This window comes from Marmoricola sp. URHB0036, from assembly GCF_000426045.1.
In the GTDB taxonomy this organism is placed as follows: domain Bacteria; phylum Actinomycetota; class Actinomycetes; order Propionibacteriales; family Nocardioidaceae; genus Marmoricola.
This window is the reverse complement of the sequence record NZ_KE384490.1, coordinates 644,707-702,377: the sequence shown is the minus strand read 5'-3', so window position 1 is coordinate 702,377 and position 57,671 is coordinate 644,707. Positions and strand designations below refer to the sequence as shown.

Sequence of the window (57,671 nt, the reverse complement as noted above, 5' to 3'; positions counted from 1 at the left end):
CTGTGCTGCCGGCCAGCTCGCGCAGCAGCTCCTGCGCGGCGGCCTGGGCGGCGGCCGTCTCGGCGCTCGGGTCGGCGCTCTGCTCGGGGCTCTGGTCGGGGCTCTGGTCGGTGGTCGGGAACTGCTGGTCGTCCGGTGCAGACGTGCTCATGTCATTCCTCTCGCGGGGATCAGGGCAAACCTCCACGCTAGGCGGTCAGGCCCGTGTGTCAAACGCGCCGCAGGTCAGGCGCCGCGATGCAGTCCCGGCTGGTGCACCCGTTCGGTCGAGGCTGGGTGGGTGTCGAGCAGCGCGGACGCCCGCGGCGGCCGCGGCACCATGCTGCCGCCGCAGTTGGGGCAGACGCCGCCGAGACACTGCTCCGCGCACGGCGCACACCAGGTGCACTCGAAGCTGCAGATCCGGGCCTCGGCCGAGTCGGGAGGCAGGTCGCGGTCGCAGCACTCGCACGAAGGCAACATCTGCAGCATGTCGAGCAGTATCCCGGTCGCTTCTCGAGGTGTCATCCGCCGCTGTGTCAGGCTCGGGACATGTACTTCATCGTGGTCAAGTTCGAGACCAGGCCCGAGTGGACCGACCGGTGGATGGATCTCGTGGCCGACTTCACGGCGGCGACGCGCGCGGAGCCGGGCAACCTGTGGTTCGAGTGGTCGCGCAGCGTGGAGAACCCCGCCGAGTTCGTCCTCGTCGAGGCGTTCACCGACGACGGAGCCGGCCCGCACGTGAACAGCGCCCACTTCAAGAAGGCCACCCGCGAGCTGGGTCAGGCGCTGGCGTCGACACCGCGGATCGTCAGCCGTCAGGTCGACGGCGAGGGCTGGGACGAGATGGGCGAGATCAGCGTCGACTGAGTTCGGCAAACAGTTTGGATGACGGTGCCTGAATCATCTGACCCCCGCGGGTCAACGCGGCGCACTCTCATGCCGATGTGCGTTGTGGCGACTACGACAGCTGGCGGTGGGCCGCGACCAGCACGTCTCCCACCCTCCGGTGGAACCCGTCTCTGTCTCTGACCTGCAGGGATGGCCGAGCGTCTGATGCAACGTGCGAACCGGCCGCTCTGCCGCGATCCGGGGCGAACACTCCGTCTGCGTTGACGGAACGTTCCAGCAAAGACGCGGTTGTTGGAACGTTCCGTCAAGGCGCCTGAGTCACCTGCCAGCTGGTCCGGCCCCAGAGTGCGCGCCCCCGTTCGACGTCCGGACATGCCGATGTGCGGCTGGCTGGGCCGGTACCTTCGGCGCGTGGATTCGTACCCCGCGATCGCCTTCGGCATCGACCTTCACCTCACACCTACGGCGGAAGGTGGCAGGTCCACGCCCTTGCTCAACGACGCCGACCGAACGTGGGTCTACCGACCCAACTGGGGTCTGCCGAGCATGATCCCTCCTGACCAGAGTGGGGCACCCGTTCTCGCGTTCTCGCGGGATCGAGTCGGCCCAGGTGAAAGCGCCCATGCCGTCATCGTGACTCTGTTCCCCGCGATGGTGGATCAGTGGAACCTTGAGGTTGAACCGGGGGTGGTACTGCCGATGTACGAGGGCGCACGGGTTTGCGGTCACGGCACTGTCCTCTGGCGGGAGCACGTCACGCTCCCGCTGAACGAGGCCGACGAGCATCGTTACCTCAGCTGGCTGGACGGCCCGACAATGCCCCTCGGTCGGGCCTAACGGGAACGCACTCATCTGCCGCGATCCGCCAGGTCATGCCGTGTAGCGAGCGCATGCCCAGGCTCGCCTCTAGGGTTCCGGCTATGTGGTTACTCCGCTCAGCAGCTGTGCTCGCGGCATTGCTCTTGGCTGGTGCTTGCGGCGGGCCGCCGGAGACCAACGCAACAAAGCGGCTCAGCATGAACGATCTCGCCGGGATGCTGGGTTCCACTTCAGCACGATATTGCGGACGCCGCACCCGCACGCTGCGTTCACATCGGCCTGCGTCGGGGGTGATGGCATTGGTCGTGTCAGGTTCAGTGCGTTCGATAGCGACGCCGAACTGAAGAAGTACACCAAGACCGACAAGCGTCTTGTCGTCGGCAAGCGCTGGGTCGTCGACTGCCGATCCGAATCCCAGCAGCTCGCGATTGCGGAGGCGACCCACGGAAAGCGCGTTGGTTGACGGGGTCGGAGCCTGCCTATCCGACACCACTCAGGCATCCGCTCATGCCGCAGTCAGCGCCCCGGTGAGTACTTCCAGGCACCTACTATCCAAACTGTTTGCCGAACTCAGCGTCGACTGATCCAGACATGCGGACGGAGACCGTCCGGAACCCGCTCTAGCGTGTCCTCATGACCGCAGCCGAGAGCGCGGAGCGCTACCCGATCAGGCCGTTGAGCGTGCAGACCTGGGAGGCCTACGCCGCCCTGGCCGAGAAGCACAACGGGGTGTGGGGTGGCTGCTTCTGCACGTGGTTCCACCCGCGCCGCAAGGACGAGGGCCTCGCCGACGTGGTGGAGGCCGGACGGCCCTACAAGGAGCTCCTGGTGCGGGAGGGCAGGGCGCACGCCGCCCTGGTCTTCGACGGCGAGGCGGCGGTGGCCTGGTGCCAGTACGGCACGCCGGAGGAGCTGCCGAACATCTACCACCGCAGGGAATACCTCGCCGGGCTCGAGCAGGCGCCGGACTATCGCCTGACCTGCTTCTTCGTCGACCGCGACTACCGCCGCCGGGGACTCGCACTGGTGGCGCTCCGGGGCGCCCTGGAGCTGATCGCCCAGCAGGGCGGCGGCGTGGTGGAGGGGTATCCGCAGGACACCCCCGGGAAGAAGACCTCGGCCTCGTTCCTCTACAGCGCGACCCGCACCGTCTTCGAGCGGGCCGGCTTCGAGTACGAGCGCAAGAAGGGCACCAAGAACTGCGTGATGCGTACGACGGTCGCCGCCGCCGGCTGAACCGGTCAGTCCTCCTCGGACTCGAACAACGCGCGTCGTTCACGAGCGGTGGCCATCGCAGTCATGAACTTGGTATCGTAGTCGGGGTCGCTCAGCGCGATGGTGGCGACGAGGTGCTCGTTGAGCAGGTTCGCGCCGGTCGGTGACATCTTCTGGAGCACCACCTTGGTGACGCCCTTCGCGTCGTAGTGGGTGGCACGCCACTGTCCCGGGCTTGACGCGGCGGGCAGCTGGTAACGGGCCCGGGTCAGCAACCGGATCGCGCCGTACACCACGAGGCCGATCACGCCGAGCACGACGACCGCGTCCAGGAGCATCATGCCCCCATTGTGGTCTAACGGGGCAGGGCGACCCGCACGAACTGGGGACGGTAGAGGAACGGGTCGTCCTCCACCTTCTGCAGGTCGGTGTTGTTGCGGCTGTAGGAGACCAGCACGCTGCCCGGATCGGCGAGCAGGTCGGGATGCGCCAGCGGCATGTAGCGCAGCTCGCCGGTCTTCAGGTCCGAGGGCAGGTGCCCGACGACGGTGCCGTCGTCGAACGGGCCGGTCGGCGCGGGGGCCGACCAGACGACGAGGTCGGTGCCGAGGAACTCGTCACGCTTGCTCACGGCGTACCACCGGCCGTCCCGGGGGAACACGCTCAGGGTCTGCGAGACCCCCTGGTCGGCGGCGATCAGCTCCTTGGCCTTCGATGGCGAGGCCTGCCACTTCCGGCCGTCCCAGTACCCCCATGTGGAGGGCGTCAGGATGTTCTCGATCCGGGTGCGGGCCACCTGCAGGGAGAACCCGAAGACACCCTTCTCGTCGGGACGCGCGGTCCCGTAGAGGTACACCCAGTCACCCTGGGCCGCTGCCGCCGCACCCCACTGCGGATGGGCTGGGTTCTTGTCGTCAGGCCCGAGGTCCTGCTGCGCGAGCAGCTGCGGCGTCCCACCCTTCTGCACGATGAAGACGGCCACCGAGGAGCCGAGCGACTCGAAGGCGAAGGAGCCGTCGGGGGTGCCGGTCGACTTCACGCGCTGCGTGGCCACCCCGACGAGGTCGTAGTCGGAGCGTTGCACCCGGGCGATCGACATCGGCCAGTAGCCGATCCCGTCGCCGCGGTCCGGGATGATCGCGCCGCGGTCGGCGGGGAGCACGGTCGCCGCGCAGCCGCCACCGAGGACCAGCATCGAGTTGCGGACGAAGCGCTGGCCGGAGAAGTCGGCGGCCCGCAACGTGTCGCCGAAGACCCAGAGACGGCGACCGTCCTGGAGGAGTACGTCGGCACCGACATCGGCCCCCTGGAAGGCCGGCTCGCCGCGCACGTTCCCGGCGAACTGGTTGAGCTCGGCGAGGGTCGAGATCTTCGGCGTGGCCACGCACTGGGTCGTCGAGGCCCCCGGCACCGGCCGGGCGCTGACGACACGAGCCCCGGTGGGCGCGAGCAGGGTGGCCGCCACCACGGTGACCGCCAGCGGCAGGACGAGCGCCACGACGCGCAGCCGCCAGGGCACCGCCTCGATCCGGCGGTGCGGGTCGACCGGGCGTCGCAGCTGCGCCGACGCGACCAGGGCCGCGAGCGAGACCACGATGACACCGCCCAGCACCAGCATCGATCGCAGCGGGACGGCCGAGCCGAACCAGGCGATGGTGCCCGCGATCTCGCGCGTCGCGCCCTGCAGGGTCCAGGGTGCGACCCGCCACCAGAAGCCCGGCAGGAGATGGGGGTCGCGACCCGACATGAGCGGGCCGGCCAGGAAGAGGAACAGCGTGCTGGCGAGGGCCACCCCCACCGGACCGAACAGCACGTCCAGCGCGACCGTCGAGACGGCAGCGGCGTACGTGCACGCGAACCCGAGCGCCCACCAGGCCCACCACGACCCGCCGGCGGCGAGGGCGACGGCCACGACCAGGCTGACTCCCGAACACGCCGCCACGAGCACCAGGTGGGCACGGACGGCCGGTGCGGTCGTCGTACCCCGTCGCCAGCGCACCACTAGCCACAGCACGGCGAGCAGGAACCCCCCGGCCACCCAGCAGCCGCTGACCACGGCCACGGTCGACCGGGCCGGTCCGTCGCGCTCGGTGGGCGGCACCACGCGCGTCACGAAGGTGCGCCCCAGCGGCGTACCGACGCGCGTCGCCATCGTCTTCGCCAGGCTGGTCATCTTCGGGTCGTTCACCGAGGACACGTAGAGGACGTTGCCGGGGGTCGAGGGATCCACCGCGAGAGCGGCGACGACGCCCCCGTTGCGCACGCCGGCACGCGGGTCGTCGCCCTCGGCCACCACCACCGCGTCGAGCGGTTCCCCGGGCAACGCGTTCAGACGGTGCGCGATGCTCTGGGAGACGGCGGCCGGGCCCTCGACAGCGACCGGCACCCGGTGTGGCTCGGCCGTCACCCGGGTGTGGTGCCACGCGAGCAGGCCGACCTGGGCGAGCAGGATCGGCCCGAGGACGGCCCACGTCGTACGCGAGGTGCGTCGGCTCACGCCACCGTCCCGGCCGTGACCGCGCGGGCCGGACCGGACGGACGCACCAGCCGCTTCCGCTTGACCATGAACACGGTCGCACCGAAGGCCATCAGTCCCCACACCACGATCACGAGGATCTCACTGGTCCGCGACCCGACCGCCCCACCGGACGCCAGCTGGCTGGTGGCGTTGACGTACGCCGTCATCGGCATCAGCCCGTTGAGCCGCTGAAGGGCACCGGGCGCCGTCTCCAGCGGTACGACGTTGCCGAGCGCCGCCACCTGGGCCAGCAGGAACAGCACGAACAGCCCGACGCCGACCCCGCCGAGCGCGAGTCGGAGGGCGTAGCCCAGCAACGCGAAGCAGAGCGCCGCCAGCAGGGTCACGAGCACGAACGGCACGATCGCCGCGACGTCCACGCGCAGGACGGCCAGCGCGAGCAGCACGGCCACCGCCTGGGCCATGGCCAGGCCGATGGCCGGGAGGGCCTGCACGATCGCGATCCGGCGCGAGGACACCGGCGCGAGCGAGTTGCGAGCGCCGGCAGAGATGTCCACGCCGAGCGCCCCGGCCAGGGCGGCCAGCCACAGGATGATCGCCAGGATCGCCGCGAGCAGCCAGCCGTTGCCGTGGTCGGTGTACTGCGTCGCGTGCTTCAGGTCGACGGGTTGGCTCACGGTGGTGGCGAGCGCGTCCTGCTGGGAGGTCGTGTACGTCGGGCTCTCCTTCGCGCCCTTGGCCAGGCCACTGCTCAGCGACTGCGCTCCACTGTTGGCCGAGCTCGCGCCCGAGCTCAGGTTGGCGCTCCCGGACGCGAGCGACGTCGCTCCCGACGACGCCTCCTGGGTCCCGCCGGCCAGCGTGCCGGTGGCGCTGTTGACGGTGCTGGCGCCCGACGCCACGGACCGGGCACCGGTCGACACCTTCCCGGCGCTGCCGCTGAGTCGCCCACTGGCGTTGTCCAGCTGCTGCGCCCCGCGGGCGATGCCACGGTCGCCGTCGGCCAGCGCGCCGGCACCGGCCGCGACCGTGGTGTTGGCACGTGCCACTCCCTCCGTGGCACGCGCCAACACGCGGGCAGCCCCGGCCTGGGCAACGGCCCGGTCCCGCGAGCGGTCGAGGGCCCGGCAGAAGCCCACGGACCCACCGGCAGCGGAGCACTGCTGGCTCAGGTCGCGCAGGCCGTCGGCCAGGGTGCCGGTGCCGGTGGACAGTCGGGACGCACCGTCCGCGACGACGTGGGCACCCCTGGCCACCTGCCGGGTGCGTCCGGCGAAGTCGGTCGCCCTCCCGGCGAGCGCACCGCTGCTTCGCGCCAGCTTGGCGGCGCCGCCGTGGAGCTTGCGGGCGCCCTGGGCGAGCTCGCCGGCACCCTTCGCCACCTGGGCGCTGCCGCTGCTGACCGAGGCAGTCCCGGAGCGCAGCTGATCGGCTCCGGCCGCCACCTGGTCGAGGCTGGAGGCGAGGCTGCCGGCGCCGTCGTCGAGCTGGGCGGCGCCCTGGGAGAGCTGCGCGGTCCCGTCGGCGAGCTGCCCGGCGCTGGTCGCGGCCTTCTGGTTCGACTGGGCGATCTGGTTGAACCCGCCGTACACGTTCTTCAGGTAGCCCTGCGTGGACTGGTTGCCGAGCGCGGTGGCTGCCGCCGCGACCACCTGCTCGCTGATGTAGGGCAGTGTCGTGCTGGCCGCACCGTTGCTGCTCAGGGTGAGCTGGCCGCGCACCGGCTTGTCCCCACCGGTCGACACGATCGCGGCCGAGAAGTTCGAGGGGATGGTGAGGACGGCGTAGTACCGGCCCGTCCGCAGGCCGGCCTTGGCGTCCTCGCTGTCGGTGAGGGTCCAGTCGAGCTTGGGGTCCGCGTTCGTCGGGTCGGTGAGCGAGGCCGTCAGCGAGCGGCCGGCGGCCACGGTGGTCGGCTGGGAGACGATCGTGTCGCTGTTCACGATGGCGACCGGCACCTTGTCGAGGTGCTGCTGCCGGTCGGAGGTCGACCAGAGGAGCACCATCGCCGCCAGCAGCGGGAGCAGCAGACCGGGTACGGCGTACCGCGGCCACCGACGTCGTCCGGCACCGGTGTCCTGCTCGTGCTCACTCATGCGTTGCTCCTGCTCCGCTCTCGACGAGCTCAGGTCCTGCCTTCTCGTACGCCGGTGCCGCCGCACCGTCGACCAGGAGCACTGCGAGGCCGCGGCCCGCCAGCTCCTCGGCGAGTGCGCTCGCCGCCGTCCGATGGTCGGCGTCGAGCTCGTCGAGGCCGACGAGCACGATCACCTCGGCGCAGGAGGACACGGCCAGGGCTGCCTCGAGCACCGCGCCGCGCAACGACTCGCCGGTCGTGCCGGACAGCTCGGCGACCAGACCGGCTGCCCGGACGGCGTACGCCTGTCGTTGCCGGGGCGAGAAGCTGACCAACCTGGCCCGGGCGGCCACCAGGCGCTCGGCGTCCACCGGTGGTGGGGCGGCCAGGTCGACCATCGTGGCCACCTGGTTCACGGCCTCGCGCTGCTCGGGCAGCAGCAGCCCGGCCACGAGCAGGCGACCGCTCGCCGGACGCGACCGGCCGGCCAGGACGCTGCCGAGGGCGCGGTCACCACGCACCCTGGTCACCCGGGACGGACGCCCCACGACGTCGACCGGGTGGTCGCCGGCGTGCACGACGAGGTCGGTGGCGAGTACGGCGGCCACGCCGTGCTCGGACTCCCACGACTCGAACTCGACCTTGCGGTGCAGGGCCGCACCCTCGACGTCGACCTCGGGCAGCAGCCGGTCCAGCCAGCCCGGCAGCCACCAGGCTCGCCGGCCGAGCAGCACGAGCACCGCCGGCACCAGCGTCATCCGCACGACGAACGCGTCGACGAAGACCCCGACGGCCAGGCCGAGGGCGATCGGCTTGATGGTGGCCGACCCACCCGGGATGAAGGCCACGAAGACGCTCGACATGATCAGCGCCGCTGCGGTGACGACCTTGGCCGAGGCACGGAAGCCACGGTGCACAGCCTGAACCGCGTCACCGGACTGGACGTACTCCTCCCGCATGGCCGAGACCAGGAACATCTCGTAGTCCATGGCCAGCCCGAACAGCACGCCCATCACGAAGATCGGCAGGAAACTGACGATGGGACCGGGGTTCTCCCCCATCACGCTGGAGAGCCAGCCCCACTGGAAGACAGCGACGACGGCACCGAGGGCCACCCCGACCGAGAGCAGGTAGCCGAGGGTCGCCTTGATCGGGACGGCGATCGAGCGGAACACGATCATCAGCAGCACCAGCGACAGGCCGATGACGATGCAGGCGAAGGGCAGCAGCGCGCCGCCGAGCCGTTCCGAGACGTCGATGTTGATGGCCGTCTGCCCAGTGACGAGGATGTGGCTGACGCCGTACTCCTTCTCCCAGCCGGGCGCTCGCTTGCGCAGCTCGCGGACCAGGTCGCTGGTGGACGCGGCCGTCTGGCCGGCTGAGGGGATGGCCTGGATCAGGGCGGTGTCGGCACCGGAGTTGGGTGTGGCCTGGGTGACGGCGACGACGTCCGGGACGGTCTTGACCGCATCGGACAGCTTGCTGACGGTGCCCTTCGGGTCGGTGCTGGCGATGACGTCGGCCGCGATGGACAAGGGTGCGTTGTAGCCCTCGCCGAAGGCGAGCGTGATCTTGTCGTAGGTCTGGCGCTGGGTCGACGAGGTGGGCGCCGTGCTGTTGTCCGGCAGCGAGAGTCGCATGCTGGCGGCCGGCACCGCCGCGAGTGCGAGCAAGCCGAGGACCGCCACGATGGTGAGGACCGGAAGGCGCGTGACGGTGCGCACCCAGAACGCGCCGAAGCCGGCCCGGGCCGGCTTCGGTGGCCGCGGCTTCCGCTTCCGCTTCTCCTTCTTCGGCGGACGTGCCGCCCGGGGCCGGAGGCGCTCGCCGAAGAGCAGGGCCACCGCCGGGACAAGGGTCAGGGCGATGATCACCGCGATGGTGACCGCTGCCGCTGCGGCCAGCCCCATGACGGTGAGTACCGGGATCTTCGCCACCGAGAGCCCGGCCAGGGCGATCACCACGGTGGCACCTGCGAAGACCACTGCGCTGCCGGCCGTGGCCAGCGCCCGCGACATCGACTCGGCCGGCGAGAGTCCTTCGCCGAGATGGCGTCGGTGGCGCGACAGGATGAACAGTGCGTAGTCGATACCGACTGCCAGGCCGAGCATCTCCGCCAGCGTCGGGGCGTTGCTCGACACGGTGGCGAGCGACGAGACCAGGACCACCGAGCTCAGCGTGACGCCGACCCCGATCAACGATGAGACGATCGGCATGCCGGCGGGCAGCAGGGCGCCGAAGGTGATCGCGAGGATCACGAACGACACGAGCAGGCCGAGGAGCTCGGGAACGTGGCTCGGCTCCGCCGTGGCCTTGTAGGCATCGCCGCCCACCGAGGTCGTGATCGTCGAGGACCTCGGGGGCGTTGCTGCCTCCTGCACCGCGTCGAGGGTGGCTTGCGACGGCACCTTGTCGGTGAACCGGAGCTGGGCGATCGTCGAGGTGTCGTCGTTGGACAGCACCGGGTCGTCGGCGGTGAGCGGGTTGCTGACGCTGACACCGTGCACGGCGTTGGTCGTCTTGATGATCTGGGCGACGTCGGCGGAGCTCGTCTCGTCGGTGATCTTGCCGGAGGTGGCGGTCAGCAGCACCTGGCCGTTGGCCCCGGTCAGGCCGAACCGGGCGCTGAGCACGTCCTGGCCCTGCTGCGACTCGGTACCGGGGATGGCGACCGAGTCGTCGTACTTGTCACCCAGCATGGTGGCTCCGCCAGCCGCGAGCACGAGCAGCAGGAACCAGACGGCCAGCACGACGCCTCGGCGCCGGGCGATCGCCCCACCGAGGCGGAACAGCATCATGGACACGTCAGGCTCCCGTGAGATCGCGCTCGCATGTTGTGGCAGTCATGCTGTCAGAACATACGGAGAGCGGAACCGCGGAGCAGCCCGACGCGCGACCGGTCTAGACGCCTCGAGGTGCGCCGAGCAGGGCCCGCAGTGCCTGCACGAGCACCTGTCGGGTGCGGGCGGGCGAGAGCCCCCGCTCCACGCGCAGCGCCTCGAGGGCCTCGAACTGGCAGAGCACGTCCACCGCGGCCAGCAGGTCGGTCCCCTCAGCGCCAGGGAGGGCGTCCACCTCCCTGGCGAACTGCTGACGCGTCTGGTCGGTGAGCTGGGAACGACGTTGCCGCACGACCTCGGCGATCACCGGGGCGGCGGCAGCCGCCTGCAGCGCCGCCCGCGCCGTGGGTGCCAGCTTGTCGTAGAGCTCGATGCGGTGGTCGACGAAGCGCTCGATGCGCTCCCCCAGCGGCCCGGAGCCGAGGTGGTCGATGCGGAAGAACGGCTCGGCCACCTGCATGCGCCGGACGAGGGCGGCCTGGAGGAGCTCGTCGCGGTCCGGGAAGTAGCGGTAGATGGACCGCAGCGAGACGCCGGACTTCAGGGCGACGTCCTCGACCGTGGGGAGCCGGTGCCCCTCCACGAACAGCTGGTGAACCGCGTCCAGCACGGCGTCGGTGTTGCGGTGGCGCCGCGCCGTGCGGCCGTCGAGCTCGACTGATGAACTCACGCGCGCCACCGTAACGCTCGCTGCTGGCTCCCGTGGCCGAGTCCGGGCGATCGTCTCGGTGTCCGGCGGGTCGACCACGCGACCACGTGGACCCGACACACGCACTAGGTTGGAGCCGTGACCGAGGTGCCGCTGTTCCCCCTGAACACGGTGATGTTTCCCGGTGTCGTGACTCCGCTGCACATCTTCGAGGAGCGCTACCGCACCCTGATCCGGGAGCTGGTCGGCATCGAGAGCGTCTTCGACCGCGTCTTCGGCGTGATCGCGATCCGCGAGGGCTACGAGGTCGGCGACCACGGCATGCAGTCCGCGCACCGGATCGGCACGCTGGTGCAGCTGACCGAGGTGGAGCCGTACGACGACGGCCGCTTCGACATCCAGGTGATCGGTCGCCAGCGACTGCGCGTGACCGAGTCGGACAACTCGGGGCCGTTCCTCCGCGGCGAGGTCGAGCTGCTGCCCGACACCGACGAGCCGGACGCGGTGGCGGAGGCCGAGCGCACCCTGAACACCTTCGAGATCTACCGCGAGGCGCTCTCCGAGCTGCGCGGTGGTCCGGTCCTCGCCGGCGAGATGCCCACCGATCCGGCGTACCTCTCCTACGCGCTGGCCAGCACCTGCCTGCTGACCCTCCCCCAGCGCCAGGCCCTGCTGGAGGCCGACAGTGCCCAGGAGCGGCTCGGCATGCTCCGGCGCACCCTGCACGAGGAGATGCGTGCGATGCGCGCCCTCCCCTCCCTGCCCGCGACCGAGGTGGCTCGCACCCGCTGGTCCCCCAACTGACCGCCCCGATGGCACGGCGAACGGGAGCAGGGGGCACGCCCGCGACGGTGGCCCTGGAGAAGGCGGGGGTCGCGTTCACGCGGCACAGCTATGAGCACGACCCGGCTGCCTCGTCGTACGGGCTCGAGGCGGCGGAGGCCCTCGGGCTGGACCCGGCGGCGGTCTTCAAGACCCTGCTCGCCGAGGTCGACGGCGGCCTGGCGGTCGGCATCGTCCCGGTCACCGGCCAGCTCGACCTCAAGGCCCTGGCGGCGGCGCTCGGCGCCAAGCGGGCCGCGATGGCCGACCCTGCGGTCGCGGAGCGTACGACGGGCTACGTCGTCGGCGGCATCTCCCCGATCGGCCAGAAACGGCGTCTGCCCACCGTGCTGGACGTATCGGCCCTCGACCTGCCGACCGTCTACGTCAGCGGTGGCAAGCGCGGCCTCGACCTGGGACTCGACCCGCGCGACCTGGTCCGGCTGCTGGAGGCCCAGGTCGCGCCCATCGGGCGCTAGGCCTACTTCAGGGCGACCCGCACCAGGCCGTGGGAGACCTCGCCGTCGGTCCACGCGCTGATCCCGAGCGCGCGCAGCACCGCGAGGTTGTCGGCGACCTCCTTGTCGTCGGAGCCACCCTCCTCGCGGATGGTCTTGAGCACGGCCTGGCCCCACTCGCCGTCGAAGTCGACGTAGCCGACCATCTGGGCGTCGTCGGCGTGGGGTACGGCGTCCTTGAACCCCGCGTCGTCGGAGAGCTTGCCGGTGCCGAGCAGCTGGTCGGCGTACTGCTCGTTGCTGGCCAGGACGACCTTGCCGTCCCCGCTCTTCTTGACGACCTGCAGGTCGGCCAGCGAACCACCGAGGGCCTTCTCCAGCTTGGCGATCACCGCGTCGATGCCGGCCGAGTCGCCGTGGATCAACGCCCCCAGCGAGACGTCGCCCGGCTCGTTGATCGAGGTGAGGTCGTCCGGGGCGTCACCACCGAGGCTGATGCTGATGGACTTGCCGAGCAGGGTCTCGAGGTCCTTCGGGAAGTCGAGGCCGAGCATGCTGCCGAGGAACTCCGAGCCTGACCCGTTGGGGTCGGCGTCCTCGAGCAGCTTGAAGGCCCGGGGCGGGACCGCGAAGGCCAGCAGCATGGCCGTGTCGGCAGGCATCGCCGAGACGTGGTCGGCCACCGTGGCCGAGGTGCGGGTCGCCTTGCCGCCGCTGCCGGCCGCCGACAGCTCGATGCCGCCGTCGGCGAAGCGGAGCACCGCGCCGGCCCCCTGGAAGTCCTTGTAGCCGGCGAGCATGTCGGCGAGCTGCTCCTCGTCGTCGGAGCCCGCGGGGCCGTCCACGAGGCCGCCGAGACCACCGGATCCCGAGCTCAGCGCCTCGGACATCACGTCGACCGCCTTGCGACCGACGTAGGCGTTCATGATCCCGGCGCCGCCCGCCTCGTCGGTCCACTTCTGGAAGTCGTCGTTCTCCGACAGCGGCGACTTCTTGCCGTCGGCGGCGATCTCCTTGGCGTGCGCGTTGCTGTCGCTGATCACGATGTAGTCGTCGGCCAGGGTCCAGCCGAGAGGGCCGCTGTCGTCGACACACTTCAGGAGCCGGGCGAAGCCTCCCTTGGCGTTGTCGGCGTCACTGACCTGCAGCGCAGCGACCGGCACCGGCTTCCCGTCGAGCTCCACCCCGCCGAAGCCGAGGCGCTGGCCGATCCAGGACTTGACGTCGCGCTCGTAGTCGAGGCTCTTGCAGGTGCCGTCCTTCTGCATCTCCTCGAAGAGCCGCTTGAGCGGGTCGGAGTCGGGCTTGAGGCCGACGTCGTCGCGGAAGCTGGGGAACTTGCGCAGGGTCTTGATGGCCTCGACCTTCTGCCCGCCTGAGGGGTTCAGGTCGACGGTGACGAGGGCGAAGGTCGAGGCCGGCAGTACCTCGGCCGGCCGGGGACCGGCGCCGTTGAACCAGCGCCAGGCGGCGAAGCCGCCGGCCGCGACCAGGACGACCACCACGACCGACGCCACGACGGCGACGACGCCCCAGGACCTGCGCGGCTCAGGCGGCGGTGAGTACTCGGGCAGGACGGTGGTGTGCTCGGACATGCTTCCCCCGGGGTGACGTCATTTTTCCGGCAGGGTACCGGCTTCGGGCTCCTCCTCGGCCGGTTTGATGACCCAGAGGTAGAGCATGGCGCCGAAGGCCGCCGCGATGGGCCACACCCAGGCCACCCCGTGGGCGTGCAGGACCAGCTGCTCGGAGACGTGGGCACCGTCGGGGAGCTTGCGCAGGGCCGCGACCGGGTCACCGGGCCCGAAGGCGTCGCCGGACTGGATCATCAGCCAGGAGGCCAGTCCCCCGCCCAGGGTCACCAGCACCACGGTAAGGATCGGGTCGCGGTGTCGCCACACCTGCAGGACCACGCCGCTGACCAGCCCACCGACCAGGGCGATGACGAAGAACCAGCCGTCCATCCCGACCTGCTTGGCCAGCTCCTCGGAGGCGACCGTGGCGTTGTTGCCCTCCTTGACCACCTGGGGGAAGGACACGACGTGCGCCCACAGCCAGCCCCCGACCAGGCCCGCCGCGGCGAACCAGACGGCGACGACCAGGACGTCCAGCAGGGCGGGCACGACCTGGGACGAGGCCGGGGTCGGGTCGCTCGGGGCGTCCAGGTCCGGCTGGGTCTCCGGGGTCATCCCAGGCATCCCGGCCCGAGCAGGTGCTTGAGGTCGCCGTACAGCGCCGGGGAGGCGGACACGCGCAGGCGGTCGTCGAGCCGGAGCACCCGGGTGGCGCCGCGGGTGACCAGCTTCAGCCTCACCTCGGTGGTGCCGGGGTGGGTGCGGAGCACCTCCTTGAGCTGCTCGACCACCGGTGGCGTGCACCGGGTCGAGGGCATCGTGATCAGCACCGGCCCGACCCCGCGGTCGTCCATCGCCGGCGTGGACACGCTCTTGCCGCGCAGCTCGGGCTGGTCCTTGCTGCGGTCGAGCCGGCCCTGGACCGCGATCACGGTGTCCTCGACGAGGAGGGTGCTGGCCAGCTGGTAGTCGCTGGGGAAGAACAGGACGTCGATGGCGCCCTCGAGGTCCTCGACCGTGACGATCGCCCAGGCGTTGCCGGTCTTGGTGATCTTGCGCGTCACGGTGGTGATCAGGCCGCAGATGGTGACCGGGGCGTTCTCGGAGCGCTCCTCGTCGGTCAGCAGCTGGCCGATGGTGCAGTCGGCGGCGTTGGCCAGGACGTGCTCGAGACCGGTCAGCGGATGGTCGGAGACGTAGAGCCCGAGCATCTCCCGCTCGTGGCCGAGCAGCGTCTGCTTGTCCCACTCCTCGATGTCGGGCACCACCACACTCACGCCGAAGCCCGCACTGTCGTCGTCGAGCCCGCCGAAGAGCGAGTCCTGGCCGATGGCCTGGTTGCGCTTGATGTCGACGTACTGGTCGACCGCCTGCTCGTGGACCGCCAGCAAGGCGCGGCGGCCGTGCTTCATCTCGTCGTAGGCGCCGGCCTTGATCAGCGACTCCACCAGCCGCTTGTTGCAGACCTGCGCCGGGACCTTGCCCATGAAGTCGGCGAAGTCGGTGAACCGTCCCTGCTCGCGGCGGGTGGCGATGATCTGCTCGACGACGTTCCAGCCGACGTTGCGAACGGCAGTGAGGCCGAAGCGGATGTCGGTGCCGACCGGGGTGAAGTTGGCCTGTGACTCGTTGACGTCGGGCGGCAGGACCTGGATCTTCATCCGGCGACACTCGTTGAGGTAGATCGCCATCTTGTCCTTGTCGTCCTTGACCGAGGTCAGGAGCGCGGCCATGTACTCGGCCGGGTAGTTGGCCTTGAGGTAGGCCGTCCAGTAGGACACCAGGCCGTACGCCGCCGAGTGGGCCTTGTTGAAGGCGTAGTCGGAGAACGGCAGCAGGGTGTCCCACAGGGTCTTGATCGCCCCGTGGGAGAAGCCGCGCTCGGTCATGCCGGCCGAGAAGGTCTCGAACTGCTTGTCCAGCTCCTCCTTCTTCTTCTTGCCCATCGCGCGCCGCAGCAGGTCGGCCTGGCCCAGCGTGTAGCCGGCCAGCTGCTGGGCGATCGCCATCACCTGCTCCTGGTAGACGATCAGGCCGTAGGTCTCGCCGAGCACGTCCTCGAGCGCCTCGGCCAGCTCGGGGTGCAGCGGCTCGACCTGCTCGCGGCCGGTCTTGCGGCGGGCGTACTTGTTGTGGGAGTCGGCTCCCATCGGGCCCGGCCGGTACAGCGCGCCAACGGCGGAGATGTCCTCGAAGGTGTCGGGCTGCATGCTGCGCAGCAGGGCCCGCATCGGGCCGCCGTCGAGCTGGAAGACGCCGAGGGTGTCACCGCGCTGGAGCAGCTTGTAGGTCAGCTCGTCGGTTAGCTCGAGCTCCTCGAGGACGACCTTCTCGCCGCGGTTGGACTCGATGTTGATCAGGGCATCGTCGAGGACCGTCAGGTTGCGCAACCCGAGGAAGTCCATCTTGATCAGGCCGAGCTTCTCGCAGGTCGGGTAGTCGAACTGGGTGATCACCGCGCCGTCGGCCGGACGTCGCATCACCGGGATGACGTCGAGCAGCGGCTCGCTGGACATGATCACCCCGGCCGCGTGGACGCCCCACTGGCGCTTGAGGCCCTCGATGCCGATCGCGGTGTCGACGACCGTCTTGACGTCGTTGTCGCCGTCGTAGAGCTGCCGGAACTCGCCACCCTCGTTGTAGCGCTTGTGCTCGGGGTCGAAGATCTCCTTGAGCGGTACGTCCTTGCCCATCACCGCAGCCGGCATCGCCTTGGTGATCCGGTCGCCCATGGCGAAGGGGTAGCCGAGGATCCGCGAGGAGTCCTTGACCGCCTGCTTGGCCTTGATGGTGCCGTAGGTGACGATCATCGAGACCCGGTCGTCGCCGTACTTGTCGGAGACGTAGCGGATCACCTCGCCGCGACGACGCTCGTCGAAGTCGATGTCGAAGTCGGGCATCGAGACGCGGTCGGGGTTGAGGAAGCGCTCGAAGATCAGGCCGTGCTTGAGCGGGTCGAGGTCGGTGATGCGCATCGCGTAGGCGCACATCGAGCCCGCACCCGAGCCGCGGCCCGGGCCGACGCGGATGCCGTTGTCCTTGGCCCAGTTGATGAAGTCGGCCACGACGAGGAAGTAGCCCGGGAAGCCCATCCCGGTGATCACGCCGACCTCGAAGTCGGCCTGCTTGCGGACCGCGTCGGGGATGCCGTCGGGGTAGCGGAAGCGCAGCCCCTTCTCCACCTCCTTGACGAACCAGGAGTTCTCGTCCTCGCCCTCGGGGACCGGGAAGCGCGGCATGTAGGTGCCGTTGCCCTCGGTGAACTCCACGTCGCAGCGCTCGGCGATCAGCAGGGTGTTGTCGCAGGCCTCCGGGAGACCGTTGCGGTCGGCCCACAGCTCGCGCATCTCGGCGGCCGACTTGATGTAGTAGCCGTCGCCCTGGAACTTGAACCGCTTGGGGTCGCTCATCATGCTGCCCGAGGACACGCACAGGAGGTGCTCCTGGGAGGGCGCGTCCTCCTTGAGCACGTAGTGGGAGTCGTTGGTGGCGACCGGTGGGATGCCGAGGTCCTTGCTCAGCCGGAGCAGGCCGTCACGGACCCGGGTCTCGATGGTGAGGCCGTGGTCCATCAGCTCGAGGAAGTAGTTGTCCTTGCCGAGGATGTCCTGGAAGTCGGCGGCCGCCTGGCGGGCCTTGTCGTAGTCGCCGATGCGCAGCCAGGTCTGGACCTCGCCGCTCGGGCACCCGGTGGTGGCGATCAGCCCGTCGGCGTACTCCGTCAAGAGCTCGCGGTCGGCGCGTGGCTGGTAGAAGAAGCCCTCCATCGAGGCCCGCGAGGAGAGCCGGAAGAGGTTGTGCATGCCCTTGGTGTTCTCCGCGAGCAGCGTCATGTGGGTGTAGGCGCCGGAGCCGGAGACGTCGTCGTCACCGCCGTCGTTCCAGCGCACCCGCTTCTTGTCGAACCGGGAGGTGTTGGGGGTGAAGTAGGCCTCCATGCCGATGATCGGCTTGACCCCCGCGGCCCGCCCCTTGGCCCAGAAGTCGTAGGCGCCGAACACGTTGCCGTGGTCGGTCATCGCGATCGCGTCCATGCCGAGCTCGGCGGTCCGGTCGAACATGTCCCCCAGCCGCGCCGCACCGTCCAGCATGGAGTACTCGGTGTGGACGTGGAGGTGGACGAAGCCGTCCCGGCCGGCGGTCCCAAGTGACATGGAGGTCGATCAGCCCTTCCCGGAGCTCTGGGTGGACACGGCAGTCTTACGCCCAGGCCGACGCCTGGTTGGTGCTGGGCCTGGTCGTTCTGGGGAAGGTCGCCAGCGTAGTTCAGCATGACAGCCCGTCCTGACAGGGACACGGGGCCCGATCCAGCTTGGGCGCAGGACCGGGTAGTCCAGTACGAAAAGCCGGTCCAGACGGCCTCCGCGGCGGCCGTTCGTTCTGGACTATCCGGCTTGGCCGGAGCCTCGTTCCCAGGCGGCCAGGCTCTCGGCGATCACGGTGTGCATGATCGTGGCCAGCACGTCGCGGTCGAGGCTGGGGACGTGCTCGGCCATCCGCTGCACGATCTCGGCCTCGCGCTCGGGGTCGCGGCCGGCGTGGCCGCCGACCTCCTTGTGGTCCTGGACAGCGGCGGCGAGGGCCACCCGCCGGGCGAGGAGTACGGCGAGCTCGTCGTCGACCTCGTCGATCCGTCCCCTCAGGTAGGCCAGCGGTAGGTCCCCGAGCCAGGCCATCTGCACGTCGGGGGCGTCGTCGTCATAGCTGCTGCCGTCGGTGGACTCGAGCTCGATCAGCCCGTGCCGCCGGTAGAAGTCGCGGGCCCGGGTGTTGGCCTCGTGGACTCGCAACCCGAAGCCGTGGGGCCGCAGTCCCTTGGCGAGGTCGATCAGGGCGGCCCCGACACCGCGGCCGGGGCGCTCGGGGTGGACGAACAGCAGCGGCACCCAGGAGCCGCGCAGGCTCAGGAACCCCAGCACGGTGTCGTCGCGGGTCGCCACCCAGATCTCCTGCCCGCGCGCCGGCAGGTCCTGCACCCACGCCCGGACCTGCTCCGGGCTGCGCGACTCCAGCGGTTGTCCCGGACCTTGTGACGCGGCCGCGAACACCGCGAGGACCTCCGTCAGGTCGTCCTCGGTCGCAGGTCGCAGGACGAGGTCGGTCGGCTCCGATGGGTCAGTCGGCATCGCGGATGACCTCGAGGGCGTGGGCCAGGTCATCGGGGTACGACGACTCGTACTCGACGTAGTCACCGGTCCCGGGGTGCTCGAAGCCGAGCCGCACCGCGTGCAGCCACTGCCGCTCCAAGCCCACCCGCTGCGCGAGCGTCGGGTCGGCGCCGTAGGTGAGGTCGCCGACGCAGGGATGCTTCAGCGCGGCCATGTGCACCCGGATCTGGTGGGTTCGGCCGGTCTCGAGGTGCACCTCGAGCAGGCTGGCGAACCGGTGCGCCTCCAGCGTCGAGTAGTGGGTCACGCTGTGCTTGCCGTCCTCGTGGACCGTGAACTTCCAGTCGGACCTCTGGTGCCGCCCGATCGGGGCGTCGATGGTGCCCTCCAGCGGGTCCGGATGGCCCTGCACGAGTGCGTGGTAGGTCTTGTCGACCTCACGGCGGCGGAAGGCGTTCTTGAGCCGGGAGTACGCCGCCTCGCTCTTGGCGATGACCATCACCCCCGACGTACCGACGTCGAGCCGCTGCACGATCCCGCGGCGTTCCGGGGCACCGCTGGTGGCGATCTGGTAGCCGGCCCCACGCAGGTGGCCGACCACGGTGGGGCCGGTCCACCCCATCGACGGGTGTACTGCGACCCCGACCGGCTTGTCGACCACCACGATGTCGTCGTCGTCGTGGATGATCCGGATGCCCTCGACCACCTCGGCACGCACCTCGAGGGGGTCGGGCTCACGGGGGAAGGTGACGTCGAGGATCGCCCCCGGCACCAGCCGGTCGGACTTGGCGGCGGCGCGCCCGTCGACGGTGACCAGCTCCTGGGCCACCAGGTCGGCCGCCTTGCTGCGGGAGATGCCGAACATCCGGGCCAGGCCGACGTCGACGCGTTCGCCGCTGAGCCCCTCGGGCACCTGCAGTGTGCGCTGCTCCCCGCCGCCGACGGTCACGAGTCTTCCCGGGCCTGCTCCTCGTGACGCGACCCGTCGAGGCGGATGCCACGGATGAGCAGGACGACGAAGATGACGCCAGCGGCGTCGATGCACATGTCCGCGATGTTGAAGACCGGCCAGTGCGGCAGCTCGAAGAAGTCGACGACGTGTCCCCGGAACGGCCCGGGCGCGCGGAGCATGCGGTCGACCAGGTTGCCGGTCACCCCGGCCAGCAGCAGACCGAGCCCGACGGCCCACCCGCGGTGCCCGACACGGGAGGCGAAGTAGATGCCCACGACGACAGCGATCACGGCGACCACCGAGATCAGAGGCGTCAGGGACGCACCGGCGCTGAACGCCGCACCGGGGTTGCGCAGCAGCCGCAGCTGGAAGAGCGAGCCGACGACCTCGACCGGCGCCCGGTCGCTCAGCTCACGGACGGCGAGCACCTTGGTGACCTGGTCGACGGCGAGCGCCACCGCCGCGACGACGAACGCGAGGGCTGGAGCGGAGAGGCGACGGCGGGGGGCGTCACCGGGCGACGCGCCGGTCGTCGGGTCTCCGGACGTCTCGCTCGCGATCAGCGACGCTCCTCGCGCTGCTTGCAGCTCAGGCACAGGGTCGCGCGCGGGAAGGCCATCAGCCGGTTCTTGCCGATCGCGTTGCCGCAGATCTCGCACTGGCCGTAGCTGCCGTCGGCGATGCGCTCCAGCGCGTGCTGCGACTGCACGAGCATGTCGCGTGCGTTGTTGACGATGACCATCTCCTGGTCGCGCTCGAAGGACGCGGAGCCGACGTCGGCCTGGTCGTTGCCGGCACCCTCGCCGGAGTTCTCGATCATCCCGGCCAGGTCGCCCTCGACCTCGACGAGCTCGCCGGTGAGGCGCTGGACGTCGTCGTTGAGCTGGCGGCGTACGCCGTCGAGCTCGGCCTTGGTCCACGGCTCCTCGACGTCGAGCACCATCAGCTTCGACGGGGAGGCGGCCCGCTTGGTGGCCACCGACCTGGAGGCCTTTTTCGCAGCCGTGGCGGCCGGGGCCTTCTTGGACGGTGGCTGGGTGACGACCACCTTCTTGGCCGGGGTCTTCGTCGCGGTCGACTTCTTGACGGGAGCCTTCTTCGCAGGGGCCTTCTTGGTCGCCTTCTTGGTCGCCGTCTTGGTCGCGGGAGCCTTCTTTGCGGGAGCCTTCTTCGCGGGAGCCTTCTTCGCGGGAGCCTTCTTCGCGGCGACCTTCTTGGCGGGAGCCTTCTTCGCGGCGACCTTCTTGGCGGGAGCCTTCTTCGCCGGGGCCTTCCTGGTCGCCGTCTTGGTCGCTGCCGCTTTCTTCGCCGGAGCCTTCTTCGCGGCCGACTTCTTCGCGGCCGTCTTCTTCGCGGCCGACTTCTTGGCCGGAGCCGTGGCGGCGGCAGCCTTCTTGCCGGCAGACGAGGTCGAGCGGGAGACGACCTTGCGAGCCGCTGCTCCTGCGCGGCTTGCCAAGGACTTGCGGCTAGCAGTGGCCATTGCGGTGGGCGCCCCTAACGGGTGGCTGGATCAGCGGGGTCATACGTGGTGGCGCGAGGATAGACGGCGAGTCGATCCCCTTCAACTCGCCGTGCCGCAGGCAGCCTGCCACACAGGCGGAGCACGTTCCACACTTCTGGCACACTGGTCCCACCGCACGGCGTGGAGGGGACGAGTACCCGACTGCACGGCCATGAGCGAGCTGGGGACGGTGTGAGCCCGGTGGCACGGCACAGGAGAACATCAGCCCGGAGTCGCCGGAAGAACGCCTGGGGCGCGCCAGTCGGCGCCCGAGGTCAGTAGACCCGGCAGCGGTGGACCCGACCGGGTCACCCATGAAGTGGGTCGGCGAGCAGGTGGCCGGCCAAGGAGGGTGGTACCGCGGGGGCCAGGGGTGCGCACGACGTACGCCGGACCTCGTCCCTTCGTCAGAGCACCACGACGACGAAGGACCGCAGTGACCAGCTACCTCCCTGTCCCCCCTCAGGTGGACCTCCCCGCACTCGAGCGCGACGTGCTCGCCTTCTGGCGTGAGCGCCAGATCTTCGAGAAGTCGGTCGCGCGCAACGCCGGCGCCCCCGATTCTCCTGGCACCTGGACGTTCTACGAGGGTCCGCCCACCGCCAACGGTCGGCCGGGGACGCACCACATCGAGTCGCGCACCTTCAAGGACGTCTTCCCGCGGTTCCGGACGATGCAGGGCTACCAGGTCAACCGCAAGGGGGGCTGGGACTGCCACGGCCTGCCGGTCGAGCTCGCCGTCGAGAAGGAGCTCGGCTTCTCCGGCAAGGCCGACATCGAGGCCTTCGGGATCGCGGAGTTCAACGCCCGCTGCCGCGAGTCGGTGCTCCGCCACGTCGACCTCTGGGAAGAGATGACCGACCGCATGGGCTGCTGGATCGACATGCGCCAGCCCTACCGCACCATGGACCCGGAGTACGTCGAGTCGGTCTGGTGGGCGCTGAAGCAGATCCACGGCAAGGGACTGCTGCAGGAGGACTTCCGCGTCGCGCCGTACTGCCCCCGCGACGGGACGACCCTCTCCGACCACGAGCTCGCGCAGGGCTACGAGACCGTGACCGACCCGTCGGTCTACGTGCGGTTCCCGCTGACCTCCGGCCCGTACGCCGGACAGGCCTCGCTGCTGATCTGGACGACGACACCGTGGACGCTGGTCTCCAACGCGCTCGTCGCCGCTCACCCCGAGATGACCTACGTGACCGCCAGCAACGGCGAGGAAACGCTGGTCGTGGCGGAGTCGCTCGTCGAGAAGGCGCTCGCCCCTTCTGATGGGCAGAGCGGCTGGACGGTCGGGGACCGGTTCAGCGGCGCCGACATGGTCGGGTGGACCTACCAGCGGCCCTTCGAGCTGGTCGACTGGCCGGCCCGCACCGATGACCGGGACCTGCCCGACGCGCACTTCGTGGTCAACGAGGACTACGTCACCGCGGAGGACGGCACCGGTCTCGTGCACCAGTCCCCCGCCTTCGGCGAGGACGACTTCCTGTCCTGCCGGCGCAACGGCGTCGCGATGGTCAACCCGATCGACCGCACCGGCCACTTCGAGGTCGACGTACCGCTGGTCGGTGGGCAGTTCTTCCGGCACGCCAACACCGACCTCGTCGAGGACCTCACCGAGCGGGGCGCGCTCTTCCGGCACGTGCCCTACGAGCACAGCTACCCGCACTGCTGGCGCTGCCACACCGCGCTCATCTACTACGCCCAGCCGTCGTGGTACGTCCGCACCACCCAGATCAAGGACGCCCTGCTGCGGGAGAACGAGAACACCAACTGGTACCCCGGGACGATCAAGCACGGGCGCTACGGCGACTGGCTGGACAACAACATCGACTGGGCCCTCTCCCGCAGCCGCTACTGGGGTACGCCGCTGCCGATCTGGCGCTGCGACGAGGACCACCAGGTCTGCGTGGGATCCCTGGCCGAGCTGAGCGAGCTCACCGGCACCGACCAGTCCGGTCTCGACCCGCACCGGCCCTTCGTCGACGACATCACCTTCGCGTGCCCGACTTGCGGCGAGCAGGCGCGTCGGGTGCCGGAGGTGATCGACGCCTGGTTCGACTCCGGCTCGATGCCGTTCGCGCAGTGGGGCTACCCGCACGTCGAGGGCTCGGCCGAGCGGTTGGAACAGGCCTACCCGGCCGACTTCATCTGCGAGGCCATCGACCAGACCCGTGGGTGGTTCTACACGCTGATGGCGGTGGGGACGTTGGTCTTCGACCAGTCGTCCTACCTCAACGTGCTCTGCCTCGGCCACATCCTGGCCGAGGACGGGCGCAAGATGTCCAAGCACCTCGGCAACATCCTCGAGCCGATCCCGCTGATGGACGAGCACGGCGCCGACGCGGTGCGCTGGTTCATGGCCGCAGGTGGGTCGCCCTGGGCCGCCCGTCGGGTGGGGCACACGACCATCCAGGAGACCGTCCGCAAGGTGCTGCTGACCTACTGGAACACGGTCGCCTTCCAGGTGCTCTACGCGCGGGCCTCCGACTGGAGCCCGGGTGATCCGGCACCCGACCTGGCCGACCGCCCGGCCCTGGACCGGTGGGCGCTCTCCGAGGCACACCGGCTCGCGCAGGCGGTCACCGAGGCGCTCGAGTCCTTCGACACCCAGCGAGCCGGGTCACTGCTCTCGGCGTACGTCGACGACCTGTCCAACTGGTACGTCCGCCGTTCGCGGCGTCGCTTCTGGGCCGGCGACGCGGCCGCGCTCGCGACCCTGCACGAGTGCCTGTACGTCGTGACCCTGACCCTCGCGCCGCTGACCCCGTTCATCACCGAGCGGGTGTGGCGCGACCTGTTCGCTAGCACCTCCGAGGAGCTGCCCGAGTCGGTCCACCTGGCCAGCTGGCCGCGGGTCGACGGCAGCCTCGTGAACGATGACCTGGCCGCCCAGGTGAAGCTCGTCCGTCGGCTGGTCGAGCTCGGCCGGGCGGCTCGGGCCGAGGCCAAGGTGAAGACGCGTCAGCCCCTGCGGCGGGCGCTGGTGGCCACGTCGGCGTACGACCGGCTCTCGGAGGAGCTGCGCCAGGAGGTGGCCGACGAGCTCAACGTCGCCGCCATCGAACCGCTCTCCTCCGCCGGTGCGGACCTGGTCGACCACACCGCCAAGGGCAACTTCCGGGCTCTCGGCAAGCGCTTCGCCAAGGACACGCCGCGGGTCGCGGCCGCGATCGCTGCTGCCGATGCCGGGGCCCTCGCCGACGCCCTGAAGTCGGACGGCAGGGCGAGCGTCGACCTCGACGGCGAGCCGGTCGAGGTGCTGACCGACGAGGTGATCATCTCCGAGCGCCCGCGCGAAGGCTGGTCGGTGGTCAACGAGCAGGGCGAGACCGTCGCCCTCGACCTCGAGCTGACCCCCGAGCTGCGCCGCGCCGGTGTCGCGCGCGAGGTGGTGCGGATGATCCAGGAGGCCCGCAAGACCGGTGGCTTCGAGGTCTCCGACCGGATCGCGCTCAGCTGGCACGTGCTGGACCAGGCGGGCTCGGTCGAGACGCGCGAGGCGATCGAGGAGCACCGCGAGCTGATCGCCCGTGAGGTGCTGGCCTCGACGATCGCCGAGGCTGACACCGCCGACGGCCTGGAGCAGTCCGACCCGGCCCTCGGACTCGCCTTCACCGTGTACCGGATCTAGGGCGCCACAACGTCATACGTCCTGGTCGCCATCACGACCAGGACGTATGAAGTTGCCAGCCGATCAACCCTGCTGGTGCTGGTCTCCGTCGCCGTGCTCGGCGTGCTGGCCCTCGTCGGGCGAGTCGTCGGCGGGGACCGGGAGGTCGCCGCCCTCGCCGTTGCCGTCGAGCGCCTGCAGCTGCTGGGTGAAGTAGCTCTTCAGGCGGCTGCGGTACTCACGCTCGAAGGAGCGCAGGTTCTCGATCTCGCCGTCGAGGCGGCTCTTCTCGCGCTCCATCTCGCCGAGCAGGTCGCGGCGACGGGTCTCGGTCTCGCTGTCCAGGCTCTGCGCGCGGGCACGGGCCTCCTGCTCGAGCTTGTCGGTGTTCTCCTTGGTCTCCGTCTCCAGCTTCTGCGCCGCGGCACGGGCCTCGGTGACGATCTTCTCGGCGTCCTCACGCGCCTCGGCGACGACCTCGTCGGCGTTGCGGGTGGCGAGCTCGAGCAGACGGGTCGCGGCCGACGACGCCTCGGCCGCGGTGGTCACCTTGATCTGCTCGGTGGGCGCCGCAGGCTTCTCGGGCTCGGCGGGCTTCTCGTCCTCGACCGGGGTCTCGGCCGGCTTCTCGGCGGGCTTCTCGACCGGTGCCGGCACCGTGACAGGGGCACCGTCCGCGGCCGCGGTGAGCTTCGAACGAAGGTCGTCGTTCTCCTTGAGCAGTCGCTCCAGCTCCGCCTCGACCTCGTCGAGGAACTGGTCGACCTCGCCCATGTCGTAGCCCTCGCGGAGCCGCACCGGCGTAAAGCGCTTGTTGCTCACGTCCTCGGGCGTCAGCGGCATGACCTCACCAATCCTTGAACTCGTTGCGGTTGCGTCTGCTGTGCGCAGGAACAGTACCGGGTCGCGCGCCTGTGCCCGGAGCCAGAGGTCCAGGACCGGACCGCCGCCGGACGCGCTAGAACAGGAGCGCGCGGTTGAGCTTGAGCAAGATGTAGCAGATCAGCAGCAGTGCGACGAAGCTCAGGTCGATCGCCACGCCCCCGAGCCGCAGCGGCGGGATGATGCGGCGCAGCGCCTTCACCGGCGGGTCGGTGGCCGAGTAGACGCCCTCGAGCACCACCAGCACCGGACCACGAGGTGTCCACGCCCGGGCGAAGATCTGGATCCAGTCGACGATCAGGCGCACGAAGAGCAGCACGATGAACGCGCTGAGGACCAGTTCGATGATCCCGCCGATGATTGCCACGTGGCGAGCCTAGAAGGTGGTTGGGAACCAGGGACCCTGCGGGTCAGCTCTGGTTGAAGAAGCCGCCCTCGGCGATCCGCTGCTTGTCCTCCGCGGCCACCGAGACGTTGGGCGGCGAGAGCAGGAAGACCTTGTTGGTGACGCGCTCGATGGTGCCGCGCACCGAGAAGACCAGGCCGGCGGCGAAGTCGACGAGGCGCTTGGCGTCGGTGTCGTCCATCTCCGAGAGGTTCATGATCACGGGCACGCCGTCGCGGAAGTTCTCGCCGATCACCCGGGCCTCGTTGTAGGTGCGGGGGTGCAGCGTGGTGATGCGCGACATGGGCGCCACGGTGGTGGTGGGGCGGCCCTGCGGCTCACGCGCGGGGCGGCGGCGCTCGGCGAGGTTGGCGACCGGACGAGCGGGCTCCTGCTCGGCGCGCGGCTCGGTGCGGCGAGGGGGCTCGTCGAACTCGGTGTCGGCGTAGTCGCCCTCGGCGTCCTCGAGCAGGCCGAGGTAGACGCCCATCTTCCGCATCGCGCTCATGTCGTGAATTCCTCTGCTCTCGTGACGCTTGGTGGGACCCGATCCGTGCGCCGCGTGCCAACGGATACGGCGCTTCGGACATTACTTGACGACCGGCCTCGGACCGAGGACCGCCGAGCCGATCCGCAGGTGTGTCGCACCGTGACGTACGGCATCTTCGAGGTCGCCACTCATCCCGGCCGAGACCCAGGTCGCCCCGGGCTCCTGGGCGCGTACGTCGGCGGCGATCGCGGCCAGCTTCTCGAACGCCTCGCCGGGGTCCCCGCCGAGCGGCGCAACCCCCATGACACCGCGCAATTGGAGGCCCTCGGCCTCCTGGAGGCGCGCCACCAGGGCGGGCACGTCGTCGGGGTCGCAGCCGGACCGACCCTCCGCCCCAGGGGGGTCGAGGCTGACCTGGACGAGGCAGTCGAGCAGGCGTCCGCGCTCCTGGGCGCCACGGCTCAGGCCGCCCACCAGCTTGGCCCGGTCGACCGAGTGCACGACGTCGGCGTACGTCGTGACGGCGGCTGCCTTGTTGCTCTGCAGCCCGCCGATGAAGTGCCAGCGCACGTCGAGGTCGGAGCACTCCGCGGCCTTCTCGACGGCCTCCTGGTGACGGTTCTCCCCGACGTCACGGACGCCGAGGTCGGCCAGCAGGCGTACGTCGGAGGCGGGGAAGAACTTGGTCACCACGACCAGCGTGATCTCGTCGGGACTCCGGTCCGCGGCCGCGCACGCCACGTCGATCCGCTCGCGGACAGCCGCCAGCCCTTGTGCGATCTCGTCGTGTCGGGTCATGGCCTCATCCTGATCACCCCGGCCAGCCGGCCGGCACCCGCCCCGTCGCGGCGGTGCGAGTAGAGGTCCGGCGACTCCCGCGTGCAGCGCGACACGTCGGTCACGGTGACCCCCACGCGCTCGAGCTGGGCACGCACACCGGCACCGATGTCGAGGGCCGGGGTGCCCCACGACGTCGTCGCCAGGGAGGCCGGCTCGCGACCGGCCACCTCCTGCTGCATCGCCGCGGGCACCTCGTAGCAGGACCCACAGATGTGCGGCCCGACCCAGGCCTGGATGGTCGAGGCGCCGAGGTCTCGCATCCGGGCCACGCAGGCGCCGACGACGTCTTCGACCAGTCCTTGTCGGCCGGCGTGCGCGGCCCCGACCACGCCGGCTGCCGGGTCGGCCAGCAGCACCGGCACGCAGTCGGCGACCCGGACCATCAGCACGAGGTCGGCGCGATCGGTGACCAGGGCGTCGCACTGCTCGCGCGGTCCACCGGCCTCGACCACGGTGTGCCCGTGCACCTGCTGCATGTCGGCCAGCGTCGCGCCAGGGGCGAACTCGTCGAGCAGCAGCGCGACGTTGCGGCGTACGGCCTCGGGGTCGTCGTCACCGACCAGGGCCAGGTTGAGCGAGTCGAAGGGCACAGCACTGACCCCGTCGTACCTGTCGGTGAACGCCAGGTCGACGGGGCCGGTGCTGCTGCGATGAGCGAACAATCTCGGTCTGGTGCCCCTACTTCAGGAAGTCGGGGACATCCAGCTCGTCGTCGCTGAAGGTCGGCGCCGAGCGCTGCGGGGCGGGCGGCTGCGAGCTCCCCTGCTGGGCGCCGACCGTGACCGGCTCGCGGCGCGGGGCCGTCTGCTGCTCGGGCGCCTTGCGCTGCTCGGCCAGGGCCCGGGCGGCCGCCCGGGTCTCCTCCTGGCTCTGCGGCTTCTGCGTCTGGGCGGGACGCGGGCGCAGGCCCTGGCCCTCGTCACGACGCTTGGGCCGGCCACCCTCGAACCCGGCGGCGATCACCGTGACACGGACCTCGTCACCGAGCGCGTCGTCGATGGTCGCGCCGAAGATGATGTTGGCGTCGGCGTGCACCGCCTCCGACACCATCGCGGCTGCCTCGTTGATCTCGAACAAGCCGAGGTCGGAACCACCGGCGATCGAGAGCAGCACACCCTGGGCACCGTCGATCGACTCCTCGAGCAGCGGGCTGGAGACCGCCAGCTCGGCCGCCTCGACGGCGCGGTTCTCGCCGCGCGCCGAGCCGATGCCCATCAGGGCGGAGCCGGCGTTGGACATCACCGACTTGACGTCGGCGAAGTCGAGGTTGATCAGGCCCGGGGTGGTGATCAGGTCGGTGATGCCGGAGACACCCTGCAGCAGGACCTGGTCGGCCTGCTTGAAGGCGTCGAGCATGCTGACGTTGCGATCGGAGATCATCAGCAGCTTGTCGTTGGGGATCACGATGAGGGTGTCGACCTCTTCGCGCAGGCTGGCGATGCCCTCCTCCGCCGAGGTGGCCCGACGGCGACCCTCGAAGGCGAACGGCCGGGTCACCACACCGATGGTGAGCGCGCCGAGCGAGCGGGCGATCTTGGCGACGACCGGGGCGCCACCGGTGCCGGTGCCACCGCCCTCGCCGGCGGTGACGAAGACCATGTCGGCGCCCTTGAGCACCTCTTCGATCTCCTCGGAGTGGTCCTCGGCGGCCTGCGCACCCACGTCGGGGTTCGCTCCGGCGCCGAGCCCACGGGTGAGCTCGCGGCCGATGTCGAGCTTGACGTCGGCGTCACTCATCAACAGGGCCTGTGCGTCCGTGTTGATGGCGATGAACTCGACGCCCTTCAGCCCGACCTCGATCATCCGGTTGACGGCGTTGACTCCACCTCCACCAATACCCACGACCTTGATCACGGCCAGGTAGTTCTGGGGTGCTGCCACGGCGGTGCCTCTCATGTTGCGTGCCACCCGGCCCTGCTGCCGGACGAGCTCTCGGATGTTCCTGGGGAAGTCCTCCGGCTGACCGTGAACCCTAACCCTGAAGTAGAGGGTTAACGTTATGTCAACCTGAGGTTGTGTACTCAAGGTAGGAGAACCGTCCCGGCGTACCCGGGCAACACGCGGGCGGTGGCGCGAGAAAAGAAAAATCTCGGCGGTCGGCTGGGCCGGACGGATTCCCCGGGCGCCCGGGGAAACTGCACCCGGGAGGCCGATACTTCGCCCCTCCGCCTTCAGTACTGCCCCTCCGGCGCGTCCGTTTCGTCCGCGGGTGGTGGGGGCTTGGTTTCCCCGGACGTCCGGGGAAACCCCGGGCTGGCGGGCAGAACAAGGGCTGCCAGCCCCCGGGTTCGCCTGCCAGCCCCGCCCGGAATGTCAGCGGCCCGGAATGTCAGCGGCCCGGAATGTCGCGGCCGGGGAGGTCAGCGCGTGGTCGGGCGGGCGGGGACGGAGACGTCGATCTGCTGGCCCGGCCGACGCAGGAGTACGGCGAGCACCTCGGCCTTCTGGCCGGAGTCGTCGGAGCTCCCCCAGAGCACGCGACGGCCGTTGCCCAGCACCAGCTGGATCTTGTCGACGCTGGAGACCTCGACGGTGTCGACCCGGGAGGCGATGCCGGCGGGCAGCGAGCCGATCACGCGGCCGCCCTCGACGAGGGCCTCGTCGGCCGTGTCGGGGGGCGCGATCACCAGCGGCAGCCGCTTGGGCCGGGCGGCGTAGTGGCCGAAGAGCACGCCCTGGTCGTCGAGCGCCTGCAGCCCGTTGCCCTGGTTGATCACCGCGATCGGGGTGCGCTCGGTGACGTCGATGTGCACGGTGTGCGGCCAGCTGCGCGAGACCTCGGCATCCCGCACGCTCGCGATGTCCTCCACCCGTTTGCGGATCGCGTCCAGGTCCAGGCGAGCCAGCGGCGTGCCGGTGGGTACGTCGGCCGCGCGCTCGATGCGACCGTCACCCAGTGTCGTGGTGCCCGTCACGGAGACGTCCTCGGCCGTCACGAGGCTGGAGAAGAAGACGACCCACACCGAGGCCGCAACGGCACCGACGACGAGCAGCGCCAGCAGGGCGAGCCGCAGCTTGCGCCAGCGACCGGCGTTGCGCCGGCGGCGGAAGTCCTTGCGGGCGATCCGCACCGTCTCCTCGTCGGGGCCGGTGGAGGGCGGCGGCGCCTGGCTCTCCGCCTCGGTGATCTCGTCGTGCTTGCGGCGGCGCAGGCGGTCACGCATCGACATCGGACACCCCCTGCTCCCCCAGCAGCTCCAGCACCTCGGGGCCGAGCAGCGTGACGTCTCCCGCCCCGAGCGTGAGCACGACGTCACCGGGACGCGCGCGCTCGACGAGGTGCGCGGGCACTGCCGACCACGAGGGCTCGAAGACGACGTGCGCCGGATCGAGAGGTACGGCGTCGGCCACGAGTGCTCCTGTCACACCGGGCTCGGGGTCCTCGCGGGCCACGTAGATGTCCATCACGACGACCTCGTCCGCAGCACCGAGCGCGACGCCCATGTCGGGGCCGAAGATGCGGGTCCGCGAGACCATGTGCGGCTGGAAGGCCACCACGACCCGGCCCTCCCCCGCCAGCGATCGCGCGGCCTGGAGGTCGCCGGAGATCTCGTTGGGGTGATGGGCGTAGCTGTCGTAGACACGGACTCCACCGGCCTGGCCCTTGAGCTCCATCCGACGCCTGGTGCCGGTGAACGCACCCAGCCCGCGGGCCAGGTCGGCGAAGCCGTAGCCGAGTCGCAGCCCGCAGGTCAGGGCAGCCAGCGCGTCCAGGACGTAGTGGCGCCCTGGGATCTGGAGGGTGACCTCCCCCAGTCGTCGACCGCGGTCGACGACGGCGAAACGGGAGGCCGAGCCCAGGAAGCGGAGGTCCTCGGCCCGGACCTCGGCGTCGACCCGCTCCCCCACACGTACGACGGCGAGGCCACGTTCGACCGCCGTACGACCCAGCGCGTCGGCACCGGGGTCGTCGGCACACACCACCAGGAAGCCGTCGGGCGAGATGCGGTCGATGAAGGTGTCGAACGCGGCGCGGTAGGCCTCGGGAGTGCCGTAGTTGTCGAGGTGGTCGGCCTCGACGTTGGTGACCAGCGCGGCGTGGGGCGAGTAGACGAGGAAGGCGCCGTCGCTCTCGTCGGCCTCCGCGACGAAGAGGTCGCCGCTGCCGTCGTGGGCATTGGAACCGGTCTCGTTGAGCTCGCCGCCGATGGCGAAGGACGGGTCCGCACCACAGTGCTGGAGCGCGACGGTCAGCAACGAGGTGGTGGTGGTCTTGCCGTGCGTGCCGGCGACGGCGACCACGGTGCGGCCCTGCATCACCGACTCCAGGGCGGCCGAGCGCGGCAGGATCCGCAGGCCACGCTCGGTGGCGGCCACCACCTCGGGGTTGTTCTCCCGGACCGCGGTCGAGACGACGACCGTGTCGGCGTCGCCGAGGTTGGCGGCGTCGTGACCGAGGTGGCAGGTGGCCCCCAACGCGCGCAACGCCTCGATCGTCCGGGACTCCTTGGCGTCGCTGCCGGAGACGGTGATGCCGCGGGCCAGCATGATGCGGGCGATGCCGGACAGTCCCGCGCCGCCGATGCCCACGAAGTGCACCCGGCCGAGCTGGTCGGCGGGCAGCAGCGTGTCTGGGACGGGCACCCTCATCGGACGGCCTCGAAGACCAGGGCGGCCAGCTTCTCGTCGGCGTCGAGCGGGATCAGGTGCGAGGCCGCGGCCGACATCGCCGCCAGCCGATCGGGGTCGGTGAGCAGGTCAGGGACCGCACGGCGCACCCACTCCGGCGTCAGCGCTGCGTCGGCCACGAGCAGGCCACCGCCGGCGTCGATCACCGGGCGGGCGTTGTGGGCCTGCTCCCCGTTGCCGATCGGCAGCGGCACGTAGATCGCCGGTAGACCCACCCCGGACACCTCGGTGACCGTGTTGCTCCCGGCCCGGCAGACGACGGCGTCGGCAGCGGCGTACGCGAGGTCCATCCGGCTGACGAACGGCACCACGACGTACGGCGGACCGCCGACCGGGACCTCCGGCTTCGCCTCCCCCTGCGGGCCGACGATGTGCAGCACCTGGATGCCGGCCTCGGCGAAGGCGGGAGCCGCCGCCGCGAGCGACTGGTTGAGCCGACGCGCCCCCTGCGAGCCACCGGTCACCAGCAGCGTCGGCCGGTCGGGGTCGAGCCCGAACGTCGCCCGCGCCTCGGCGCGCAGCGCCGCCCGGTCGAGCGTGCTGATCATCCGGCGGATCGGCAGCCCGAGGTAGCGGGCGTGCGGGAGGTCGGTGTCGGGGAAGCTGGTGGCGACGTACGGCGTGAACCGGGCGCCGAGCTTGTTGGCGAGACCGGGAACGGCGTTGCCCTCGTGGACGACGAGGGGCAGCTTGCGCTTGCGGGCGGCGAGGTACGCCGGCGCCGAGACGTAGCCGCCGAAACCGACCACCACGTCCGGCTGCACGCGGTCCAGCACCTCGAGGCACGCCTTCATCGCCTCCCGCAGTCGACCCGGGGTGCGCAGCAGCTCCACGCCCGGTCGCCGCGGCACCGGCACCGGCGGGATCAGCTCGAGCGGGTAGCCGGCCTCAGGCACGACCCGGGTCTCGAGCCCGCGCGCGGTGCCGAGCGCGGTGACCTCGATGTCAGGGTCGCGGCGACGCAGGGCATCAGCGGTGGCGAGCAGCGGCGAGGTGTGCCCGGCCGTCCCACCGCCGGCCAGCAGGACCCGCCGCAGGACTGGGGTGGACGCCATCAACCTCGCCTCGACCGCGCCGAGCCGCCCGGTCGACCGGTCCGGGCTCGAGCACGGGCACTGCCGGCCGAGATGGCGCCGGGCAGCGACATCCGTCCGGGACGCTTCTTGCCGGTACGTCGCTCGCCGCGGCGGTCGCGCAGGGCAGCGGCCGCCTCCGGTTCGGCCCGCGCGAACCCGACGAGCAGGCCGAGCGCGACCATCGACGGCACCAGCGCCGATCCGCCGTAGGACACGAGCGGGAGCGGGATACCGATCACGGGGAGCAACGCCAGCACCATGCCGATGTTGATGATCATCTGGGACATCAACCAGATCGTGACACCCGCCGACACGTAGCGCACGAACGGGTCGGCTGTGTTGATCGCCAGCCGGATGGCGGCGAAGGCCACGGCGCCGAAGAGCGCCAGCACCAGCAGGGTGCCGACCAGGCCGAGCTCCTCGCCGAGCACGGCGAAGATGAAGTCGGTGTGCGCCTCCGGGAGGTTGCCCCACTTCTGCTGGCTGGCGCTGAGTCCCTTGCCGAAGATGCCGCCGCTGGACATGCCGAGCAGGCCGTGTCCGGCCTGCCAGCCGGCGCCCTGGAAGTCCTTGAACGGGTCGATGAAGCCGGTCAGGCGGGTACGCCGCTCGGAGTTCGAGGCCGCGAGGTAGAACGCCACCACCCCGACCAGGGAGAGCGCGATCCCGAACAGCCGGGCCGGGACGCCGACGACCCACAGCATCCCGAGCAGGATGGCGAACAGCACCAGGGCGGTGCCGAGGTCGTGCTGGAACACGACGAGGGCCGAGATCATGGTCACGACCGGAGCCACCGGGATCAGTGCGTGCCACGGGCTGTCGAGGTAGCGCTCCTTCTTGGCGTAGACGTCCGCGGTCCACAGCACGATCGACAGCTTGGCGATCTCGGAGGGCTGCACGGTCAGCGGACCGAGCGCGAGCCAGTTGCGGTTGCCGTTGACGGCGAAGCCCAGGCCGGTCTGGGTCAGGCAGAGCAGGATCACCGCGACCAGGACCGCCGGCCACGCGAGCAGCCGCAACAGCCGCCGGTTCATCCGGCTGGCCAGCCAGGCGGCCGGGAGTCCGATCACCACCCAGGTCAGCTGCTTGAGGAAGATGTAGTAGCTGCTGTCGTGGACCCGGTAGCTGTAGACGCTCGAGGCGCTCAGCACCATCATCAGGCCGATCGCCAGCAGCATGGTGGAGCCGCCGAGCAGCAGGTAGTAGGAGGTGAGCGGCCGCTCCATCGCGCGGCGGACGATGGCCGCGCGGTAGGAGACCCAGCCGGCCAGGCCGGGTTGCTGCACAGGGAGCGGAACGGCTTGCTGTCCGGTGTCGCGGCCAGTCTCGCTGGTGACGCTCACCCGGTCCTCCTCGCCGTACGTTTCCTTGCCGCTAGCTCCGCCGCATCCGGTGCACGGCTTCCGCAAAGGCGTCACCGCGTGCGCCGTAGTTGGCGAACATGTCCATCGACGCACATCCCGGGGCCAACAGCACGGTGTCGCCGGGGTGTGCCAGCGACGCGGCCCCGGCCACGACACGGTCCATGGGTCCTTCGCCTTCAGTCTCCCCGGCCGCAACTTCGATCACAGGCACATCGGGCGCGTGTCGCACGAGCGACTTGCGGATGACGTCGGCGTCCCGCCCCAGGAGGACGACGCCCCGCAGCCGGTCGCGCACCGAGGTGACGAGGTCGTCGAAGCCGGCTCCCTTGGCCAGTCCCCCGGCGATCCACACGACCGGGTCGTAGGCGCTCAACGAGGCCAGCGCTGCATGCGGGTTGGTCGCCTTGGAGTCGTCGATCCAGGTCACACCGTCGACCACGGCCACCTCCGCGATCCGGTGGCCGTCGGGACGGAACTCCCGGAGGGCGTGCTGGATCGCCGCCGGCGAGACGCCGTGGGACCTCGCCAGGGCTGCTGCCGCGAGCGCGTTGGCGACGTAGTGGGGTGCGGTGCTGGCCAGGTCGTCGAGCGTGCACAGCTCGGCCGCCGAGGTCTGCCGGTCCTCGATGAACGCCCGGTCGGCGAGCACGTCGTCGACCACGCCGACCATCCCGACCGCGGGAGTGCCGGGCGTGAACCCGATCGCACGAGCACCTTCCTGCACGTCGGCGTCGCGGACCAGCTGCTCGGTCACGGGGTCGGCCACGTTGTAGACGCAGGCCCGCTCGACGCCGGAGTAGATGCGGCCCTTGTCGGCGGCGTACGCCTCCCGGCCCCGCTCTGCTCCGGCGTACCAGTCCAGGTGGTCGTCGGCGACGTTGAGCACCGCGGCCGACTCCGCCTTCATGGTGGAGGTGTAGTGCAGCTGGAAGCTGGAGAGCTCGACCGCCAGCACGTCCCAGGGCTCGGGGTCCATCACGGCCTCGACGATCGGCAGGCCGACGTTGCCGCACGCGACGGTGCGGAGTCCGGCCGCGCGCAGCATCGCCTCCAGCATCTGCACGGTCGTGGTCTTGCCGTTGGTGCCGGTGACCGCCAGCCACGGGGCCGGGTGGGCCGGGTCGCGCAGCCGCCAGGCCAGCTCGACCTCGCCCCAGATCGGGACGCCGCGCTCGGCGGCCTGTGCGAGCAGCGGCGAGGAGGGCGCCCAGCCGGGTGAGGTCACCACGAGGTCGGTGTCGTCGGGCAGCACGGCGGTCGAGCCCTCGCCGAGCCGGACCGTCGCGCCGAGGCTCTCCAGCAGGGTGGCCCGCTCGCGACGGTCACCCTGGTCGGACTCGTCGAGCGCGGTCACCTGGGCACCCAGGAAGGTCAGGTTGTCCGCGGCGGCGTACCCCGAGACGCCGAAGCCGGCGACGGTGACGCGGACGCCGCTCCAGTCGCTGGTGCGGCCCAGGGCCAACAGGTCGTCGAGGTTCATGAGCCGGCGACCCACTCGGCGTAGAAGACCCCCAGCCCCGTCGCGACGAAGATGCCCGCGATCAGCCAGAACCGGATGACGACGGTGATCTCCTCCCAGCCCAACATCTCGAAGTGGTGGTGCAGGGGTGCCATCCGGAACAGCCGTCGGCCACCGGTGGCCTTGAAGAAGCCGACCTGCAGGATCACCGAGAGGGTCTGGATCACGAACAGTCCGCCGAGCAGGGCGAGCAGGAACTCGGTGCGGGTGAGTACGGCGAACCCGGCCAGCGCCCCGCCGAGGGCGAGGGAGCCGGTGTCGCCCATGAAGATCTTGGCCGGTGAGGCGTTCCACCACAGGAAGCCGAAGCACGCACCGGTGATCGCGGCCGCCACGACGGCCAGGTCGAGCGGGTCGCGCACCTCGTAGCACTTCGGTCCGGCCGCGCGCCCGCACCACTGGTTGTTCTGCCAGATGTTCACCAGCGTGTAGGCGCCGAACGTCATCACCGCCGCGCCCGCCGCCAGCCCGTCGAGGCCGTCGGTGAGGTTGACGGCGTTGCTCGACCCTGCGATGAGCAGCCAGATGAACAGCAGCAGCACGATCATCGGCAGCGTGAAGGAGCGCGGGTCGCGGATGAAGGAGATGGCATGACCGGCCGGGGTCTGCCCGCGGCCGTCCTCCATCCAGGGCGACAGCGCGAGCCAGCCGAAGACGAGCGCCACGAAGGTCTGGCCGATGAACTTCGCCCGGCTGCGCAGGCCCAGGCTCCTCTGGCGGGCGATCTTGATGTAGTCGTCGAGGAAGCCGACCGTGCCGAGGCCGACGAAGAGAAAGAGCAGCAGCAGGGCCGAGGCACTCGGCGAGTTGCCGGTGACCAGCTTGGCCAGGAAGTACGCCGCCACCGAGGCGAGCACGATCACCAGGCCGCCCATGGTCGGCGTACCGCGCTTGGTGTGGTGGGTCGTCGGGCCGTCGTCGCGGATCAGCTGGCCGTATCCCTTGGCCGCCAGCACCCGGATGGCGTAGCGGGTGCCGACCATCGTGAAGAGCAGGGCGAGGCCACCTGCCAGCAGGATCGCTCTCATCCGGGGTCCCCTCGGAATCGTGTCGCGGGCGAGCGCAGCGAGCTCGACACGCCATTGCGTGGGGTGGTCATCGGCCGCCCTCCTCTCCCAGATCGACTCCGGGGCCGACTCCGGGATCCTCCCCGAGCAGCGTCTCGGCGACCCGTTCGAGCCGCAGGGCCCGGGACGCCTTGACCAGGACGACGTCGGGACCCGCCACATTGTCGCGCAACCACTCACTGGCCTGTTCGACGGTCTCGACCCGGCGCGCCGTGCGGTCGCCACCACGCGCGTCGACCACCGCCTCGTGGATGCCGCGGGCACCGTCACCCACGGTGACCACCTCGTCGATGCCCAGGCGGTGCGCGAGCGTGCCGATCGCCCGGTGCTCGTCGTCGGCGCTGGCACCGAGCTCACGCATCTCCCCGAGCACCGCGACCGTACGGCGCCCGCCGCGCTGCCCCATCCGGGCGAGCGTCTCGAGGGCGGCGACCATCGAGTCGGGGTTGGCGTTGTAGGCGTCGTTGACCACGACCAGCCCGTCGGAGCGTTCGTGGACCTCCATCCGCCACGGGGAGAGCCGGTCGATCGAGCGCAGGCTCTCGGCGACGTCGGCCAGCGAGAGCCCGGCGGCCAGGGCCGTGGCGGCGGTGGCCGCGGCATTCATGGCCTGGTGCTCGCCGACGAGGCGCAGGGCGACGTGCTCGGTGCCCTCGTGGGTCAGGTCGAAGGACGCCCGGCCCAGGTCGTCCACCTCGACCTCGCCCAGACGCAGGTCGGACCCTGCACGGCCGAAGGACCAGGCGCGGGCCGAGGTGCGTGCGGCCATCGTGGACACCAGCGGGTCGTCGGCATTGAGCACGGCGGCACCGTCGGCCGACAGCGCCTCGACCAGCTCACCCTTGGCGATCGCGATGTTGGCCTGCGAGCCGAACTCGCCGATGTGGGCCTTGCCGACGTTGAGCACCAGTGAGATGTCGGGCGGCGCGATCTGGCACAGCTCTGCCAGGTGGCCGATACCGCGCGCGCCCATCTCCAGCACGAGGAAGCGGGTCTCGCCGGTGGCCCGCAGCACGGTGAGCGGCAGGCCGAGCTCGTTGTTGAACGACCCGGCGGTGGCGATGGTCGGGGCGGCGTCCGCGAGCACCCTGGCCAGCATGTCCTTGGCGGTGGTCTTGCCCTGGGAGCCCGTGATCGCGATGACCTTCGGACCGGGGTCGTTCTCCCACAGCCGGCGCAGCACCTGGCGGGCGAGCTCCTGCAGGGCGGCCTGCGCGTCCGGGACGACGACGCTGGGGGCGCCGGTGGCGCGCGTGCCGAGCACTGCGGCCGCTCCACCCTCGACGGCCGTGGCGGCGTAGTCGTGGCCGTCGACGTGCTCCCCCGCGAACGCGACGAACAACCCCTGCGGCTCGGGCCGGCGGCTGTCCAGGAAGGCGGGGCCGGTGACCACGAGATCGGCGTCCCCGTCGGCCACCTCCCCGCCGACGAGGGTGGCGATCTGGCCGAGCGACAGCGGGATCACGGCCGGCCCCCCAGGGCGGCGAGCAGCTCCTCGCGGTCGTCGAAGGGGTGCACCGTGCCCTGGATCTCCTGCCCGGTCTCGTGGCCCTTCCCGGCGATGACGACGGTGTCACCGGGCCCGGCCAGGTCGACGGCGTGCCGGATCGCCTCGCGACGGTCACCGATCTCGAGGACCTGGGCTCCGGCGACGCCGCGCGCCCCCTCGAGCACGGCGGCGCGGATGGCCGCCGGGTCCTCGGTGCGTGGGTTGTCGTCGGTGACGACGAGCAGGTCGGCCAGCCGCGCACCGATGGCCCCCATCACCGGTCGCTTGCCGCTGTCGCGGTCACCGCCCGCCCCGATGACGAGCACCAGCCGACCCCGGGTGAGCGGGCGTACGGCGGACAGCGCCGCCTCGACGGCATCGGGCTTGTGGGCGTAGTCCACGAACGCGAGGAAGTCCTGTCCGGCGTCGATCCGCTCGAGCCGACCGGGCACCCCGCCGGAACGCGCGATGCCCTCGCTCACTAGTCGCGGGTCCAGCCCGGCCTCCCCGGCCAGCGCGATCGCGCACAGCGCGTTGGCGACGTTGAACTCCCCGGTCAGCGGCACCCGGGTCGTGATGCGGTCCTGCGCGGGCGTCACCACGGTGAACGTCGACCCGTCCGGCTCGAGGACGACGTCCCCGGCGCGCCAGTCGGCCGCCTGTCCCGACGGCGAGAAGGTCACCATCGGCACGGTCGCCTCCTCGAGCAGCCGCCGGCCGTAGGCGTCGTCGACGTTGGTGAGCCCGCGGCGCGAACGCTCCGGGGTGAACAGCGAGGCCTTGGCCGCGAAGTAGTCCTCCACGTCCTTGTGGAAGTCGAGGTGGTCGCGGCCGAGGTTGAGGAACGCTGCGGCGTCGAAGACCACCCCGGCCACGCGTCCCATCACCAGGGCGTGGCTGGAGACCTCCATCGCGCAGGCGGTCACCCCCTGCTCGACCATCACCGCGAACAGCGCGTGCAGGTCTGGTGCCTCCGGAGTGGTGAGCGCCGTCTTCACGTCCCGCCCGGCGATGCGGGTGCCGACGGTGCCGATCACTGCGGCCGGGACACCGGTCGCCTCCAGGGCACTGTCGAGGAGGCGGGTGCTGGTGGTCTTGCCCTGGGTGCCGGTGACCGCCATCAGCGTCAGGGCACGGGCCGGCTCGCCGTACAGCAGCGCCGCCAGGCGGCCGAGCACCGAGCGGGGGTTCTCGAGCACCAGCAGCGGCGTACTGGTCTCCCCCAGCGAGGCGGCACCCTCCTCGTCGGTCAGCACGGCGACCGCCCCCTCGGCGATCGCGTCGGCGGCGTACGTCGCGCCGTGCACCCGGCTTCCCGGAAGCGCTGCGTAGAGGTCGCCGGGACGGACCCGTTGCGAGCTCAGCGACAACCCGGTGACCTCGACGGCCTCGCTGGTCGACGGACGCAGGTCGGCGCCGGTCCACGCGGCCACCCGGGCCAGCGGGGTCCGGGGCGGGGACGTCGGGCGCGTGAGGCCGTCCGGGTCGACGCCGGCCTGGCGCTCGTCGTTCAGCTCGGGCACCACCCGAGGCTATCCACGACCGTGCACCCGCCACTTGGTGGGAATCCTGGCCGGAGGCGTGTCGGTCGGCGGAACGGCGTACTTCTGCAGGACGTAGTTGAGGATCTTGCGGAACACCGGGCCGGCCGTGCCACCACCGCTGGCGCCGTCGCTGGGGTGCTTGACCACGACGTAGACGGTGAAGCGCGGCTTGTCGGCCGGCGCGAACCCGGCGAAGGAGACGTCGAGGCCACCGTCGCGGTAGCAGTTGCAGGCTCCGCCGACCTCCTGGGCGGTGCCGGTCTTGCCGGCCACGCGGTAGCCCTCGATGCCGGCGCCCGGCGCAGTGCCGACGTCCTGGGTGGTGACACCCTCCATCATCTCGGCGGTCTTGCGGGCCGCGTCGGCACTGATCACCTGGCGACGCTTCGCCGTCTCGGTGCCGACCTCCTGGTCCGACGTGGTGGTGGCCCGCCCCACGACCAGGCTGGGGGTGATCAGCTGGCCGCCGTTGGCGACGGTGTTGATGGCCGTGGCCATCTGCAGGGCGTTGACCGAGAGCCCCTGGCCGAAGGCGACCTGCGCGCGGGTCAGGGTGTTCCAGCTGTCCCGGTCGCCGAGGACGCCACGGGCCTCGCCCGGCATGCCGACGTCGGTGCGCTGGCCCAGCCCGAACTTGACCAGGTGGTCGTAGAGCTCTGCCGGCGCGAACTGGGTGGCCGCGAGCGCCGTACCGATGTTGGAGGAACGCGCGATGACGCCGGCCAGGGTCAGGTGGATGGTGCCGTGGGGGAACCAGTCACCGATCACCCGGTCGAGCACGGGGAGCTCGGCCGGGATGGTGAACCGGGTGCGCGGGGTGACCTTGCCGGCGTCGATGAGCGACGACGTGGTGAGCACCTTCTCGACCGACCCCGGCTCGTAGACGTCGCTCAGCGCCCGGCTGCCGAGGTCGTCCTTGGCTGCCTTGCCGGGCTTGTTGGCGTCGAAGGTCGGGTAGTCGGCCAGCGCGAGGATCTCGCCGGTGCGGGAGTCGAGTACGACGGCCGCGCCGGACTGTGCCTTGGCCGACTCGACGGCCGTGCGGAGCACGCGCTGGCTGAACCACTGCACGTCGCGGTCGATGGTCAGCGTCAGGTTCTTGCCGTTGACCGGGTCGACCTGGCTGTTGTCGCCGAGCGGGATCCGGTTGCCGCCACCGACCTCGTAGGTCTCCTTGCCGTCCTTGCCGGCCAGCATGCCGTTGAAGCTGCGCTCCAGCCCGCCCGACACCTTGGTGGGGTCGTTGCCGAGGTAGCCGATCAGGTTGGCGGCGACGTCACCGGCGGGGTAGGTGCGCAGCGGGTCGGGGCGGGTGTCGACGCCGACGTAGTTGTGGGCCTTGAGCTCGTCCATCGTGCTCGAGGCCAGGGTCGAGGGGATCCGCCGGGCGATGTAGACGAAGCGCGTGGTGTCGTTCTTCTTGGTCAACTTGCCGAGCAGGTCGAAGTAGTCGAGGTGCAGCCGGTCAGCGAGCAGCTTGGCGATCGCCTCGGCGTTGGGCGTGGTCCGGGTCGGGTCGGCGACGACCATCATCCCGGCCACCGACTCGGCCAGCGGCGTCCCGTTGCGGTCGAGGATCTGGCCGCGCTTGGCCGGGAGCGCGATGTTGACCAGCCCGGCGGCCTCGGCGCGCGAGGCGTAGGCCTTGGAGTCCACGCCCTGGAGCTGGAACAGCCGGGCGCCGAACAACGAGAGCAGCATCGCGATGGCGAGCAGCCCCACCCTCAGACGGACATGGGTCGACCCACGCAGACTGCCTCGTTCTCTGCGTTGGGGACGTGTCAATGCGTTGCTCCGGACTGGTCCGACTCGTTGGTGGTGTTCTTCCTATCGCCTCCGCGCGTCTGAGCCGTGGAGGTGCCGCGGGTGTCGGCCTGCGAACCCGCGGTGGACGTGGTCTGGGGGGCGACCCTGATGACGAGGGTCTTGCGCTTCAGCGACGGCGGCGCGGGGGTCGGCAGCGGGTTGATGCGCACCGAGTTCTCGCTGGTGGCCGGTGCCGGGGCACCGAGCACCCCGCCGTCGAGCCGGATGAACGCGGGCTGCCCGGGCGGGACCATGCCCAGCTTCTTGGCCGCCACCGCGAGCCGCTGCGGGCTGCGCAGGGCGTCGAGGGTCATGCTCAACGACTGCTCCTTGGCGGTCAGCGTGTTGACCTGCTCCTGGAGGGCGGTGGCCTTGAACGAGGCCTGCTGCATGTTGGTGTTGAACATCAGCAGCCCGACGACACCGGCCACCAGCATCGCGATCACCAGCACCGCGAACGGCGTACGCGCGGCCTGGGTGCGCCCGATCGCGCGCCGCGGCGGCACGACGGTCAGGCGGGCACGCTCGACGGCGGCCTCGGCGAAGCGCGGGACCCGGGTGCGGGCCCCTGCCTTTGCGGCGGTGATCAGACTGCTCATGCGGCGTTGTCTCCCCGGTTCTTGGGCCGATTGGTGGGCCGGTTGTTGTTGACGCGTTCGACGGCGCGCAACCGCACCGAGGCGGCGCGCGGGTTCTGGGCGATCTCGGCGGCGGACGCCTTCTCGGCGCCGCGCGTGACCGAGCGCAGCGGCGGCTCGAGGCCGGCCGGGACGACGGGGAGGTCCGGCGGCACCTGCGAGGTGGTACCGGCCGCGAAGGCCTGCTTGACGAGTCGGTCCTCGAGCGAGTGGTAGCTCATCACCACGACGCGGCCGCCGACGCGGATCGACTCGATGGCGGCCGGGATGGCTCGACGCAGCACGCCGAGCTCGTCGTTGACCTCGATGCGCAGGGCCTGGAAGGTCCGCTTGGCCGGGTGTCCTCCCGTACGACGGGCCGGGGCCGGGATCGTCTGGCGGAGCAGCTCGACCAGGCGCGCCGATCCGGTGAACGGCTCGGTCTCCCGCTCCCGGACGATGGCCCGCGCGATCTGGCGCGCGAACTTCTCCTCGCCGTAGCTGCGCAGGATCCGGGCCAGCTCGGCCGCGGGGTAGCTGTTCAGCACGTCGGCCGCGGTCGGGCCCTCGCTGTCGTCCATTCGCATGTCGAGGGGGGCGTCCTCGGCGTAGGCGAAGCCTCGCTCACGGACGTCGAGCTGCATCGAGGAGACACCGAGGTCGAAGAGGATGCCGTCGACGGAGGCGATGCCCAGCTCGGCGAGCACGTCCGGGATCTCGTCGTACACCGCGTGCACCAGGGTGGTGCGCCCCTCGAACGGGGCCAGCCTCGCGCCGGCCAGCTCCAGGGCGTGCTGGTCGCGGTCGACCCCGACGACGTGGGCCTCCGGGCAACGGTCCAGGACCGCCTCGGTGTGACCGCCGAGCCCGAGGGTTGCGTCGACGAAGACCGAGCCGGGGCGCTCCAGCGAGGGCGCCACCAACGCAACGACCCGGTCGAGGAGGACCGGGACGTGGGTGGGACTGCTCATCTGTTCAGGTCCCGCCTAGTTCCGGACCAGGACCGTGAGGAGAACTGCTATCCCGCAGGAGGAGAGGGCGGAGAAGGCCATCACCGCGAGGGAGTCACGCACCTCGTGGCGGACCCGCCGTGCCGGCGTGATGGTGCCTTCGCTCATCGGGTTCGACCCCCTCGCATTGCTGTGGAACGTGGTGGGTGATCACAGGGCCAGGTTCTCCGTCCGCTCGACTCCCGGGTTGGAGGGAAGCGACTCATCTGACACCGGGGAAGGTGCGTCAGAGGAGTCATGGGAGGAGCGGACGCGAGCCTCGCCCTGCGATCACCGATGTGGAGTTGTCGTGCGGTCGTGCGTGCCGGTCAGAAGCCCGGAAAGATCTCTTCCTGGAGGTTGGCGAAGGCCTGTTCCTGGTCGGCGGTGTAGGCGGTCCACGAGCGGGGCTCCCAGACCTCGATCCGGTCGTAGACCCCGATCACGACGGCATCCCGGTCGAGCCCGGCGTACTGCCGCAGCTCAGGGGTGATCGTGACCCGGCCCTGCTTGTCGGGGACCTGCTCGGTGGCCAGCGCGAACAACATCCGGCCGTAGGCCCGCAGACGGGCGTCGGTCTGGGATGCGTTCCTGAACTTCTCGGTGAACACGGCGAAGTCGGCCTTGGTGCGGATGTCGAGGGCCCGTTCCTGACCACGAGTGATCACCAGGCCCTCCTTCATCTCGTCTCGGAACTTCGCGGGGAGGAAGAGCCGGCCCTTGTCGTCGAGCTTCGGGGTGTAGCTGCCGGAGAACATCTGCTGCTCCCCTCACCCACGGTTCTGCGTCAAGAACTGCCTGTTCCCTCCACTTCGCACCACTCTACTCCACATCCCCCCACCGTCAACCACTTTCCGACCACTCGACACCCCCCTTTTCTCCCGGATCTCCCTCACCCGGAGGCCGCTTCGCAGTCCGGGACCGGATCGCCCCGGAAACAGGCGCGGTGACCGGATCGAGACCTCCGCGCCCTGTCCCAGCGCGTGGCCGGTGTGGTGGCATGGGCTTCACTTGTCGTAGGAGAGGTGCGGCGCGCCCTCGATGCAGGACCTGTGGGGCGCCGTGGAGCGTGGTGGAGAAGTGGGAGCACGGGTGGGCGAGACAGCAGACGACCGACGGGTCGCGAGGGCGGGCATGGTCGCCAGCGGCGCCGATGTCGACGAGGTCCGCGCCGTCGCCGAGCGGATCCAGACCAACATCGCCGCCGTGATCGAGGGCAAGCCCGAGATCGCCCGCACGGCACTCGTGGTGCTGCTGGCCGGTGGTCACCTGCTGATCGAGGACGTGCCCGGCGTCGGCAAGACCATGCTCAGCAAGGCGCTGGCGCGCTCCATCGACTGCACCGTCCGGCGGATCCAGTTCACCCCCGACCTGCTGCCGTCCGACGTCACCGGCGTCTCCGTCTTCAACCAGGACACCCGGCAGTTCGAGTTCCGGCCGGGTGGCATCTTCGCCAACGTCGTCGTCGGCGACGAGATCAACCGGGCCAGCCCCAAGACGCAGTCGGCCATGCTCGAGTGCATGGAGGAGGCGCAGGTCACCGTGGACGGGAAGACCTACGTCCTCGAGGCCCCCTTCATGGTGATCGCGACGCAGAACCCGATCGAGATGGAGGGCACCTACGCCCTCCCGGAGGCACAGCGCGACCGGTTCATGGTGCGGCTGTCGATGGGCTACCCCGTCGAGGCGGCCGAGATCGCGATGCTCTCGGCCCGTGACCTGGTCAGTCCCCTCGAGGAGCTCGAGCCGGTGACGGACGCCGCCGAGGTCCGCAAGCTGATCGAGGTCACCAACGGCGTGCACGTCTCCGAGGCGGTGCAGCAGTACGCCGTCGCGCTGGCCACCGCCACTCGCCGGTCCCCCGACCTGCGGCTCGGCGCGTCCCCTCGTGCCACGCTCCACCTCGTCCGTGCGGCCAAGGCGTGGGCGGCGATGCAGGGGCGCGAGTACGTCCTGCCCGACGACGTGCGCGAGCTGGTGCCGCAGGTCTTCCCGCACCGGCTGCTGCCCACGATGGAGGCGACGATGAGCGGTCGTCGTACCTCCGAGGTCGTGCAGCAGGCGCTCGTCCAGGTGCCCGTCCCGCAGGTCAGCTAGTCACTCAGGCGCCGGAGGGGTGATCGCGTGCGGGACCTGACCGTCCGTGGCCGGTGCTTCCTGGCGGCCGGGGCAGCCGCCATCATCTGCGGCATCCAGATCGGCGAGCGCGACTTCGTCCGCATCGGCCTGCTGGCCATGCTCATCCCGACGTTGGCGTGGCTGGTGCTGCGTCGTACCGAGCGCAACGTGTGGGTACGCCGCAACGTCAGCGCCCTGCAGGTGGAAGCCGGCGACACGGCGCAGGTCGAGGTCGAGATCGGCAACGCCGGGAAACGCACCGGCACCCTCCTCCTCGAGGAGGAGCTCTCCCCGGCGCTCGGTCCGCCTCCCCGGTTCGTGGTGGAGCCGATGGCGGCGGGTACGACGATGCGCCGCACCTACCAGATCTACGCCGAGAGCCGGGGCCGCTACCCGGTGGGGCCACTCCACGTCCGGGTCGGTGACCCGCTGGGCATGGTCGACTTCGACCAGTCGCTGCCCTCGACCGCATCCATCCTGGTCACTCCCCGCACCGAGCCGTTGCCGCGCATCGCGTTGACCGGGCGGTGGGCCGGCGCCGGCGACAACCGCACTCGCGACCTGCTGGGTGGCGGCAGCCCCGACGTCACCATCCGCGAGTACCGCCTCGGCGACGACCTGCGCCGGATCCACTGGCCCACGAGCGCCCGCGCCGGCGAGCTGATGGTGCGCCGCGAGGAGCAGCAGTGGCAGTCGCGGTGCACGCTGCTCATCGACAACCGCCGGATCTCGCACCGTGGCTACGGCCCTGCCTCGTCGATGGAGCGCGCGGTCAGCATCACCGCCTCGATCATGCGCAACCTGGTGGCCCAGGACTTCGAGGTCCGCCTGGTCAGCGCCACCGGTCGGTCGTCCTCGCACGGCTGGCACCAGGGCACGGGAGGGGTCAACCTCCCCGAGCAGCTCGAGCGGCTGGCGCTGATGACCATGACCAGGCACGAGCACCTGTCCACCGACTGGATCGAGGACACCGACCACGGCGGGATGCTGCTGGCCGTGCTCGGGAACCTGAACGACACCGACCAGGACCTGCTGGCCGGGATGGCGGCCGCCGGCGACTCGGCGTACGCCGTGGTGCTGGATGTCTCGACCTGGGAGCGCGGCGGACGCAGCGACCCGCCGGCAACGGCAGCACTGCGCGGCGGCGGCTGGAAGGCCACCACCCTCGAGCGCGACGGCTCGCTGCCGGCGGCGTGGATGGAGCTGGCCCGGTGACCACCCAGCTGGCCCGCCCGGTGGAGGAGGAGGCCACCTACTCCCACGAGCGGGAGGAGTGGCGGCCAGGCCCGCCGTTGCTGGGGCTGGCCACGGGCTGGATCGCGCTGTTCGCCTGGAGCGGGATGGTCGCCCAGCCACTCACCTTCCTGATCCCGACCGCCATGGTCGGTCTGGTGATGGTGCTGTGCGGCAGCGGCCTGCGGATGCTGCACCTGCCCGTCTACGTGACGCCCTTCGTCGAGGCGCTGGTCGGGTTGCTCGGCCTGAACCTGATCTTCGCCGCCCGCGACTCCTTCCTCGGGCTGGTGCCGACCGTGCACTCGATGCGCGAGGTGTTCTACGTCATCGGCAACGGCGCCGAGACGCTGAACGCCTACGCCGCTCCGGTCACGGTCAACCCGACCCACACCCGCGCCTTCCTGATGGCGTGCGGCCTGGGCGTGCTGTGGGCGATCGACGTGCTCGCCTTCGCCGTACGCCGGCCGCCGCTGGTGGCACTCCCCCTGCTCGTCACGCTCAGCGTCCCGGTGAGCATCCTCAACAACGCCCTGGCGCTGCCCGTGTTCGTCGGCACCGCGCTGCTGTTCATGCGACTGCTCGCGGTCGAGCACGTCGACAAGATGTGGTCCTGGGGCGGGCGGCGGGGAAGGACCCGACCGCGGCTGGGCGTCCTCTGGCAGGTCTCCGTCGCGGCGGTACTGATCGCCCTGGTGGTGGCCCCGCTGGTCCCGGTCGCCGACCTGCTCAACCGCGACCGCGGCGGCCTGGGCGACGGCAACGGCACCGGTGGCCAGTTCGAGCTCACCACCGTCAACCCGTTCATCCGGCTGCGGCGCGACCTGGTCGCCCAGACGCACACCCCGCTGGTCTACGCGACGACTGACGCGACGGAGACCGGCTACCTGCGCACCACGGTGCTCGACCAGTTCCGGGACGACGAGTGGCGGCCCTCGTCGCGCGACCTGCCGAGCGACAACACCGCCGACGGCCCGTTCCCCAACCCGCCCGGGCTGGGTCCGGGCATCGGTGGCACCACGAACCACTGGAAGCTGCAATTCGCCCCCGACTTCGGGACCACCTGGCTGCCCTTGCCCTACCCCATCCGCAGCCTGAGCGTGAAGGGCTCCTGGCGCTACGACTCCCGCACGCTCGACGTGGCCTACGTCGGCGGGTCGGCGCCCTCTCAGCTGAGCTACGAAGCCACCTCGTTCACACCGGACATCACCGCCAAGGTGCTCGACTCGGCCGGACCGGCACCCAGCAAGGTGCGGCGCTCGATGACTGCGCTGCCCGACAACCTGCCACCCGTGGTGAACGAGCGGGCCGTGGAGGTCACGCGTGGCGCGACCACGGACTTCCAGAAGGCCATCAAGCTGCAGGACTGGTTCCGGCGCGACGGAGGCTTCCGTTACTCCCTCGACCAGCGCAGCGGGTCCGGCATGGACCTGCTGGCCGCCTTCATCACCACCGACCGGGTCGGGTACTGCGAGCAGTTCGCCGCCGCGATGGCCGCGATGGGCCGCGCACTGAACATCCCCTCCCGGGTCGTCGTCGGCTTCCTGCACGGCGAGTCGCAGCCCGACGGCCGGATCGTCTACACCAGCGACGACCGGCACGCGTGGCCGGAGATGTACTTCGGCGGCGTCGGCTGGGTGCGCTTCGAGCCGACACCCGGCTCGCGTGCCGGCGCCACCCCGGCCTGGACGCGGCAGTCCATCAACGCCGCCGACCCGAGTGCGGCGCCCAGCAGGACCACCTCGCCGAGCCGGGCGCCGGACGTGCCGACCTCGAGCATCGACACCCAGAGCGGCAACGACGGTGGCTCGTCGATCCCGTGGTGGCCGTTCGCGGGGCTCGGCCTCGTGGTCCTGGTGGGCGTCGGTCCGGGCGTGCTGCGCCGGGCGCAGCGCCGTCGCCGCCTCGGTGCGGTCGACCCGGTGCACCTGGCCGAGGGGGCCTGGGCCGAGCTGCACGCCACCGCGCTCGACCTCGGGCTGGACTGGCCCGAGCAGCGCTCCCCCCGCGAGCAGGCCCGCAGCGTGGTGGGGCAGGTGTCCGGCGCCCAGCCCGAGGCGGTGGCGTCGCTGGAGGGATTGCTCGTGCAGGTCGAGCGCGGACGCTACGGCCGGACGACGTCGGACACGCTCGTCACCGAGGTCGAGCCCGAGGTGCGCTCACGCACCGTGGAGACCGTGGACTCGTGGCGGCGGGCGATGCTCGGCACGGTCGACCGCGAGCGCGGTTGGCGGGGTCGGCTGTGGCCGGTGTCGTTGCTGCGCGGGTCGCTGCTGCACCGGCGTCGCTAACGGTCCGCTGGACGGTCCGGGTGGGGATGCTGGAGGCCGGAGGCTCTCAGTAGCCCTCGTTGCGCCGGCGCTCCCAGCGCTGCTCCATGCGTTGCATGAAGGTGCCCTGCTTGGGGGCCTTGCCCGAGGAGCGTGGTCGGCGCGGCTGCTTGCTGCCCGTCGTGCGCCGCAGCTTGCGGGGGCGGCTGGCGCGACCGCCGTCGATCACGTCGAAGCGGTGGGGGTGGTCGTCGAAGTCGAAGAGCTGGTCCTCGCTGTGCTGCGGCTGCACAGCGGGGGCGTGGCGACCACGCCAGGAGGCCAGGCCGAGGGTGGCCGAGCCGACCATCACCACGAAGCCGAGGACGCCGAGCCAGATCTGTCCGGAGACCGCTCCACCCATGAGCATGGCAATGCCGACGACGAAGACGACGGCAGCAGCGATGGTGCGCATCCGCGCCATGCGTTCCAGGGAGCTTCCCCGAAGCGTCGAGACGAACTTGGGGTCCTCCTGGGCAAGCGCCTGCTCCATCTGCTCCAGCAGACGGAGTTCCTCTTCGGAGAGCGGCACGACTTCCTCCCGCGGTGACGGTTCCCTTATGAGTCTAGGCAGGCTCTGGTCAACTCGGTAGACGGGATCAGGAAATCGTGATCTATAACTTTTTGGCACCCCCGAACCGGGTGACACCCGCGTCGGTGCTGATCACGGTCGGTCACCGATCAGCAGCGTGGCCCGGCGTACGGCGCCGCCGCCGAAGCGCAGCGCCGCCGCATCGGTGGCTCGGTCGGCCTCCTCCCAGCCTCGTTCGCGGGCCCCGAGGACGAGCTGGCGCTGCACCTGCCCCCGCGGAACCAGCCCCTCCACCCGCACCCCCACCAGGCGGATCCGGGCCCGCTGGAGACCGAGGGCGTCGAACAGGCCGGCCGCGGTCGCATGCACCTCGCCGGTGACGTCGGTGGCGTCGCCCAGCGTGCGGGAGCGGGTGATCGTGGTGAAGTCGGCGAAACGCACCCTCAAGGTGACGGTGCGACCGGCCACGCCGGCGGTCCGCATCCGCCGGGTCACCTTGGCCGAGAGCCGCAGCAGCTCGCGCATCACCACGGCCCGGTCGTCGGTGTCACGGCCGAAGGTCTCGTCGGCCCCCATGCTCTTGTCGGGCTCGTGGGTGCCGCGCCGCGCCGCGACCACGCGCCGGTCGGTGCCCCAGGCAAGGTGGTGGAGCTGCCCGCCGAGAGCCGCCCCGAGCCCACGCTGCAGCGTGGCCACCGGGGTGTGCGCGACATCGCCCACCGTGCGTAGCCCGAGCCGGTGCAGCTGCTCGCGGGTCTTCTCCCCCACGCCCCACAGCTCACCGACGTCGAGGGGGTGCAGGAACCGGGTCACCTCGCGCGGGGGTACGACGAGCACCCCGTCGGGCTTGGCGCGCCGGCTGGCCAGCTTGGCCACCGAGACCGTGCCGGCCACACCGACCGAACAGGTGATCCGCTGCTCGTCGGCGACCCGGGCCCGGATGTGCTCGGCGATGGACAACGGACTGCCGAGCCGTCGGGTGGCGCCGGAGACGTCGAGGAACGCCTCGTCGAGCGAGACCGCCTCCACCAGCGGAGTGACCTCGCGGAAGATCTCCATCACCGACGAGGAGACCCCGTCGAAGTCGGTGTAGTCGGGTGAGAGCACGACCGCGTCGGGGCACATCCGACGAGCACGAGTCATCGGCAGGGCGGAGTGGACGCCGTACTTCCGGGCCGGGTAGTTGGCCGCCAGCACCACTCCCCTGTTGCCACCGCCCACGATGACCGGGACATCGGCGAGCTCGGGCCGGTCCCGGATCGCCACCGAGGCGAAGAAGGCGTCCATGTCGACGTGCAGGATCGGGCAGTCCCAGGAGCGGTCCTTCATGGGTGACCTCCTGGGGCGATGCTGGGGCGTCCGTGGGGGCCGGCGCTGGGGGGCCGTCCGTGGGGGCCGGTGATGGGCGTCGGCACACTCCGGGGGGCGCAACCACCCCTTCGCTCGTTCCTCACGAAGGGGGGCCAGTCCCATCCACGCTTCCCCCGGAGGCGCCGCCACCCATCACCGGCCAGCAGACGGCCGGGGGGCCAGCCGCCGACTCCGCCTCTCACCGGCCGCCTGCGGCGGGCAGACCCGCTCCTAGCGGGTGGCGATGACGTGCAGCTGGCTGGCCAGGGTGAGGTACTCGGGGCGGTCGGCGACTGCTCGCTCGAGCTCCAGGAGCGCGGCGTTCGCGCCGGGTTCGAGGTCGAGCAGGGAGGAGGGCACGAGGTCGGCGAAGACGCGGATGCCGTGGGTCGAGGACGTGGTGAACCCGGCCGTGCCGAGCAGCTGGGCGACCTCCTCGGCGGTGAACCGGCGCTCCCCACGGTCCTTGGTCGACTGCTTGGCCGACTGGTCGCCCTCGAGGATCTCGCGGGCCTGGACGAAGTGACCGGCCATCGCGCGGGCGAGCACGGCGGCGTGACGCTGGTTGACCAGCAGCGACAGGGCGCCGCCGGGACGCAGCACCGAGGTGATCGTCGCCAGGGCGCTGGCCGGGTCGTCGACCAGGCCGAGCACGCCGTGGCACAGCACCAGGTCTGCCACCTCGTCGGCAGCGTCGGGGGCGAGCTCGCGCAGGTTGCCGAGGTCGCCCTGGAGGCCGGTGATCCGGTCGGCCACGTCTTCCTCGTCGGCCCGGCGGGCGAGCGCGGCGAGGGCGTCGGGGCTGGGGTCGACGACGGTGACCCGGTGGCCGAGGCCGGCGAGGCGTACGGCGAATCCGCCGGTGCCGCCGCCGATGTCGAGGACACGCTGCTCGCTGGAGCCGTCGAGCAGCGCCCGGACGGCGTCCCAGACGACCGCGGTGCGGGCGGCGGTACGGCGTTCGAACGGGCGGTCCATGGGCCCAACCCTAGGGGGTGGCCGCAGCCTCTCGGCCGTCGCGAGCGTCGTCCAGCGCGTGCGATGGCAAGGCGGAGGAAGGAAGGCGTGGTGGATACCACGTCGACTGACGACAACGCAGCCAGCGTGCGTGATGGGCGGCGCGTAGCAGGCCATGGAGGCTGCGGCCGCCCCCTGTGGGGCTGTTCTTCCTGGCTCATCCCGCGCTCCCGGGGCTGCGGTGCCACAGCTTGCGGGCCACCTGGCCGGTGACGGCCCCGGTCGAGTCGCCGGCCGGCTTGATGTCGGCGTACGGCGACATCCGGAACCCGCTGGTGTGCACCATCACCCGGCTGGTCCCCTGCGCCGGACCGACACCGAAGCCCTCCGGAGTCCGGTCGATCTCGGCGTGCACGGCGGCCATCCCCTCGGCCTTCCAGAGGTCGTGCAGCGTGCCGAGGTCCCAGGCGCCGGTGGCACGCAGCGAGACCCCGCGCCGGCCGGTGCGCCGCAGCTCACCGCGCACCACCAGCAGCCAGGAGCCGAACACGGTCGCGGCGTAGGGCCCCTGCACGTCCTCGAAGAAGGTCGCGTCGACCGGGCCGGTGGCGTCGTCGAGGGTCAAGAAGATGACCCGGCGCCCCGACCTGATCGGCGGTGTCTGGGTGGCCACCTTCACCCCGGCCACCAGCAGCTCGCTGCGGCTGCGGGCATCGAGCAGGTCGACCGAACGGGTGACCCCGAGCCGGTCGAGGAAGGGCGCGTGGAATTCGACGACGTGGTGGCTGGCGTCGAGACCGAGGATGTCGAGCTCGGCGCGGACCCGGTCGGTGTCGGTCATCTCCGGCAGCCCGCTCACCTGTTGGCGGTCGGTGGCACCGAGGTCGAGGGCGAGCTGCACCGAGGCGTCGCCGGACTCCGCCGACGCCGGCCGCGACCGCGGCAGCCCGCGGGCACGCCCCTTGCTCGCCCGCGACGACGCCCGCTGGAGCCGGTCGAGGTCGCCGATCTCCAGCAGCAGGTCGCGGCGGGTCACCCGGTGGCGGCGACCGGTGCCGGCGGTGGTGCCGATGCCGTAGACGGTGTCGAACGCCCCGGCCTGCACCAGTCGCTCGACCACCGGGCGGGAGACCTGGGCGCGCTGCCAGAAGTCGGTCAACGAGGCGTACGGCGCCCCGTCGCGGGCGGTGACGATGCGGTGCACCTCCCCGTCGTTGATGCCGCGCACCTCCCCCAGCGCGATCCGGATGCCCCAGCCGTGACCCATCCAGGCCGGACCGTCCCCCTCGTCGCCCGGGATCGGCTGGTCCACCGTCGGCAGCGTGCGGTAGATCCCGCCCCGCGGACGGATCCGGTCGGTGGTCGCGGAGATGCGCGGGTGGCTGGGCAGCGGGGTGGCGTCGGGCAGCTTCTCCACGGCGTACTCCGCCTGGCTGGCGTTGACGTCGAGGCCGAGCACCGAGATGCCGAGCTGGCGGGCGTCGTCGAGGATCAGCCGCTTGGGGTACATCCCCGGGTCGTGGGTCAGCACCCCGGCCAGGAAGTGGGCCGGGTAGTGCGCCTTGAGCCAGGCCGACTGGTAGGTCGGCAGCGCGAACGCGGCGGCGTGGGCCTTGCAGAAGCCGAAGGAGGCGAAGGAGGCGATCACCCTCCAGAGCTCGTCGACCACCGGCAGCGGGTAGCCGCGGCCCAGGGCCCGCGGGTAGAACCACGTCTTCGTCTCGGCCATCCCCTCGGTGTCGCCGAGCGCGCGGCGCCACTCGTCACCCTCGGCGTAGGAGACGCCGGCGAACTCGGCGATCATCTCGATGACCTGCTCGTGGTAGACGACCACGCCGCGGGTGCGCTCGAGGATCGGACGCAGGTCGTCGTGGAGGTAGCTGACCTCCTTCCAGCCCTGCTTGACCTCGAGGTACGGCGTGATCATGTCGCTCTTCACCGGCCCCGGCCGGAACAGCGAGATGTCGGCGATGATGTCCTCGAAGGTCTCGATGCCGGACTTGCCGACCAGCTCGCGCTGACCGGGCGACTCGATCTGGAAGACGCCGAGGGTCTTGGCGGCCGAGATCATGTCGTAGGTGCGCTGGTCGTCGAAGGGCACCTGCACCTCGTCGTCGAGGTCGATGCGATGCCCCTCGGTGCGCTCGATCTCCTGCACGGCGTGGGCCATCGAGGACTGCATCCGGATGCCGAGCACGTCGAGCTTGAGCAGCCCGAGGTCCTCGACGTCCTCCTTGTCGAACTGGCTCATGGGGTAGCCCAGGAAGCTCTGCTCCACCGGGGTGCGGTCGAGCAGCGTGGCGTCGGAGAGGAGTACGCCGCACGGGTGCATCGCGATGTGGCGGGGCAGGCCGTCGAGGCTCTCGACGAGCCGGAAGAACATGTCGAAGGTGCCCCACTCCCCAGCCGCCGCCTCCCGGGCCAGGCCGGTGGCGCGCAGCTCGGGCAGGTCGCGCAGCGCCAGCCGGGCGTCGCGGGCGCGGATGTGCGGGAACGCCTTGGCGATGGCGTCGATCTCTCCCACCGGCATGCCGAGCGCGGCCCCGACGTCGCGGATCGCGTGGCGCACCTTGTAGGTGTCCATCATCGAGACGGTGGCGCAGCGTTCCTTGCCGTAGCGATCGAGGATCGCGTCGTAGACCTCCAGCCGCCGCGCGGACTCCACGTCGATGTCGATGTCGGGCAGCGAGCGTCGCAGTGGCGAGAGGAACCGCTCCATCAGCAGCCCGTGGCGGATCGGGTCGATCCCGGAGATGCCGAGCAGATAGTTCACGATGCTGCCCGCCCCCGACCCGCGGGCGGCACTGCGGATGCCGAGCTCGCGGATCATCTGCGTGACGTCGCCGACGGTGAGGAAGTACGACGCGTAGCCGAGCGTGCGGATGGTCGCGAGCTCGTCGTCGAGCCGCTTCCAGATCCGCTGGCGTGGGGCACCCCCGTAGCGCCAGCCGATGCCCGCCTCACACCTCTTTCTCAGCTCGGCGTCGGCGGGGGTGTCCCATCCAGCGGCGGTCACGGGGCTTCGGGACACCCCGGGGCGCGCAACCACCCCTTCGCTCGTTCCTCGCGAAGGGGGGCCAGTCCCATCCACGCTTCCCCCGGCGGCCCCGAAGCCCCGTGACCGCTGGAGGGACGGGACACCCCCGGTCGAGATCTCGAACTCCGGGAAGTGCACTTCTCCGATGCCGAGGTCGGTGCGGGGGTCGAGGACGCACTGGTCGGCGACGGCGCGGGTGCGGGCGAGCAGCTCGGTGGCCGACCGCTCGGACTCCCCCAGCCCGGCGTAGCGACAGATCTCCTCGGCCACCTCGTGCATCTGCTTGCCGGACTTCAAGAACCCCTCGGCGTTGCGCCGGTCGAGGTGGCGCAGGTCCATCGGCACCAACCGCCTGGCCGCATCGAGTACGTCGGTCGTGGGAGCGTCGAGCCGGTCGGCGAAGCGGACCGCGTTGGAGAGCACGACCGGCAACCGGGCCCGTCCGGACCGGGCCAGGCCCGTCATCCGGGCGGCATGCGGTGAGGACCCCGGGCCGGAGCCGGGCAGCCGGTGGGAGACCACCTCGACGGTGAGCTGGTCGGGACCGACCAGGTCGAGCCACCGCTCCAGGACCTCGCGGCCGAGGTCGTCGCGCCGCAACGTGGCCGCGTGCCCCAGCTCGGAGGCCGGACCGAGCAGCACCCGGACGTCACGCCCGGCGACGTGCTCGGCGACCAGCTCGGGCGAGCAGACCGGGGTGCCGCGCTCGCCGGCGGCGTGGGTCGCCGAGACCAGCCGGCACACCGCCGCCCACCCCGCCCGGCCGCTGGCCAGGAAGGTCACCCGGGGCAGCCGTTGGTCGCGGGAGGCGCCGCCCCGGGTGGGAGTGCGTGTCGGCGCCGGCGCCCGCTCCTCGTCCCCCGAGCGAGGAGAGAACGCCAGGTCGACGCCCAGGATCGGGCGGACGCCCATCGCCGTGGCGGCCTTGGCGAACCGGACCGCGCCGTAGGTGCCGTCGCGGTCGGTCAGGGCGAGGGCGTCCATCTCCTGCTCGGCGGCGCGTTCGACGAGGACGTGGGGGTGCGAGGCGCCGTACTGCAGGGAGTAGCCGGAGGCGACGTGGAGGTGGACGAACGGGTCGGACAACGCAGTGACCGCTCTCAGGCCACGCGGAACGGGAGGTGCTCGGTCAGCCCGAGCGAGGTCTCCACCAGCGCGAGGAACTGGTCGGCGTCACGCACCAGGTCGTCGGCCTCCCGCTCGGTGACCGCCCGCCGCGAGCCCGACTCGGCCGCTGCCCGCTTGTCGGCGCCGGCGGCGAAGAACGCCGCCCACTCGCCGAGCTCCGGGGCCACCTCGGCCAGCAGCACCCAGGCGTTCTTCTGCCGGGTGCGTCGCGCCGGGGTGGGCTGGGCCCGGGCCGCCAGCAGCGCCGCGGTCGCCCGCAGCGCCGAGACGTGGGCATGGGCGTAGCGCTCGGGCACGCTCGTGCTGGTGATCGCCTCACGCAGCGACTCGGCCGCTCGCTCGAGGTAGGAATGGGTCGCCGCGGGCAAGAAGTGCGGCGCCGCCTGCCTAGTCATCTGCCTGGTCATCTGGCTGGTCATCTGATTGGTCATCTGATTGGTCATCTGGCTCATCTCTTTCCTCCTCTCCGTCTCGTCAGTCCAGCGCCCGGACCAGCTGCCAGCTGCCCTCGGACCAGCTGAAGACCAGGTCGAAGACCCCGAAGCCGGGGTCGTGCTCGGGAGACAGCTGGGCAGCGACCCTTCCCCGGGCTGCTGCCACGCGCCACACCTCGCGCTCACGGAGCAGGTCGGCGTCGACCGCGACCGCGCCACTCCCGCCGTTCGTGCTGGTCCCGCTGCTCGACCGGGTCCACCAGGCCCCGGTCTCCACCCAGTGCGCCACCACCTCGCGCACCTGCCACAACCGCCCTCGCCAGAGGAACTGGTCGGGGTCCTCGTCTGCGCCCTTGCGCACCTCCACCTGGTCGTCGTAGCGCCGCACCGCTGTGCTCCTTTGCCTTCTCCCGCAGCCGTCGACCCCTGTCGGTGCCCGGGTGGAGGATGGGGGTCGAGGTCACCCACCACCCGGGCGGTGTTCGAACGTCTGTTCGAACAATTCCAAGGTACACCCCTCCTCCGACAACCCGTCAAGACCGGTTCCACGTGCGGTTCAGTGCGGTGGATCGATCCCCAACCGGCCGAGCGCGGTGGCCGGGTCGCAGGACAGCTCGCCGGGCTGCACCTGCACCCACGACGGGCGCCAGACCAGCGCCTTGCCGCCCACGCGTGAGCCGAGCAGGCAGCCGTCGTCGCCCCGCACGGAGATCCCGATGTCGGCACCGTGCACAGCCGCGCGCACCTCCGGGGCGAGGGCACCAGCGGTGGGCGGACGGAGCCCTCGTCGTACGGCGGCGACCGCATCCGCCTCCGAAGACGCGTGCCGCAGCACCGATCGCACCACGCCGTCCGCGCCGACCGGGATCTCCGTCTCCGGCGGTGGCGGGGGCAGGTGCACCGGCGCCGCACCGGCAGGACAGGACCGGCGTTCG

48 protein-coding genes (2 of these 48 only partly in view) are annotated in these 57,671 nt (G+C 71.0%); 8 read left to right on the top strand and 40 right to left on the bottom strand.

Annotated elements, in window-relative coordinates:
- On the bottom strand, positions 1–151 hold the start of the coding sequence (locus H976_RS0123550) for an SseB family protein (RefSeq protein WP_027863519.1). It extends 311 nt beyond the left edge of the window; the window shows 151 of its 462 coding nt (coding positions 1–151); it begins with the start codon at positions 149–151; the stop codon falls past the left edge of the window.
- Positions 152–225: 74 nt separating this feature from the next.
- Positions 226–471, bottom strand: coding sequence for a DUF1272 domain-containing protein (locus tag H976_RS0123545; RefSeq protein WP_027863518.1), 246 nt, complete (start codon positions 469–471; stop codon positions 226–228).
- Positions 472–531: 60 nt separating this feature from the next.
- Here H976_RS0123545 and H976_RS0123540 point away from each other — a divergent pair, with 60 nt between their 5' ends.
- Together H976_RS0123540 and H976_RS0123530 are read left to right on the top strand one after the other, a co-directional pair.
- Entirely contained in the window at positions 532–852 is a 321-nt protein-coding gene (locus tag H976_RS0123540) for a putative quinol monooxygenase (RefSeq protein WP_027863517.1), read from the top strand.
- A gap of 1,434 nt (positions 853–2,286) precedes the next feature.
- The gene (locus tag H976_RS0123530) at positions 2,287–2,889 is read left to right on the top strand and encodes a hypothetical protein (protein ID WP_027863515.1); all 603 of its coding nucleotides are present in this window, start codon (positions 2,287–2,289) and stop codon (positions 2,887–2,889) included.
- 5 nt (positions 2,890–2,894) lie between these two features.
- Here H976_RS0123530 and H976_RS0123525 read toward each other — a convergent pair whose 3' ends face one another.
- The 5 genes from H976_RS0123525 to H976_RS0123505 form a co-directional block, all read right to left on the bottom strand.
- Positions 2,895–3,209, bottom strand: coding sequence for a hypothetical protein (locus tag H976_RS0123525; protein ID WP_027863514.1), 315 nt, complete (start codon positions 3,207–3,209; stop codon positions 2,895–2,897).
- Between the two features lie 14 nt (positions 3,210–3,223).
- Positions 3,224–5,365, bottom strand: coding sequence for a DUF4185 domain-containing protein (locus tag H976_RS0123520; protein ID WP_027863513.1), 2,142 nt, complete (start codon positions 5,363–5,365; stop codon positions 3,224–3,226).
- Positions 5,362–7,443 (bottom strand): YhgE/Pip family protein, encoded by a 2,082-nt coding sequence (locus H976_RS0123515; protein ID WP_027863512.1) that lies wholly within the window; start codon positions 7,441–7,443, stop codon positions 5,362–5,364. The genes H976_RS0123520 and H976_RS0123515 overlap by 4 nt, the downstream gene beginning before the upstream one ends.
- Positions 7,436–10,222, bottom strand: a complete 2,787-nt coding sequence (locus H976_RS28320) for an MMPL family transporter (protein ID WP_231389041.1) — start codon at positions 10,220–10,222, stop codon at positions 7,436–7,438. Before H976_RS28320 ends, H976_RS0123515 begins: the two co-directional genes overlap by 8 nt.
- Positions 10,223–10,325: 103 nt before the next feature.
- The gene (locus H976_RS0123505; RefSeq protein WP_027863511.1) at positions 10,326–10,934 is read right to left on the bottom strand and encodes a TetR/AcrR family transcriptional regulator; all 609 of its coding nucleotides are present in this window, start codon (positions 10,932–10,934) and stop codon (positions 10,326–10,328) included.
- Between the two features lie 117 nt (positions 10,935–11,051).
- On the opposite strand from H976_RS0123505, the gene H976_RS0123500 reads away from it, so the two are divergent.
- Positions 11,052–11,717 (top strand): LON peptidase substrate-binding domain-containing protein, encoded by a 666-nt coding sequence (locus tag H976_RS0123500; RefSeq protein ID WP_231389033.1) that lies wholly within the window; start codon positions 11,052–11,054, stop codon positions 11,715–11,717.
- An 8-nt stretch (positions 11,718–11,725) separates the two neighbouring features.
- The gene (gene ybaK, locus H976_RS0123495; RefSeq protein WP_027863509.1) at positions 11,726–12,214 is read left to right on the top strand and encodes a Cys-tRNA(Pro) deacylase; all 489 of its coding nucleotides are present in this window, start codon (positions 11,726–11,728) and stop codon (positions 12,212–12,214) included.
- A gap of 2 nt (positions 12,215–12,216) precedes the next feature.
- On the opposite strand, the gene H976_RS28315 is transcribed toward ybaK, so the two are convergent.
- From H976_RS28315 to H976_RS29785, 7 genes are all read right to left on the bottom strand, one after another.
- A complete protein-coding gene (locus tag H976_RS28315; RefSeq protein WP_036227702.1) occupies positions 12,217–13,788 on the bottom strand; it encodes a hypothetical protein in 1,572 nt (523 codons plus the stop codon).
- An 18-nt stretch (positions 13,789–13,806) separates the two neighbouring features.
- Positions 13,807–14,382, bottom strand: a complete 576-nt coding sequence (locus H976_RS0123485; RefSeq protein WP_027863508.1) for a hypothetical protein — start codon at positions 14,380–14,382, stop codon at positions 13,807–13,809.
- Complete coding sequence (dnaE, locus tag H976_RS0123480; protein ID WP_027863507.1) at positions 14,379–17,921, bottom strand: DNA polymerase III subunit alpha; 3,543 nt, start codon at positions 17,919–17,921, stop codon at positions 14,379–14,381. The genes H976_RS0123485 and dnaE overlap by 4 nt, the downstream gene beginning before the upstream one ends.
- Before the next feature lie 231 nt (positions 17,922–18,152).
- Complete coding sequence (locus H976_RS29335; protein WP_051277409.1) at positions 18,153–18,893, bottom strand: GNAT family N-acetyltransferase; 741 nt, start codon at positions 18,891–18,893, stop codon at positions 18,153–18,155.
- Positions 18,883–19,824 carry an RluA family pseudouridine synthase gene (locus H976_RS0123470; protein ID WP_027863506.1) on the bottom strand — a complete coding sequence of 314 codons (942 nt, stop codon included), beginning with the start codon at positions 19,822–19,824 and terminating at the stop codon, positions 18,883–18,885. Before H976_RS0123470 ends, H976_RS29335 begins: the two co-directional genes overlap by 11 nt.
- Positions 19,821–20,423 carry a signal peptidase II gene (gene lspA / locus H976_RS0123465; protein ID WP_231389032.1) on the bottom strand — a complete coding sequence of 201 codons (603 nt, stop codon included), beginning with the start codon at positions 20,421–20,423 and terminating at the stop codon, positions 19,821–19,823. The genes H976_RS0123470 and lspA overlap by 4 nt, the downstream gene beginning before the upstream one ends.
- Positions 20,387–21,310 (bottom strand): TraR/DksA C4-type zinc finger protein, encoded by a 924-nt coding sequence (locus H976_RS29785; RefSeq protein ID WP_081683141.1) that lies wholly within the window; start codon positions 21,308–21,310, stop codon positions 20,387–20,389. Before H976_RS29785 ends, lspA begins: the two co-directional genes overlap by 37 nt.
- A gap of 457 nt (positions 21,311–21,767) precedes the next feature.
- On the opposite strand from H976_RS29785, the gene ileS reads away from it, so the two are divergent.
- Positions 21,768–24,962, top strand: a complete 3,195-nt coding sequence (ileS, locus tag H976_RS0123450; RefSeq protein WP_027863503.1) for an isoleucine--tRNA ligase — start codon at positions 21,768–21,770, stop codon at positions 24,960–24,962.
- Positions 24,963–25,025: 63 nt separating this feature from the next.
- On the opposite strand, the gene H976_RS28300 is transcribed toward ileS, so the two are convergent.
- The 19 genes from H976_RS28300 to mraZ all read right to left on the bottom strand — a co-directional run bounded on the left by H976_RS28300 (position 25,026) and on the right by mraZ (position 44,396).
- Positions 25,026–25,784 carry a DivIVA domain-containing protein gene (locus H976_RS28300; protein ID WP_051277407.1) on the bottom strand — a complete coding sequence of 253 codons (759 nt, stop codon included), beginning with the start codon at positions 25,782–25,784 and terminating at the stop codon, positions 25,026–25,028.
- A 115-nt stretch (positions 25,785–25,899) separates the two neighbouring features.
- On the bottom strand, positions 25,900–26,190 hold the full coding sequence (locus H976_RS0123440; RefSeq protein ID WP_027863502.1) for a YggT family protein: 291 nt from the start codon (positions 26,188–26,190) through the stop codon (positions 25,900–25,902).
- Positions 26,191–26,233: 43 nt separating this feature from the next.
- On the bottom strand, positions 26,234–26,716 hold the full coding sequence (locus H976_RS0123435; RefSeq protein ID WP_027863501.1) for a cell division protein SepF: 483 nt from the start codon (positions 26,714–26,716) through the stop codon (positions 26,234–26,236).
- An 81-nt stretch (positions 26,717–26,797) separates the two neighbouring features.
- Positions 26,798–27,496 (bottom strand): YggS family pyridoxal phosphate-dependent enzyme, encoded by a 699-nt coding sequence (locus tag H976_RS0123430; RefSeq protein ID WP_027863500.1) that lies wholly within the window; start codon positions 27,494–27,496, stop codon positions 26,798–26,800.
- Positions 27,493–28,200, bottom strand: a complete 708-nt coding sequence (pgeF, locus tag H976_RS0123425) for a peptidoglycan editing factor PgeF (RefSeq protein WP_027863499.1) — start codon at positions 28,198–28,200, stop codon at positions 27,493–27,495. The genes H976_RS0123430 and pgeF overlap by 4 nt, the downstream gene beginning before the upstream one ends.
- Before the next feature lie 16 nt (positions 28,201–28,216).
- Positions 28,217–29,419, bottom strand: coding sequence for a cell division protein FtsZ (gene ftsZ, locus H976_RS0123420; protein ID WP_027863498.1), 1,203 nt, complete (start codon positions 29,417–29,419; stop codon positions 28,217–28,219).
- A gap of 479 nt (positions 29,420–29,898) precedes the next feature.
- Positions 29,899–30,708: a cell division protein FtsQ/DivIB gene (locus H976_RS28295; protein ID WP_051277406.1), complete on the bottom strand. Its 810-nt coding sequence runs from the start codon at positions 30,706–30,708 to the stop codon at positions 29,899–29,901.
- Entirely contained in the window at positions 30,695–32,128 is a 1,434-nt protein-coding gene (gene murC, locus H976_RS0123410; protein ID WP_027863497.1) for a UDP-N-acetylmuramate--L-alanine ligase, read from the bottom strand. Before murC ends, H976_RS28295 begins: the two co-directional genes overlap by 14 nt.
- On the bottom strand, positions 32,125–33,222 hold the full coding sequence (gene murG / locus H976_RS0123405) for an undecaprenyldiphospho-muramoylpentapeptide beta-N-acetylglucosaminyltransferase (RefSeq protein WP_036227701.1): 1,098 nt from the start codon (positions 33,220–33,222) through the stop codon (positions 32,125–32,127). The genes murC and murG overlap by 4 nt, the downstream gene beginning before the upstream one ends.
- A complete protein-coding gene (gene ftsW / locus H976_RS28290; RefSeq protein WP_081683139.1) occupies positions 33,222–34,586 on the bottom strand; it encodes a putative lipid II flippase FtsW in 1,365 nt (454 codons plus the stop codon). Before ftsW ends, murG begins: the two co-directional genes overlap by 1 nt.
- A gap of 31 nt (positions 34,587–34,617) precedes the next feature.
- Positions 34,618–36,087: a UDP-N-acetylmuramoyl-L-alanine--D-glutamate ligase gene (gene murD, locus H976_RS0123395; RefSeq protein ID WP_027863495.1), complete on the bottom strand. Its 1,470-nt coding sequence runs from the start codon at positions 36,085–36,087 to the stop codon at positions 34,618–34,620.
- Positions 36,084–37,154 carry a phospho-N-acetylmuramoyl-pentapeptide-transferase gene (gene mraY, locus H976_RS0123390; protein WP_027863494.1) on the bottom strand — a complete coding sequence of 357 codons (1,071 nt, stop codon included), beginning with the start codon at positions 37,152–37,154 and terminating at the stop codon, positions 36,084–36,086. Before mraY ends, murD begins: the two co-directional genes overlap by 4 nt.
- A gap of 67 nt (positions 37,155–37,221) precedes the next feature.
- Positions 37,222–38,658, bottom strand: coding sequence for a UDP-N-acetylmuramoyl-tripeptide--D-alanyl-D-alanine ligase (gene murF / locus H976_RS0123385; protein ID WP_027863493.1), 1,437 nt, complete (start codon positions 38,656–38,658; stop codon positions 37,222–37,224).
- A complete protein-coding gene (locus tag H976_RS28285) occupies positions 38,655–40,115 on the bottom strand; it encodes a UDP-N-acetylmuramoyl-L-alanyl-D-glutamate--2,6-diaminopimelate ligase (protein WP_369759048.1) in 1,461 nt (486 codons plus the stop codon). Before H976_RS28285 ends, murF begins: the two co-directional genes overlap by 4 nt.
- Before the next feature lie 99 nt (positions 40,116–40,214).
- Positions 40,215–41,948 carry a penicillin-binding protein 2 gene (locus H976_RS28280; RefSeq protein WP_231389030.1) on the bottom strand — a complete coding sequence of 578 codons (1,734 nt, stop codon included), beginning with the start codon at positions 41,946–41,948 and terminating at the stop codon, positions 40,215–40,217.
- 59 nt (positions 41,949–42,007) lie between these two features.
- Entirely contained in the window at positions 42,008–42,631 is a 624-nt protein-coding gene (locus tag H976_RS29325) for a hypothetical protein (protein WP_051277404.1), read from the bottom strand.
- Positions 42,628–43,620 (bottom strand): 16S rRNA (cytosine(1402)-N(4))-methyltransferase RsmH, encoded by a 993-nt coding sequence (gene rsmH, locus H976_RS0123365; protein WP_027863492.1) that lies wholly within the window; start codon positions 43,618–43,620, stop codon positions 42,628–42,630. The genes H976_RS29325 and rsmH overlap by 4 nt, the downstream gene beginning before the upstream one ends.
- A 15-nt stretch (positions 43,621–43,635) precedes the next feature.
- Positions 43,636–43,767 (bottom strand): hypothetical protein, encoded by a 132-nt coding sequence (locus tag H976_RS30970; RefSeq protein WP_255337331.1) that lies wholly within the window; start codon positions 43,765–43,767, stop codon positions 43,636–43,638.
- A 200-nt stretch (positions 43,768–43,967) separates the two neighbouring features.
- Positions 43,968–44,396, bottom strand: coding sequence for a division/cell wall cluster transcriptional repressor MraZ (mraZ, locus tag H976_RS0123355; RefSeq protein WP_027863491.1), 429 nt, complete (start codon positions 44,394–44,396; stop codon positions 43,968–43,970).
- Positions 44,397–44,772: 376 nt separating this feature from the next.
- On the opposite strand from mraZ, the gene H976_RS0123350 reads away from it, so the two are divergent.
- From H976_RS0123350 to H976_RS0123340, 3 genes are read left to right on the top strand one after another with little or no spacing between them, the layout of a single operon-like run.
- On the top strand, positions 44,773–45,735 hold the full coding sequence (locus H976_RS0123350; protein ID WP_027863490.1) for a MoxR family ATPase: 963 nt from the start codon (positions 44,773–44,775) through the stop codon (positions 45,733–45,735).
- Between the two features lie 27 nt (positions 45,736–45,762).
- On the top strand, positions 45,763–46,971 hold the full coding sequence (locus H976_RS0123345; RefSeq protein ID WP_027863489.1) for a DUF58 domain-containing protein: 1,209 nt from the start codon (positions 45,763–45,765) through the stop codon (positions 46,969–46,971).
- Positions 46,968–49,280 (top strand): DUF3488 and transglutaminase-like domain-containing protein, encoded by a 2,313-nt coding sequence (locus H976_RS0123340; RefSeq protein ID WP_027863488.1) that lies wholly within the window; start codon positions 46,968–46,970, stop codon positions 49,278–49,280. The genes H976_RS0123345 and H976_RS0123340 overlap by 4 nt, the downstream gene beginning before the upstream one ends.
- Before the next feature lie 46 nt (positions 49,281–49,326).
- Here the strand turns inward: H976_RS0123340 and H976_RS0123335 are convergent, their stop codons facing one another.
- The 7 genes from H976_RS0123335 to H976_RS0123305 all read right to left on the bottom strand — a co-directional run.
- Positions 49,327–49,830 carry a DUF3040 domain-containing protein gene (locus H976_RS0123335; protein WP_027863487.1) on the bottom strand — a complete coding sequence of 168 codons (504 nt, stop codon included), beginning with the start codon at positions 49,828–49,830 and terminating at the stop codon, positions 49,327–49,329.
- Between the two features lie 132 nt (positions 49,831–49,962).
- Positions 49,963–51,159, bottom strand: a complete 1,197-nt coding sequence (gene dinB / locus H976_RS0123330; RefSeq protein WP_027863486.1) for a DNA polymerase IV — start codon at positions 51,157–51,159, stop codon at positions 49,963–49,965.
- A 252-nt stretch (positions 51,160–51,411) separates the two neighbouring features.
- The gene (locus tag H976_RS0123325; RefSeq protein ID WP_027863485.1) at positions 51,412–52,158 is read right to left on the bottom strand and encodes a methyltransferase domain-containing protein; all 747 of its coding nucleotides are present in this window, start codon (positions 52,156–52,158) and stop codon (positions 51,412–51,414) included.
- 196 nt (positions 52,159–52,354) lie between these two features.
- A complete protein-coding gene (locus tag H976_RS0123320) occupies positions 52,355–56,260 on the bottom strand; it encodes a DNA polymerase III subunit alpha (protein WP_027863484.1) in 3,906 nt (1,301 codons plus the stop codon).
- Positions 56,261–56,274: 14 nt separating this feature from the next.
- Positions 56,275–56,754 (bottom strand): SAV_6107 family HEPN domain-containing protein, encoded by a 480-nt coding sequence (locus H976_RS0123315; RefSeq protein WP_231389029.1) that lies wholly within the window; start codon positions 56,752–56,754, stop codon positions 56,275–56,277.
- Between the two features lie 22 nt (positions 56,755–56,776).
- Positions 56,777–57,124 (bottom strand): DUF6504 family protein, encoded by a 348-nt coding sequence (locus H976_RS28270; RefSeq protein WP_051277403.1) that lies wholly within the window; start codon positions 57,122–57,124, stop codon positions 56,777–56,779.
- 168 nt (positions 57,125–57,292) lie between these two features.
- Positions 57,293–57,671: the 3' portion of a hypothetical protein gene (locus H976_RS0123305; RefSeq protein WP_051277401.1), read on the bottom strand. 353 nt of this gene lie beyond the right edge of the window; the window shows 379 of its 732 coding nt (coding positions 354–732); its start codon lies off the right edge, out of view — the gene reads right to left on this strand; its stop codon occupies positions 57,293–57,295.

Bases quoted from the DNA above. Each gene is read 5' to 3' on its own strand.
- H976_RS0123545 (WP_027863518.1), bottom strand. From the start codon at position 471: ATGCTGCAGATGTTGCCTTCGTGCGAGTGCTGCGACCGCGACCTGCCT.
- H976_RS0123540 (WP_027863517.1), top strand. From the start codon at position 532: ATGTACTTCATCGTGGTCAAGTTCGAGACCAGGCCCGAGTGGACCGAC.
- H976_RS0123530 (WP_027863515.1), top strand. From the start codon at position 2,287: ATGACCGCAGCCGAGAGCGCGGAGCGCTACCCGATCAGGCCGTTGAGC.
- H976_RS0123525 (WP_027863514.1), bottom strand. From the start codon at position 3,209: ATGATGCTCCTGGACGCGGTCGTCGTGCTCGGCGTGATCGGCCTCGTG.
- H976_RS0123515 (WP_027863512.1), bottom strand. From the start codon at position 7,443: ATGAGTGAGCACGAGCAGGACACCGGTGCCGGACGACGTCGGTGGCCG.
- H976_RS28320 (WP_231389041.1), bottom strand. From the start codon at position 10,222: ATGATGCTGTTCCGCCTCGGTGGGGCGATCGCCCGGCGCCGAGGCGTC.
- ybaK (WP_027863509.1), top strand. From the start codon at position 11,726: ATGGCACGGCGAACGGGAGCAGGGGGCACGCCCGCGACGGTGGCCCTG.
- H976_RS28315 (WP_036227702.1), bottom strand. From the start codon at position 13,788: ATGTCCGAGCACACCACCGTCCTGCCCGAGTACTCACCGCCGCCTGAG.
- H976_RS0123485 (WP_027863508.1), bottom strand. From the start codon at position 14,382: ATGACCCCGGAGACCCAGCCGGACCTGGACGCCCCGAGCGACCCGACC.
- dnaE (WP_027863507.1), bottom strand. From the start codon at position 17,921: ATGTCACTTGGGACCGCCGGCCGGGACGGCTTCGTCCACCTCCACGTC.
- H976_RS29335 (WP_051277409.1), bottom strand. From the start codon at position 18,893: ATGCCGACTGACCCATCGGAGCCGACCGACCTCGTCCTGCGACCTGCG.
- H976_RS29785 (WP_081683141.1), bottom strand. From the start codon at position 21,310: ATGGCCACTGCTAGCCGCAAGTCCTTGGCAAGCCGCGCAGGAGCAGCG.
- H976_RS28300 (WP_051277407.1), bottom strand. From the start codon at position 25,784: ATGCCGCTGACGCCCGAGGACGTGAGCAACAAGCGCTTTACGCCGGTG.
- H976_RS0123435 (WP_027863501.1), bottom strand. From the start codon at position 26,716: ATGAGCGCGATGCGGAAGATGGGCGTCTACCTCGGCCTGCTCGAGGAC.
- H976_RS0123430 (WP_027863500.1), bottom strand. From the start codon at position 27,496: ATGACCCGACACGACGAGATCGCACAAGGGCTGGCGGCTGTCCGCGAG.
- H976_RS28295 (WP_051277406.1), bottom strand. From the start codon at position 30,708: ATGTCGATGCGTGACCGCCTGCGCCGCCGCAAGCACGACGAGATCACC.
- murC (WP_027863497.1), bottom strand. From the start codon at position 32,128: ATGAGGGTGCCCGTCCCAGACACGCTGCTGCCCGCCGACCAGCTCGGC.
- murG (WP_036227701.1), bottom strand. From the start codon at position 33,222: ATGGCGTCCACCCCAGTCCTGCGGCGGGTCCTGCTGGCCGGCGGTGGG.
- murD (WP_027863495.1), bottom strand. From the start codon at position 36,087: ATGAACCTCGACGACCTGTTGGCCCTGGGCCGCACCAGCGACTGGAGC.
- mraY (WP_027863494.1), bottom strand. From the start codon at position 37,154: ATGAGAGCGATCCTGCTGGCAGGTGGCCTCGCCCTGCTCTTCACGATG.
- H976_RS29325 (WP_051277404.1), bottom strand. From the start codon at position 42,631: ATGAGCAGTCTGATCACCGCCGCAAAGGCAGGGGCCCGCACCCGGGTC.
- rsmH (WP_027863492.1), bottom strand. From the start codon at position 43,620: ATGAGCAGTCCCACCCACGTCCCGGTCCTCCTCGACCGGGTCGTTGCG.
- H976_RS30970 (WP_255337331.1), bottom strand. From the start codon at position 43,767: ATGAGCGAAGGCACCATCACGCCGGCACGGCGGGTCCGCCACGAGGTG.
- mraZ (WP_027863491.1), bottom strand. From the start codon at position 44,396: ATGTTCTCCGGCAGCTACACCCCGAAGCTCGACGACAAGGGCCGGCTC.
- H976_RS0123350 (WP_027863490.1), top strand. From the start codon at position 44,773: ATGGTCGCCAGCGGCGCCGATGTCGACGAGGTCCGCGCCGTCGCCGAG.
- dinB (WP_027863486.1), bottom strand. From the start codon at position 51,159: ATGAAGGACCGCTCCTGGGACTGCCCGATCCTGCACGTCGACATGGAC.
- H976_RS0123325 (WP_027863485.1), bottom strand. From the start codon at position 52,158: ATGGACCGCCCGTTCGAACGCCGTACCGCCGCCCGCACCGCGGTCGTC.
- H976_RS0123315 (WP_231389029.1), bottom strand. From the start codon at position 56,754: ATGAGCCAGATGACCAATCAGATGACCAATCAGATGACCAGCCAGATG.